49 protein-coding genes (1 of these 49 only partly in view) are annotated in these 57,317 nt (G+C 68.8%); 14 read left to right on the forward strand and 35 right to left on the reverse strand.

Translation table 11 applies throughout. From position 1 onward, the window contains the following. Positions 1-1,355, reverse strand: partial view of a diguanylate cyclase domain-containing protein gene (locus tag LRA98_RS01315; protein ID WP_238632875.1) — the 5' portion only. Its footprint begins 466 nt before the window's first position; only the first 1,355 of its 1,821 coding nucleotides appear in the window; the start codon lies at positions 1,353-1,355; its stop codon lies off the left edge, out of view. Positions 1,356-1,390: 35 nt separating this feature from the next. Then, positions 1,391-2,176, reverse strand: coding sequence for a nucleoside triphosphate pyrophosphohydrolase (gene mazG, locus LRA98_RS01320; protein ID WP_238632877.1), 786 nt, complete (start codon positions 2,174-2,176; stop codon positions 1,391-1,393). A gap of 98 nt (positions 2,177-2,274) precedes the next feature. On the opposite strand from mazG, the gene LRA98_RS01325 reads away from it, so the two are divergent. Then, complete coding sequence (locus LRA98_RS01325; RefSeq protein WP_238632878.1) at positions 2,275-2,907, forward strand: TetR/AcrR family transcriptional regulator; 633 nt, start codon at positions 2,275-2,277, stop codon at positions 2,905-2,907. 35 nt (positions 2,908-2,942) lie between these two features. Here the strand turns inward: LRA98_RS01325 and LRA98_RS01330 are convergent, their stop codons facing one another. Next, on the reverse strand, positions 2,943-3,569 hold the full coding sequence (locus LRA98_RS01330) for a glutathione S-transferase N-terminal domain-containing protein (RefSeq protein ID WP_201243110.1): 627 nt from the start codon (positions 3,567-3,569) through the stop codon (positions 2,943-2,945). A 107-nt stretch (positions 3,570-3,676) separates the two neighbouring features. Here LRA98_RS01330 and ispG point away from each other — a divergent pair, with 107 nt between their 5' ends. After that, on the forward strand, positions 3,677-4,918 hold the full coding sequence (gene ispG / locus LRA98_RS01335) for a flavodoxin-dependent (E)-4-hydroxy-3-methylbut-2-enyl-diphosphate synthase (RefSeq protein ID WP_201167702.1): 1,242 nt from the start codon (positions 3,677-3,679) through the stop codon (positions 4,916-4,918). 32 nt (positions 4,919-4,950) lie between these two features. On the opposite strand, the gene LRA98_RS01340 is transcribed toward ispG, so the two are convergent. From LRA98_RS01340 to LRA98_RS01355, 4 genes are all read right to left on the reverse strand, one after another. Further along, positions 4,951-5,481, reverse strand: coding sequence for an Rrf2 family transcriptional regulator (locus tag LRA98_RS01340; protein ID WP_201167705.1), 531 nt, complete (start codon positions 5,479-5,481; stop codon positions 4,951-4,953). A gap of 95 nt (positions 5,482-5,576) precedes the next feature. Further along, positions 5,577-6,392 carry a bifunctional hydroxymethylpyrimidine kinase/phosphomethylpyrimidine kinase gene (thiD, locus tag LRA98_RS01345; RefSeq protein WP_201167708.1) on the reverse strand — a complete coding sequence of 272 codons (816 nt, stop codon included), beginning with the start codon at positions 6,390-6,392 and terminating at the stop codon, positions 5,577-5,579. Positions 6,393-6,394: 2 nt separating this feature from the next. Continuing rightward, a complete protein-coding gene (locus tag LRA98_RS01350) occupies positions 6,395-7,990 on the reverse strand; it encodes an AMP-binding protein (RefSeq protein WP_201167711.1) in 1,596 nt (531 codons plus the stop codon). Positions 7,991-8,022: 32 nt separating this feature from the next. Continuing rightward, positions 8,023-8,940 (reverse strand): MBL fold metallo-hydrolase, encoded by a 918-nt coding sequence (locus LRA98_RS01355; protein WP_201167713.1) that lies wholly within the window; start codon positions 8,938-8,940, stop codon positions 8,023-8,025. Between the two features lie 65 nt (positions 8,941-9,005). On the opposite strand from LRA98_RS01355, the gene LRA98_RS01360 reads away from it, so the two are divergent. Together LRA98_RS01360 and LRA98_RS01365 are read left to right on the forward strand one after the other, a co-directional pair. Beyond that, positions 9,006-10,166, forward strand: coding sequence for a PQQ-dependent sugar dehydrogenase (locus LRA98_RS01360; RefSeq protein WP_238632880.1), 1,161 nt, complete (start codon positions 9,006-9,008; stop codon positions 10,164-10,166). Between the two features lie 8 nt (positions 10,167-10,174). After that, the gene (locus LRA98_RS01365; protein WP_238632882.1) at positions 10,175-12,106 is read left to right on the forward strand and encodes an ATP-binding cassette domain-containing protein; all 1,932 of its coding nucleotides are present in this window, start codon (positions 10,175-10,177) and stop codon (positions 12,104-12,106) included. 31 nt (positions 12,107-12,137) lie between these two features. Here LRA98_RS01365 and LRA98_RS01370 read toward each other — a convergent pair whose 3' ends face one another. Genes LRA98_RS01370 through LRA98_RS01380 form a run of 3 tightly spaced genes read right to left on the reverse strand, consistent with a single transcriptional unit; the run spans position 12,138 to position 14,445 of the window. Next, on the reverse strand, positions 12,138-12,464 hold the full coding sequence (locus LRA98_RS01370; RefSeq protein ID WP_201167725.1) for a hypothetical protein: 327 nt from the start codon (positions 12,462-12,464) through the stop codon (positions 12,138-12,140). Between the two features lie 11 nt (positions 12,465-12,475). After that, complete coding sequence (locus LRA98_RS01375) at positions 12,476-13,678, reverse strand: iron-containing alcohol dehydrogenase (protein ID WP_238632884.1); 1,203 nt, start codon at positions 13,676-13,678, stop codon at positions 12,476-12,478. Between the two features lie 11 nt (positions 13,679-13,689). Beyond that, a complete protein-coding gene (locus LRA98_RS01380) occupies positions 13,690-14,445 on the reverse strand; it encodes a c-type cytochrome domain-containing protein (protein WP_201167729.1) in 756 nt (251 codons plus the stop codon). Positions 14,446-14,739: 294 nt separating this feature from the next. Between LRA98_RS01380 and LRA98_RS01385 the strand changes: the two genes are divergently transcribed. From LRA98_RS01385 to LRA98_RS01405, 5 genes are read left to right on the forward strand one after another with little or no spacing between them, the layout of a single operon-like run. Then, a complete protein-coding gene (locus tag LRA98_RS01385) occupies positions 14,740-16,929 on the forward strand; it encodes a hypothetical protein (RefSeq protein ID WP_238632886.1) in 2,190 nt (729 codons plus the stop codon). Positions 16,930-16,960: 31 nt separating this feature from the next. Beyond that, positions 16,961-17,302, forward strand: a complete 342-nt coding sequence (locus tag LRA98_RS01390) for a molecular chaperone DnaJ (RefSeq protein WP_238632888.1) — start codon at positions 16,961-16,963, stop codon at positions 17,300-17,302. Beyond that, on the forward strand, positions 17,302-17,955 hold the full coding sequence (locus LRA98_RS01395) for a nucleotide exchange factor GrpE (protein ID WP_201167734.1): 654 nt from the start codon (positions 17,302-17,304) through the stop codon (positions 17,953-17,955). The genes LRA98_RS01390 and LRA98_RS01395 overlap by 1 nt, the downstream gene beginning before the upstream one ends. Next, positions 17,955-19,694 carry an Hsp70 family protein gene (locus LRA98_RS01400; protein ID WP_238632890.1) on the forward strand — a complete coding sequence of 580 codons (1,740 nt, stop codon included), beginning with the start codon at positions 17,955-17,957 and terminating at the stop codon, positions 19,692-19,694. Before LRA98_RS01395 ends, LRA98_RS01400 begins: the two co-directional genes overlap by 1 nt. Next, positions 19,694-19,951 carry a hypothetical protein gene (locus LRA98_RS01405; protein ID WP_238632892.1) on the forward strand — a complete coding sequence of 86 codons (258 nt, stop codon included), beginning with the start codon at positions 19,694-19,696 and terminating at the stop codon, positions 19,949-19,951. The genes LRA98_RS01400 and LRA98_RS01405 overlap by 1 nt, the downstream gene beginning before the upstream one ends. A gap of 21 nt (positions 19,952-19,972) precedes the next feature. On the opposite strand, the gene LRA98_RS01410 is transcribed toward LRA98_RS01405, so the two are convergent. The 5 genes from LRA98_RS01410 to LRA98_RS01430 form a co-directional block, all read right to left on the reverse strand. Next, on the reverse strand, positions 19,973-23,542 hold the full coding sequence (locus LRA98_RS01410; RefSeq protein WP_238632894.1) for a S41 family peptidase: 3,570 nt from the start codon (positions 23,540-23,542) through the stop codon (positions 19,973-19,975). A gap of 80 nt (positions 23,543-23,622) precedes the next feature. After that, positions 23,623-24,219 (reverse strand): cytochrome b/b6 domain-containing protein, encoded by a 597-nt coding sequence (locus tag LRA98_RS01415; protein ID WP_201167738.1) that lies wholly within the window; start codon positions 24,217-24,219, stop codon positions 23,623-23,625. Then, complete coding sequence (locus tag LRA98_RS01420; RefSeq protein ID WP_238632896.1) at positions 24,216-25,850, reverse strand: tetrathionate reductase family octaheme c-type cytochrome; 1,635 nt, start codon at positions 25,848-25,850, stop codon at positions 24,216-24,218. The genes LRA98_RS01415 and LRA98_RS01420 overlap by 4 nt, the downstream gene beginning before the upstream one ends. A gap of 140 nt (positions 25,851-25,990) precedes the next feature. Beyond that, positions 25,991-26,839 carry a PHP domain-containing protein gene (locus LRA98_RS01425; protein ID WP_238632899.1) on the reverse strand — a complete coding sequence of 283 codons (849 nt, stop codon included), beginning with the start codon at positions 26,837-26,839 and terminating at the stop codon, positions 25,991-25,993. Continuing rightward, the gene (locus LRA98_RS01430; RefSeq protein ID WP_370645259.1) at positions 26,836-28,656 is read right to left on the reverse strand and encodes an ABCB family ABC transporter ATP-binding protein/permease; all 1,821 of its coding nucleotides are present in this window, start codon (positions 28,654-28,656) and stop codon (positions 26,836-26,838) included. Before LRA98_RS01430 ends, LRA98_RS01425 begins: the two co-directional genes overlap by 4 nt. A gap of 119 nt (positions 28,657-28,775) precedes the next feature. Here LRA98_RS01430 and LRA98_RS01435 point away from each other — a divergent pair, with 119 nt between their 5' ends. Together LRA98_RS01435 and typA are read left to right on the forward strand one after the other, a co-directional pair. Then, positions 28,776-29,216 (forward strand): VOC family protein, encoded by a 441-nt coding sequence (locus tag LRA98_RS01435; RefSeq protein WP_201167744.1) that lies wholly within the window; start codon positions 28,776-28,778, stop codon positions 29,214-29,216. Positions 29,217-29,221: 5 nt separating this feature from the next. Further along, entirely contained in the window at positions 29,222-31,039 is a 1,818-nt protein-coding gene (typA, locus tag LRA98_RS01440; RefSeq protein WP_238632900.1) for a translational GTPase TypA, read from the forward strand. Here the strand turns inward: typA and LRA98_RS01445 are convergent. Genes LRA98_RS01445 through tssJ form a run of 13 tightly spaced genes read right to left on the reverse strand, consistent with a single transcriptional unit; the run spans position 31,036 to position 48,429 of the window. Continuing rightward, positions 31,036-33,000, reverse strand: a complete 1,965-nt coding sequence (locus LRA98_RS01445; protein ID WP_238632901.1) for a contractile injection system protein, VgrG/Pvc8 family — start codon at positions 32,998-33,000, stop codon at positions 31,036-31,038. The genes typA and LRA98_RS01445 overlap by 4 nt on opposite strands. Further along, positions 33,000-35,063 carry a contractile injection system protein, VgrG/Pvc8 family gene (locus LRA98_RS01450; RefSeq protein WP_238632902.1) on the reverse strand — a complete coding sequence of 688 codons (2,064 nt, stop codon included), beginning with the start codon at positions 35,061-35,063 and terminating at the stop codon, positions 33,000-33,002. The genes LRA98_RS01445 and LRA98_RS01450 overlap by 1 nt, the downstream gene beginning before the upstream one ends. Beyond that, positions 35,060-36,022, reverse strand: a complete 963-nt coding sequence (locus LRA98_RS01455; protein WP_238632903.1) for a type VI secretion system baseplate subunit TssG — start codon at positions 36,020-36,022, stop codon at positions 35,060-35,062. Before LRA98_RS01455 ends, LRA98_RS01450 begins: the two co-directional genes overlap by 4 nt. Beyond that, positions 36,007-37,704 carry a type VI secretion system baseplate subunit TssF gene (locus tag LRA98_RS01460; protein ID WP_238632904.1) on the reverse strand — a complete coding sequence of 566 codons (1,698 nt, stop codon included), beginning with the start codon at positions 37,702-37,704 and terminating at the stop codon, positions 36,007-36,009. The genes LRA98_RS01455 and LRA98_RS01460 overlap by 16 nt, the downstream gene beginning before the upstream one ends. Next, the gene (gene tssE / locus LRA98_RS01465; RefSeq protein WP_201167772.1) at positions 37,682-38,116 is read right to left on the reverse strand and encodes a type VI secretion system baseplate subunit TssE; all 435 of its coding nucleotides are present in this window, start codon (positions 38,114-38,116) and stop codon (positions 37,682-37,684) included. The genes LRA98_RS01460 and tssE overlap by 23 nt, the downstream gene beginning before the upstream one ends. A gap of 56 nt (positions 38,117-38,172) precedes the next feature. Beyond that, positions 38,173-38,658 (reverse strand): Hcp family type VI secretion system effector, encoded by a 486-nt coding sequence (locus LRA98_RS01470; protein WP_201167775.1) that lies wholly within the window; start codon positions 38,656-38,658, stop codon positions 38,173-38,175. Positions 38,659-38,692: 34 nt separating this feature from the next. Beyond that, a complete protein-coding gene (gene tssC / locus LRA98_RS01475; protein WP_201167778.1) occupies positions 38,693-40,198 on the reverse strand; it encodes a type VI secretion system contractile sheath large subunit in 1,506 nt (501 codons plus the stop codon). A gap of 3 nt (positions 40,199-40,201) precedes the next feature. Then, positions 40,202-40,789 carry a type VI secretion system contractile sheath small subunit gene (gene tssB / locus LRA98_RS01480; protein WP_238636453.1) on the reverse strand — a complete coding sequence of 196 codons (588 nt, stop codon included), beginning with the start codon at positions 40,787-40,789 and terminating at the stop codon, positions 40,202-40,204. 19 nt (positions 40,790-40,808) lie between these two features. Next, positions 40,809-42,305, reverse strand: coding sequence for a type VI secretion system domain-containing protein (locus LRA98_RS01485; RefSeq protein WP_238632905.1), 1,497 nt, complete (start codon positions 42,303-42,305; stop codon positions 40,809-40,811). Next, positions 42,302-45,748, reverse strand: a complete 3,447-nt coding sequence (locus LRA98_RS01490) for a type VI secretion protein IcmF/TssM N-terminal domain-containing protein (protein WP_238632906.1) — start codon at positions 45,746-45,748, stop codon at positions 42,302-42,304. Before LRA98_RS01490 ends, LRA98_RS01485 begins: the two co-directional genes overlap by 4 nt. Beyond that, positions 45,745-46,455: a DotU family type IV/VI secretion system protein gene (locus LRA98_RS01495; RefSeq protein ID WP_238632907.1), complete on the reverse strand. Its 711-nt coding sequence runs from the start codon at positions 46,453-46,455 to the stop codon at positions 45,745-45,747. The genes LRA98_RS01490 and LRA98_RS01495 overlap by 4 nt, the downstream gene beginning before the upstream one ends. Continuing rightward, positions 46,452-47,804 carry a type VI secretion system baseplate subunit TssK gene (gene tssK, locus LRA98_RS01500; protein ID WP_238632908.1) on the reverse strand — a complete coding sequence of 451 codons (1,353 nt, stop codon included), beginning with the start codon at positions 47,802-47,804 and terminating at the stop codon, positions 46,452-46,454. Before tssK ends, LRA98_RS01495 begins: the two co-directional genes overlap by 4 nt. A 1-nt stretch (position 47,805) precedes the next feature. Continuing rightward, positions 47,806-48,429 carry a type VI secretion system lipoprotein TssJ gene (tssJ, locus tag LRA98_RS01505; protein ID WP_255772175.1) on the reverse strand — a complete coding sequence of 208 codons (624 nt, stop codon included), beginning with the start codon at positions 48,427-48,429 and terminating at the stop codon, positions 47,806-47,808. A 278-nt stretch (positions 48,430-48,707) separates the two neighbouring features. On the opposite strand from tssJ, the gene LRA98_RS01510 reads away from it, so the two are divergent. Beyond that, a complete protein-coding gene (locus LRA98_RS01510) occupies positions 48,708-50,330 on the forward strand; it encodes a methyl-accepting chemotaxis protein (RefSeq protein WP_238632910.1) in 1,623 nt (540 codons plus the stop codon). A 93-nt stretch (positions 50,331-50,423) separates the two neighbouring features. Here the strand turns inward: LRA98_RS01510 and LRA98_RS01515 are convergent, their stop codons facing one another. From LRA98_RS01515 to LRA98_RS01530, 4 genes are read right to left on the reverse strand one after another with little or no spacing between them, the layout of a single operon-like run. Then, positions 50,424-50,897: an FKBP-type peptidyl-prolyl cis-trans isomerase gene (locus LRA98_RS01515; RefSeq protein WP_201167811.1), complete on the reverse strand. Its 474-nt coding sequence runs from the start codon at positions 50,895-50,897 to the stop codon at positions 50,424-50,426. 19 nt (positions 50,898-50,916) lie between these two features. Continuing rightward, entirely contained in the window at positions 50,917-52,290 is a 1,374-nt protein-coding gene (locus tag LRA98_RS01520) for a hypothetical protein (protein WP_238632911.1), read from the reverse strand. A gap of 2 nt (positions 52,291-52,292) precedes the next feature. Next, on the reverse strand, positions 52,293-52,664 hold the full coding sequence (locus LRA98_RS01525; protein WP_201167814.1) for a DUF6164 family protein: 372 nt from the start codon (positions 52,662-52,664) through the stop codon (positions 52,293-52,295). 48 nt (positions 52,665-52,712) lie between these two features. After that, positions 52,713-53,387 (reverse strand): haloacid dehalogenase type II, encoded by a 675-nt coding sequence (locus LRA98_RS01530; RefSeq protein ID WP_238632912.1) that lies wholly within the window; start codon positions 53,385-53,387, stop codon positions 52,713-52,715. A gap of 142 nt (positions 53,388-53,529) precedes the next feature. Between LRA98_RS01530 and LRA98_RS01535 the strand changes: the two genes are divergently transcribed. Beyond that, positions 53,530-54,339: a TatD family hydrolase gene (locus LRA98_RS01535; RefSeq protein WP_201167820.1), complete on the forward strand. Its 810-nt coding sequence runs from the start codon at positions 53,530-53,532 to the stop codon at positions 54,337-54,339. A 59-nt stretch (positions 54,340-54,398) separates the two neighbouring features. On the opposite strand, the gene LRA98_RS01540 is transcribed toward LRA98_RS01535, so the two are convergent. Further along, positions 54,399-55,046, reverse strand: a complete 648-nt coding sequence (locus tag LRA98_RS01540) for a copper chaperone PCu(A)C (RefSeq protein WP_201167823.1) — start codon at positions 55,044-55,046, stop codon at positions 54,399-54,401. A 116-nt stretch (positions 55,047-55,162) separates the two neighbouring features. Next, the gene (locus tag LRA98_RS01545) at positions 55,163-55,855 is read right to left on the reverse strand and encodes a zinc metallopeptidase (RefSeq protein ID WP_238632913.1); all 693 of its coding nucleotides are present in this window, start codon (positions 55,853-55,855) and stop codon (positions 55,163-55,165) included. Between the two features lie 166 nt (positions 55,856-56,021). Between LRA98_RS01545 and LRA98_RS01550 the strand changes: the two genes are divergently transcribed. Continuing rightward, positions 56,022-56,384 carry a hypothetical protein gene (locus tag LRA98_RS01550; protein ID WP_238632914.1) on the forward strand — a complete coding sequence of 121 codons (363 nt, stop codon included), beginning with the start codon at positions 56,022-56,024 and terminating at the stop codon, positions 56,382-56,384. A gap of 44 nt (positions 56,385-56,428) precedes the next feature. Here the strand turns inward: LRA98_RS01550 and LRA98_RS01555 are convergent, their stop codons facing one another. Beyond that, positions 56,429-57,268 carry a hypothetical protein gene (locus LRA98_RS01555; RefSeq protein WP_201167829.1) on the reverse strand — a complete coding sequence of 280 codons (840 nt, stop codon included), beginning with the start codon at positions 57,266-57,268 and terminating at the stop codon, positions 56,429-56,431. Between the last annotated feature and the right edge of the window lie 49 nt (positions 57,269-57,317).

Raw genomic sequence — 57,317 nt, forward strand, 5'->3', positions numbered from 1 at the left:
AGGCGATCGAGCAGCAGCGCCCGGTTGGCCAGACCGGTGAGGTGGTCGTGCAGGGCCATATGTCGCATCTGCTCTTGGCTCCGCTCGGCCTCAGCCAACGCCTGCATCCTCTCGGTGACGTTGTAGGCGAGCCACAGCACCGAGGGGCGCGCCTCCAGCCCCGGCGGCAGCGGGTAGATCCGCGCCTCGAACCACTGGCGCCCGCGCGGTCCGTGCTCGCCGCCGCCCTCGACCTCATCCATATCGAGTTCGTAGTCCAGCGTCACCAGCCGCCGCTCGGCCAGTGCCTGCTGGATGCTCTCAAGAAAGCTCTCGGCTAGCTCGAAGCGCAGTACCTGATGCAGCCGCCGCCCGACCAGGTTGCGCAGGTCCCGGTAAAGGCGCCGCTCCTGCCCGCCGAAAACCTCCCGGAACTGCCCACGATCATCAATCACGAACCCCAGATCGGGGATGGTAGCCATGATGGCCTCAAGCCGATTCTTGAGAAAGCGCAGCCACAGGGCCTGGCGAGCCACCACACCGCCTAGCAGGGCCAGCATCACGCCGCCGCCGGCCCAGACCCACCACCACCAGGCCGGCAACGAGGCCTTCGCCTGCCATCCGCCCTCGGGAATGGCCGCCAGCTGCCAGCTGGATGCCCCGAACGTGATATCCATGCGCACCGGATTCCGCTCGAAGACAAACGGTTCGCCGAAAAAGACGCCGCCCTTCCGTCCGAGCCCGTCCCGCCCGCGCAGGGCAATCTGCAAACCGGATTGCTCGATCTCCCGCAACCCGGCAGCACGGTAGAAGCTGTCGAGATCCAGCGGGACACTGGCCACGCCCCAGTAGCGCCCATCATCCTCATGGACTGGAACGCGCACGATCAGCGCCTCGCCCCCCTGGACCAGCTCCGTCGGACCAGCAACCACCGGGGCGCTGGTGGCCATGACGCGCTGGAGACTGGGACTCTGGGCCGGATGCTCGCTGATATCCAGACCCAGGGCCCGGACGTTGCTGGCCAGCGGGTAGACGTAGCGGATCACATTGTCCGGGGCCAGCGTGATATTGCGGATGTGAAACTCGGGGCGCATCATCCGCTGCGCGATCGCGGCGAATCGCCGCCCGTCGATCTCGGGATCCGCCCCTACTAGGACGCCCAGACCCGTGACCAGCGACACGGAGGCGTTCAGCTCCCCCTCAATCCGTCCCCGCAGCGCCGAAGCTTCCTCGGTCACCTGCGAGCGCGCCTGCTCCAGGCGATACTCCTCCAGCCAGTGCGCGAGCCCGCCGGCAAGGATCAAAACGGCGACGAAGACCCCGAGGGCGAGCAGGAGCGGGACGACCCGGCTAAGCCCCTGCACTGCCGGCGGCATACGCCGCTCCCTCCCTGGATCTGCCGCCGACCCGGTCACGTTCCCCCTTCCCTCCCCTTCGTCCTCTGCCAAGCCGCCTCCAGGGCATCGATCGACTGCGCCCCGAGGGTTTCACCACGCGCGGCGAACTCCGCCTCCACGCCACGAAAGCGCGCCTCGAAACGCTGACCGGCACGACGCAGGGCCGTTTCCGGATCGACGTCGAGATGGCGCGCCAAATTGACTACGGCAAAAAGCAGATCGCCGACCTCGGCCTCGCGACGCTCGGGGCTCCCGTCCACCTCGGCCTCCGCTTCGGCCAGCTCTTCACGGATCTTCGCAGCCGCGCCCCGGTAGTCCGGCCAGTCGAACCCTACCCGCGCCGCCCGGCGCTGGAGCTTGGTGGCCCGAGCCAAGGCCGGCAGTGCCGTCGCCACCCCATCGAGGGCGCTGTCGCCTTCGCCCCGATGCTCACGTTCCTGCTCCTTGATCGCCTCCCAATGATGGGTCACGGATTCCGGTTCAGCCACCCGCGCAGACCCAAAGACATGCGGATGCCGGCGGATGAGCTTCGCCTCGAGCGTCTCGGCCACCGACTCCAGGTCGAAGTGCCCGCCTTCCTCGCCCATGCGCGCGTGGAAGACGACCTGCAGCAGCAGGTCACCGAGTTCATCCCGCAGCGCATCCATGTCGCCGCGCTCGATCGCATCGAAGACCTCGTAAGCTTCCTCGACGGTATGCGGCGCGATAGAGTGGAAATCCTGCTCCACGTCCCAGGGACACCCGCGCTCGGGGTCCCGCAGGCGCTCCATGATCTGCAGCAGGCGGTCGACGGCTTGCACGGGGGCACCTCCTCACTTCCACGTTTCCCGGCAGATTTGACAGGGTTAAACCGGCCAACTTAATTTGAGCAGGTTAACCAGCCAATTGCGGGATGGCCATGGAGAAGACCAGACCCGGTTTGACCCAGGGGGTGGGGCCGGCCACGGAGCGCGGCGAGCGCACGCGCCGCAACCTGCTCGCCGCCGCCGAGGTGGAGTTCGGCGAGAAGGGCTTTCACAACGCATCGATCAGCAGCATCACCCAGCGCGCCGGGGTGGCCCAGGGGACGTTCTACCTCTACTACCGCTCCAAGGAGGAGATCTTCCGCGCGCTGGTCGAGCACATGAACCGCACCATGCGCCGCTATCTCAGCGAAGCCATCGAGGGCGCGGCAAACCGTGCCGAAGCTGAGCGCATCGGCCTGGAGGCGTTCCTACGCTTTTGCCGCGAGCACGAAAACCTTTACCGGATCGTGATGGAGTCGCAGTTCGTCGATCCGGAGGCGCATCGGTGGTACTTCCAGACCCTGGCAGGAGGCTACGCCGAGCGCCTCGAGGCAGCACAGTCCCGCGGCGAAGTCCGCCGCGGGGATCCCTACACCCAGGCACTGGCGCTGATCGGGATCGCATTCTTCATGGGCAAACGCCACCTGATCTGGAGCGAGGACGGCACCCCCGAGAGCGATGTCCTGGCAGCGGCCACGGAGATCATCCAGCACGGGATCACCCCGGGCCCGGGTAAACAACCTTAGCGCGGCCCACCCGGGCCGCGCCCCGGGGCCCCAGCCTACTGCTGCCTAAGCACCGCCATCCCCCGCTCCACCGCAGGGCGCTCGCCGATCTCATCCGACCAGCGCAGCACGTTGGGGAAGTCGCCCATGCGCTGCCCCAGGCGCTCGGCCACCTGAACCCACGGATAGGTCGCCATGTCGGCGATGCTGTAGGCCGCCCCACCCAGGTAGGGCACCTCGCCCAACCGACGGTCCAGAACCCCGAGCAAGCGCTCCGTTTCCTGGGTGTAGCGCTCGATGCCGTAATCCACCCGCTCCGGCGCCTGGTTGCGGAAGTGGCCCGCCTGACCGAACATCGGTCCGACGCCACCCATCTGGAACATCAGCCACTCGATCACGCGCATCCGCGCGGCCGGATCCGTCGGCAGAAACTGCCCGCTCTTCTCCGCCAGATAGATGAGGATCGCCCCGGACTCGAACACGGAGAACGGCTGCCCGCCGGGCCCCTCGCTATCGACGATCGCCGGTATGCGGCCGTTCGGGCTGATGCGCTGGAACTGCTCGGCAAACTGCTCGCCCTTGCCGATATCCACACCGTGGACCCGGTACGCGAGCCCCATCTCCTCGAGGGCGATGTGCACTTTCTGTCCGTTGGGGGTTGGCCAGCTGTAGAGTTCGATCATGGTGCCTCCCAGGTTCGTGTCGCCACGGCGGGGACACCGCGGCCTTTCGGCATCGTAAAAGACGAATGTTTTCCGGGTCGACGACGGATTGGGCTACAATACCGGCCATGGATGCAGAAACCCGTCCCCTGGAAGCCGAGCCGGCGCCCCGGCGCCGCAGTCGAACCGTCCGCATCGGTGACCTGAGCATCGGTGGCGATGGACCGATCGTGGTCCAGTCGATGACCGACACCGACACCGCTGACGAGGTGAGCACCGCGGTCCAGGCCGCCGATCTGGCCCGGGCCGGATCGGAGCTCGTGCGGGTCACCATCAACAACGAGGAGGCCGCCGCGGCCGTGCCGCGCATCCGCGAGCGCCTCGCCCGTATGGGGGCCGAGGTACCGCTTGTCGGCGACTTCCACTTCAACGGGCACAAGCTGTTGCGCCGCCACCCGGAGTGCGCTGAGGCCCTTGCCAAGATGCGCATCAACCCCGGCAACGTCGGCAAAGGGAGCCGACGCGACCCGCAGTTCGCCGAGATGATCGAGATCGCCTGCACCTACGACCTGCCTGTGCGGATCGGCGTCAACTGGGGAAGCCTCGACGACAGCGTCCTCACCCGGCTGATGGACGCCAATGCGGCGCGAACGGAGCCGCTGCCGCCGGAGACCGTCATGCGCGATGCGGTGGTCACCTCGGCGGTGGAGAGCGCGCAACGCGCCGAGGAGCTGGGCCTGCCCGGTGATCGCATCGTGCTCTCCTGCAAGATGAGCGGCGTCCAGGATCTGGTGGCGGTCTACCGCGACCTCGCCCGGCGCTGCGATTACCCCCTCCACCTGGGCCTGACCGAGGCCGGCATGGGGGTGCCCGGCGTAGTCGCCTCCTCGGCGGCCCTGGCCATCCTGCTCCAAGAGGGGATCGGCGACACCATCCGCGTCTCGCTCACGCCGGATCCCGGAGGCGCCCGAACCCGCGAGGTCGAAGTAGCGCAGCAGGTGTTGCAGAGCATGGGGCTGCGCGATTTCACGCCGCGGGTCACGGCCTGCCCCGGCTGCGGCCGCACATCCAGCGACTTCTTCCAGCGTCTCGCCGAGCACATCCGCAGCCATATCGATGCCCGCATGCCGGAGTGGCGCGAACGCTACCCCGGTGTCGAGGGGCTGCGCATCGCGGTGATGGGTTGCGTGGTCAATGGCCCCGGCGAGAGCCGCCACGCCGATATCGGCATCAGCCTGCCGGGCGCCGGCGAGCAGCCCTCGGCCCCAGTCTTCATCGACGGCGAGCGCTCCGTGACCCTCAAGGGGGAGCGCATCGCCGAAGAGTTCGAGCAGATCGTCGAATCCTACGTCGAGCAGCGTTTCGGCTGACCGCCCCGGGGCCCCCCCCGGCGGAGGCGGTCCTACCGCGCCCGTCGGGAACGTCCCGCCCGATGACCGGCATGCTTCGGGCCCCGCTCGGTGAGCACGCCGCACACCTCGCACCGCCACGGACCGGTTCGATACTGCCGCGCAAGCCACTCCCGCGCCGCCGGACGCTCCACCAGATCGGCCACGGTGAGCCGCTCCATGAAGTGGGCAATATCCGCCATCAGCCGGCTCCAGACCGCACCCTCAAGCGCGCTGCGGTAGTGGGTTCCGGCCTCGCGCCGCTCCACCGCCGCGATGATCTCCGCCACCGTCACCTCAGTCGCCGGACGGGCCAGCCGGTACCCGCCCCCCGGCCCGGGGATGCCCTCGATGATCCCGTGTGGCCGCAGATCGGCGAAGATCTGATCCACGTAGGAGGTGGAGATATTCTGACAGACCGAGATCTCGGCCAGCGGGACCGGGCCGATCTCGTCGTGGAGCGCGATGTGCAGCACTGCGCCAACGGCGTAGCGACCACGGGCGGTAACCTGCACCAGGGTGTTCGGATCGGCGTTCGCGTACATGGCACAGCCCTCACGGTTTTGAGCGATTCTATTGTGGACCAGTCTAGTCCATTTTTCGTTCTGTGCCAATTTGCCGCATCACGCCGCCCCCTCAATCAATAAGGGGGCACATTGAAGGCGTGGTTCACCGGCCCCGCCCCGGATCCAAGGCCGCGGGCCGTGCGCAGGGCTTCCTGGAGGTAGTCCCGGGCGCGGGCGACGGCATCGGCCATAGGCAGCTCCCGGGCGACCCCGGCAGCGATGGCGCTCGCCAGGGTGCACCCGGTGCCATGGTTGGAGGTCGTGTCGATCCGTCGGCTACGAAAGCACATCTCGCCGTCCGGCGTAGCCAGGCAATCGATAACCTCTTCACCGGCCGCATGCCCGCCCTTGACCAGGACCGCTCCGGGGCCGAAACCGCGCAGGGCTCGGGCCGCCTCCCGCAGGCCGGCCTCGGTGCCCGGCACGGATCGGCCGAGTAGTACCTCCGCCTCGGGCAGATTGGGGGTGAGGAGGGTTGCCCGTGGCAGCAGCACATCGCCGAGCCGCTCGGCGGCCGCTTCGGCCAGGAGTCGATCGCCACTCTGGGCGACCATCACCGGGTCCACCACCAGCGGCACGCCGGGCGCCAGGGCGTCGAGTTCGGCGGCCACCGCATCGATGACCGCAGTGTCGTGGAGCATGCCCGTTTTCACGCAGTCGGCACCGATGTCGGCGAGGACCGAGCGCATCTGAGCGGCCACAAAACCGGGCGGGATCGTGTGCACATCCTGGACACCCCGGGTGTTCTGCGCCGTCAGCGCGGTAATCGCCGTGCTGCAGTAGCCGCCGAGCGCCATCACCGCCTTCAGGTCCGCCTGAATGCCGGCCCCGCCCCCGGAGTCGGAACCCGCCACCACCAGCACCCGCGCGTTACCGAATCGATCCGTCATGCCTACTCCTCTCCCGATGACGCCCCTGCCTCCCCGGCAAGCTGCTCGCGGACGCGGTTGCGGTCCACCTTGCCGGCGCCGGTCAGCGGCAGATCCTCGTAAAAGCGAATCAACCGCGGCACCTTGTACCGTGCCAGCTCCCGCTCGGCAAACTGTAGGATCTGCGCCGCATCGACATCGGCACCCTCGCGTGCGACCACCGCAACCGCCGGCACCGCACCCCAGCGCGGGTCGGGCACGCCCACCACCGCCGCCTTGCGAACACCGGCGTGGCGCAGCAGGACCTGCTCCACCTCCTCCGGGGCGATGTTCTCGCCGCCGCTGATAAACATGTTGTCCGCGCGGCCGACCAGGCGCACATAGCCCTCAGCATCCTCGTGAGCCAGGTCACCGCTGTAGACCCAGCCGTCCGCGAGCAGCGCCCCGGCACTGCGCTCGGGCTCGTCGAGGTACCCGTCAAAGTTGTGGGGGCTGCGCATCAGCAGCACGCCGACCTCACCCCGGCGCACCGGCTCTAGCCGTTCGGGATCGACGATGCGGTAGTCCGTGTGAAACATCGAGGTGCCCACCGAGTCGTGGTGCTCGCGCAGTTCATCGATGCCCTGATCATCACCGACATAGAGGAAGTTCGACGGACCCGCCTCGGTCATCCCGTAGGACTGACTGACACGGATCCCCCGCTGCCAGAACGGCTGCATGGTCCAGGAGGAACAGGGCGCACCGGCAGTCGTGATCTGCTCCAGCGTGCTCATATCCACCCCGGCGAAGCGCGGATGCTCGGCCATTAACTGCAGCATGGCCTCAACTGCACCGAAATGGGTGATCCCCTCCACCTCGATCAGCTCCAGGGCCTGCCCGGCGTCGAAGCTGCGCGGCATGACGGTGTAGCCGCCGGCGTAGAACACCGGAGTTAGGGTGTTCCAGCCACCGATATGGAACAGCGGAAAGGTCAGCAGCTCCTGCTGAGGCCCGAGCGATCCGCCACTGCTGACCAGAATGTCCACGGCGTTCCAAACCATCTGCCGATGGGAAACCACGCAGATCTTGGGCGTGGCCGTGGTTCCACCGGTGTGCACGTAGAGACACGGGTCCGAGAGGGCCAGCGGACGGTTCTGACCGGTGCGCGGATCCTCGCCCGCATCCACGGCCTCGAACCACCGGCCGCGCCCATCGGCCAGCTCGACACGCTGGGCGCCGGCGGGCAAATCCAGGTCCGCGGCCAGCTCGGCGAAGGCCTCATCGTAGAACAGGGCGCGCGGCGCAACCCGCCGGACCAGGTCGTTGAGCTCAGGTTGCGCCAGGCGGTAAGACAGCGGCGCCAGGATCACACCGGTCTTGCCACAGGCAAGATAGAGATCGACCGCCTCGAGCCGATTGCGCGACAGAAGGCAGACCGGTTCGCGGGGGCCGATCCCCAGGGTCTCGGTCAACAGGGCCGCAGCACGCTCGGCCCGCTGATCGGCCTGGCGATAGGTGATGCAACGCTCGCTGTCCGGCTCGTAGAGCGCCATCCGCTCCGGGGTCAGCGCAGCGCGCCGCCCGGCCCAATTGCCCACCCACTCCATGGGCAGATCATCGTAGCTAGACCCCGCTGCCATGCAGCCTCCTCGTCGTATCGGGATGCAGGACGTCAGCCCTGCTTCTGCTTCCAGTAGCGCCGCAGCCCCAGTGCGGACATCCAGGCCGGATTGATCGCCTGATGCCCGGCCCAGTCCGCCGGATCCAGCCCCTGCTCCAGCGCCCACGCCTCTAGCCAGGCGGTGTAACGGGCCTGCAGATCGGCGACATCGTTCGCCTCGGCCACCGTTTCGTCCGCCCAGCGCGTAAGGTCGCGCAGGCCACGGCGCAGGGCCGCCAGATGCTCCGGCGGATCCAGGAACAGGCCAAAATGGGTCAGCGCCAGGTACTCCGGTTGTTGCGCAGCGATGTGCGCCAAGCTCTGCCGCCACCGCTGCGGGTCGAACTCCGGTGGCGGCGCGGGCGGGATGACCACCCCTGAGTGGGGCATGCGCACGCCGCCCACGTCACCGGTGAAGCAGACATCGTCGAGCTGGAAGGCCAGGTGGTGCTCGGCATGCCCCGGCGTGTCCAGGGCGACCACGCCGACTCCGCCCACGGCGACCTCGTCACCGTCATCGAGTGTGGTGATCTGCTCCTCGGGCACCGGCAGGCACTCCCCCCAGAGCCGATCCATGTCGTCTCCATAGATCCGCGAGGCGCTATCGAGCAGACGGCCGGGGTCGATCAGATGGGGGGCACCCCGCGGGTGCACGTACACATGGGCGCCCTGACGGGCCAGCCAACCGGCGGCACCGGCGTGGTCGAGGTGAATATGGGTGAGCAGCAGGTGGGTGATATCCGTCGGCGCCAGGCCCCGCCGCCGAAGCTCGAACTCCAAGCCGCCGATCGTGCTGCCGGGGCCGCTCTCGATCAGCATCGCCCCGCCTTGATGACGGATCAGGAAACTGGCAATGCGCCCGGCCTTGCCCTGGAAGTGGAGATCGATCACCTCCACCGGAACGCCGGTTCGCGAGCGTATGCTGTCCACGACGGACCTCCTCTGCTTGAATGGTAAGGGCCGTATAAGGTCTACGCTAGCATGGAGCAGGCGCCATGGTCCGAGTCACGCCGCGTATCGCCACCCTGGCCGGGTTCTCGCTGATCGGCGGGGCCGCCCTGGCCGAAGAGGTCATCGAGGCTCATCACGATACGGAGTATCACGGTGTGCGCATCGTGCAAGTCGCCACCGATTTGGAACACCCCTGGGGACTGGCTTTCCTGCCCGAAGGTGGCATGCTGGTCACCGAACGGCCGGGTCGCATCAATCGGGTCGAAGACGGCCGGGTGGAGCGCTTGTCCGGCGGGCCCGACCGCATCCACGCGCGCAACCAGGGCGGGATGCTGGATATCACCCTGCATCCGGACTTCACCGACAACCGCTGGGTGTACTTCACGTACGCGCGGGGGGATGCCAACGAAACCACCGTGGCCCTGGCCAGGGCGCGCCTCGATGACGGCGCGCCGCGGCTGACCGACCTCGAGGAGATCTTCGTGGCCGATGCCGCCGCCACCCCGGGCCGCCACTACGGGTCGCGGATCGACTTCAAGCCGGACGGCACCCTGCTGATGACCGTCGGCGATCGCGGCGACGACGAGCACGACCCGGATACCCACCGGGCGCAGGACACCGGCGACCACGTTGGTACCACCCTGCGCCTCAACGACGACGGCTCGGTCCCCGGGGACAATCCGTTCGTGGCCGACGACCAGGTGCGCGACGAAATCTACTCCTACGGCCATCGCAACGCCCAGGGCCAGTTCATCCACCCCGAGACCGGCGCGATCTGGCAGACTGAGCACGGCCCGCGAGGCGGCGACGAACTCAACCGGGTCCAGGCGGGGTACAACTACGGCTGGCCGATCATCTCCCACGGCCGCGACTACGCCACCCAGGAGCAGATCGGCATCGGGCGCCACGCCGAGGGCATGGAATCCCCCATCCGTGACTGGACACCGGCGATCGCCCCTTCAGGGCTGGATCACTACAGCGGCCAGGCGTTCCCGCGCTGGGAGGGAGATTTCCTGGCCGGCGCCTTGGTGCGTCCGGCGATACGCCGCGTGGTCATCGAGGACGAAACGGTCGTCCACGAGGAAGAGATCCTGCGCGATACCGTGGGCCGGGTTCGCGCTGTTGAGGAAGGGCCCGGGGGCCATATCTACCTGCTGACCGACGAATCCGATGGCGGGATTTACCGCCTGGAGCCTGCCGACTGAGGGAGCCTGTGCCGCTACTCGAGCTACGCAACGTCCAACTCGCCCTGGGGCACCACCCCCCCTTGCTGGAAGACATCAACCTGACCGTCGAATCAGGCGAACGCGTCTGCCTGGTCGGACGCAACGGCGCCGGGAAATCTACCCTAATGCGCATTCTCACCGGCGCCGTCGAACCCGATGACGGCCAGGTCCTCTGCGACCCGGGCGTCCGGGTCGCGCAACTGGCCCAAGAGTTGCCCGAGGACACCAGCGGCACCGTCTATCAACACGTGGCCGCAGGCCTCGGCAAGCTGGGAGAGACCGTCGAGCGTTACCACCGGGTCGCCGAGGCCGTTGCCGCCGGCGACACCGATCGCCTCGACGAGATGCAGGCCTGCCAGGACGCGCTGGACGCCCAGGGCGGATGGGACCTGAAGCAGCGAGTCGAGGCCGTGATCTCCCGCCTGGACCTCGACCCCGAGGCAGCCATGGCGAACCTCTCCGGCGGCGTGCAGCGTCGCGTGCTGCTCGGCCGCGCACTGGTCACGGCCCCGGACCTGCTCCTGCTCGACGAGCCGACCAACCACCTGGACATCGAGGCCATCACCTGGCTTGAGGGGTTCCTCCGCGACTGGCCAGGGGCGCTGCTGTTCATCACCCACGACCGTGCCTTCCTGCAGAGCCTGGCCACGCGCATCGTGGAGATCGACCGCGGAGCACTGATCAGCTACCCGGGCGACTACCAGAACTACCTGCGCCGCCGCGAAGAGCGCCTCCACGCCGAGGAGCAGCAGCGCGCCGAATTCGACAAGCGCCTGGCCCAGGAGGAAGCCTGGATCCGACAGGGCATCAAGGCCCGGCGCACCCGCAACCAGGGACGAGTCCGGGAACTCCAGCGCATGCGCGCCGAACGGGCCGAGCGCCGTGAGCATCAGGGCAAGGCGCGCTTCAGCGTTCAAGAAGCGGAGCGCTCGGGCAAGATTGTCGCCGACGCCGAAGCAGTAGACTTTGCCTACAACGACGCCACCATCATCCGGGATCTGAACACCACCGTCCTGCGCGGCGACAAGGTGGGCCTCATCGGACCCAACGGCTGCGGCAAGACCACCCTCATTCGGCTGCTGCTCGGGGCACTGGAACCAACCCACGGGACCATCCGCCGCGGCACCCGGCTGGAGATCGCCTACTTCGACCAACAGCGCGCCGTGCTCGACGAGGACGCCAGTGTTCAGGACAACGTCGGCGGGGGGCGCGAGCACATCGAGATCAACGGCCAGTCCCGCCACGTGCTCAGCTACCTGCAGGACTTCCTGTTCCCGCCGCAGCGCGCCCGTCAGCCGGTGCGGGCACTCTCAGGCGGGGAGCGCAACCGCCTGTTGCTGGCCCGGCTGTTCAGCCAACCGGCCAACCTTTTGGTGCTCGACGAGCCAACCAACGATCTCGATGCCGAGACCCTGGAACTGCTCGAGGACCGACTGCTGGATTTCTCCGGGACGGTGCTGGTGGTCAGCCACGACCGCGCCTTCCTCGACGCGGTGGTCACGCAGAGCCTGGCCTATGAGGGCGATGGCCGCTTCCGCGAATACGCCGGCGGTTATACCGACTGGCAGCGACAGCGCCCCGGACCGGCCGCGCAACGCCGCTCCGAGCGCGGCGCCAAGGCATCGCCGGACAACGACGCCCCGGACACTGGCAGGCGAACGTCGGGAGGGCGCAGCTCAGGTGCGCCGAAGCGACTGACCCGGCGCGAGGAGCAGGAGCTGGCCGGCCTGCCGGAGCGTATCGAGGCCCTTGAACAGGAGCAGGCACAGCTGCACGAGCGGTTGGCCGATCCCGCACTTTACCAGAGCGACGATGGGCATCTTGCCTCGCTGCAGGAGCAGCTGGGGGAGCTTGAGTCGCGCCTGGAGGCCACCTACGAGCGCTGGCAGGAACTCGAGGCGCGCAACCAGTCCCAGTAATCGGCCGACCAGCGACGGACCACCTGGGGCGTCAGTCGGGCCGCTGGTACATCCCGCTGCCCCCCTCGGCTCCGGGGGCGCCACGCGTGTCCCCGGCCGGCGCTGTGATTTCCTCAACCTCCTCCGGCGAGACCTGCTCCACGTCACCCCAGGGTGGTGGCCCCTGCGGCCGACGCTCCATGACGTGTTCCAGGGCCACGGGCTGCAGCACCGTGCCACCATCGATGCGGAGCTCGTGGATCTGCGGAGGGTTCAGGGCGGTACCGAGGGCCGCCAAAGCCAGCGCGGCTGGCGCCAGGATCCAATGCGCCGGACAAGCGGGCCGATCTGCACCATTGAGATCTTCGTAAGCATGCATTTCTGAGGTACCTACAGGCTCTCTTCCAGAATGGACCGCCACTGCTCGGGGCTCAACGCAACCGCGTTGCGCCGGTTCGACCCCTTCTCGACCACGGCGTCCAGGTGGCGATGGTCGATACCGTAGCCAGCCAGCCCGGAAAGGCCCGCGTGCAACCGGGCCTGGTGACGCCAGTGGTCGAGGGCTTCGATCAGCTCGTCGGCCCGGGAACCGCCGCCGAGCTGGACCGAGACCGCAGCCATCCGCTGCTCCACCCGCTCCTGCGTCGCGCCACCTACGGCGCGGGCCTCGGCGAGCGTCTGACGCATCGCCGGCGACAGCACGTTGGCACATGCCACTCCGTGCGGGACCGGCGCCACCGCTCCAAGCGGCCCGATGAGCCCGTGCACGATGCCCAGGCCCGTATGGGTCAACGCCACACCCGAGACAGTGGCGGCCAGAGCCATGGCGTGGCGCTGAGCCTCCAGATCCGCGTCCCCATGGCGGCAGATCAGTTCCGGAAGCGCCGCACCTGCCTGCTCAAGCGCATACATCAGCCAACAATCCAGCAACGGCGAGGTCGTGGGCGCCAGGTAGCTCTCAAGCAACTGCGAGAAGGCGTCCATCCCCGCGCTGGCCACCACCGCCCGGGGCACTGAGGCCGTCAGTCGTGCGTCGAGGAGCACCCGGTCGGCTACGTACCCGGGGTGGCGCAGCGACTTCTTGTAGCCCCGCTCCAGACCGGGTTGACCGAGTACGGCGTTGTGGGTCACCTCACTGCCGGTGCCCATGGTGGTCGGCACGGCGATCCATGGGACGCGGCGCCCGGAAGGTGCGCGATCCCCGACCCCCTCTAGATAGGCCCGCGTCGGGCCCTGCTCGCAGGCCATCGCCGCCAGGGTTTTGCCGACATCTAGGACACTGCCCCCGCCGAGCGCCACAACCAGGTCGACACCCCCAGCAGGCAGGTGCTGACGCTGCTCATCCACCCACTCGGCGCTCGGCTCACCGCTGACGGTCACCGTCGCCAGGCTCCATCCCCGGGCCTCCAGTTCGCCGACCGCCTGCCGGGCCGCCGGCAGATGCGCGAGCGTAGCCCGCCCGGTGACCAGCACCAGGGTGCCGGGCCCGGGGCAGAGCTCTTCGGCCCAGGGTCGCAGCCACTCCACGGCCCCGGGGCAGTGGGCCATGCGCGGCAACTGGATCGGCTGGAGGATCGGCGGCGCCTCGCCCATACCCTCTTCCTCTAGTCCTTCTCGGCGCCCTGCTCGACCCAGCGGATGATCCGGTCCTTGTCGCGCTCGGAGAGGCTGCCGCCAAGCGGCATCTGCACATCGGCCGTGCCGTCGATGCGCTTGACCAGCTCACTCTCGCCGGGCTCGCCGGGCACCACGATCGGGCCGTTCTTGCTCCCGTCCATGAGCGCTTCGTACGAGGTCAGATCCAGGTCCCAGATGGCGTTCCCGGGAGCATGACAGGAGACACAGGCATCCCGCATGATCCGGTCGATCTGCGCGTAGGAAACCCGGGCATCCGGGTCTTCATCCACCTCCTCGTCCGCGGCCGGACTGGCCGAACCGTGGACCAGCTCACCGCCGTAGTAGCCGAGTACAACCACCACCAGGAACGACGCCAGGTAGCTGGCCAGCACCGCCGGCGAGCGGTAGGTCAGCCTGGCCGGAAGAATAGCCGCGATTCCCAGCAGCACGGCGAGCACGATGCCGAACGAGACCTTGATCTTGAAGGTGGTCGTCCAGTTGCCCCCGTAGTAGTAGAGCCAGTCCATGAAGCCGAGCAGGATGGTCGGGAAGACCATGATGAAGCCCAGCGTCACGCAGTGACGCGCCGTGATCGCGTACTTCTCGTACCGCGGTGACCGCGCTACAAGCGCGAAGACCAGCGCTGCCACCACCAACCCGATGGTGACGTGGACCGCGATCGGGTGCACCGGATGGGTATACCCGAGGCCCGCCAGGAAGTTATAGAAGAAATCGACGCTCATGCCTCACCTTGTATTGATCGTGCGCTGCCCAGCCTGCGGTGCATCGGCCCGAAGCCGCCCTGCCCGCTCAGTAGCGGACCGGGACCGGAAGGCATCGCGCAACAACTTATCAGTCAGCACTCTTTTTGACCATCATCAATGCTCTTTTTCGTCACCCAAAACCATCCTGGCGGCACCGCCCCTGCGCCGTCCACGCCGTGCAAGGATGAGCGCAGCTGCCTGCACGCGTATCATGCTCCCCACGGGCCCGCGACGTCGGGTGCCCGCCACCGGAGCGGCAAGCAAGGGGTCGACGTGTCCGAGCAACTGTCCTCGCGGCAACAACAGCAGCCGCCGCTGCACACCGCGCACATGACGGTGGAGCCGTACGCGCGCCAGGCGCTCGCAGCTGGGCGCTACCGAGAGGCCATCAAGCACTACCGCACCCTGGCGCAGACCGAGCCAGAGAGCACCTGGGCCGAGGGCCTCGCCGCAGCCTACCGCGGGCGCGCCCTGGAACTCGCTGCCAAGGGCATGCCCCGCGAGGCATTGGCCATTTGGGAGAACCGCGAGTGGCGTTGCCCCGGCGCCCTGCCGGAACCGGAGCAGATCCGCCTACTGCTGGAACTCGACGAGGCCGAAGCCGCACAGGCTGCCTACATCCGCATGTGCGAGGCCGGAGCAACGGAGCCGCTGAGCCGGGCCCGCCCTCACCTCGCGGCTTGCTACCTCGCCGCCCCCGAGCGCCTGGCAGAGCTGGATCCCGAAGACCCCGTGCGCGCCGATGGCGATACGGCACTGGCAGCCCTGGCGGCTTACTGTACGGGTCAGGATGAGGTCGCCGCCCAGCATCTGCGGACGATCCCGTACCGCTCGCCCTACCGCGACTTCGTGACCGTGCTCAAGGCGCTCATGATCGAGCCGGAGCAGCAGCTGTCCGCCGAACGTCTGCTCGAGGGCGTCGATGACTCCTCACCCTTCGCCCCGTTGGCCGAGGCCGCACGGCTAGCCCGACTCCCCGACCCCGAGCTGCTCCCGGCACTGACCCGGGTCGACGAACCCCTACGCCGCTTCGCCACTGCGCTGCGTGGCTGGGCGACGCAGCGTTACGAGCTTTGGCGCGAGCTCTTCAGGCCCGAAGCACCGCAGCCAGATGCCGATCTACCCGCCGTCCTGGCGGACTGGCGAAGTGAGCTCGGCGAGCAGTGGTCCCGTCGGCAACGAATCCGCCTCGCCTTCCAGGAGGTGGCCGTCCATGGCCGCGCACTGGTGCTGCCCGAAGAGGCCGACGAGTTCGAGCAGGCGCTCCTGCAGGCCTGGTGCACCGAGTGTTTCCAGGCCGATGACTACACCGCTGTCCTGGCAGCCTGGCAGGCAGTAATCGCCGCGCTTCGCGCCGATGCCGAGCCGGTCCCCGGAGACCAGAACGCCTTGCGTATCGCCGCAATCCAGCGCCGCTTGGCCAGCGAGCTGGGTCTGCTCCACACCCCCCTCGCGGCCGAAGCCGAAAACGCCCTGGCCGAGAGCGTCACCCTGGATCCGGATCATCTCCCCGGCCACCGGCTGCTCATCCAGCGCCACCGCGACTGCGGCCGCATCGCCCAAGCCCGCCGATCGGTGGATCAGGCCCTGGCCCGCTGGCCCGAGGATCGCTCCCTGCTCCAGGAGGCACTGGAACTCGCGCTGCACGGTGAAGATTTCGAGGGGGCTGCGGACTTCGCCCGGCGAATCCTCGAACGCGACCCGATCAATCGCCGGGCCCGGACCGTGCTCCACGACGCCCTGCTGTCCCGCGCACGCTCCGCCTGCGCCGAGGGGAACCCGGAGGCTGCCCACACGGCCCTGGCCCAGGCGGAGACCTGGGCGGACTCGGCGGCGGCGCAGGCCCAGCTCGAACGGCTGCGTACCGTCGTCGACGCCACCCACGGCAGCGGCACCAAAGCCCACCGTTGGCGTGCTCGGACCCTCACCGACGGCCGCACCCTCGGCCACGCCCTGGCGCTGGCCACCGAGGCCGAGCTCGCCGGCCAGCCGGCCGCGACAGTGCTCGTGCAAAGCGGCCTGAACCCCCCGAAACGGATCGACCGGCAGCAGCTGCGGGATCTCTGCGAATGGATTCACGAAGTCGCCGCGGAGGCCAGTGGCATCCTCGACCGCGCCCTGGGGCCCTTCGCCCCGGCCCTGCGCCGAGCCGTCCGCATCCGGTCCCTCGACCTGGACGATTACGCTGCGGTCTGCGAGGCGCTGCGTGCGGCGGGCCAGGAGGAGCTGCGCGGCCACTTCGCCCGCGAGGCACTGCGCCACCGCCTGGAGGACCCGCTGTTCACCGTGCACAACCTAGAGGCACGATACGCGAACGAGGAAGCCGGCCGCCCCACCAGCCGGGAGCTCGACCAGCTCCGCCGGGCCTTCCGGCAGGCGCGCCGCAGTGATGACAAGCGTACGGCCCACCGGGCCGGGGTTCTGATCAAGCGGCTGATCCCCGACCCGGAGCACGGTGCCTGAACGACGCAGGCCCTTGACCCGAGCACCGTCTATGGATAAGACCCTGAACCCGATGCCAAGGCCCGATCTCGAACACGCGGACCCATACCTCTGTCTGGGCGTCGAGCGCGACGCCGATGACGCGGCCATCCACGCGGCGTATCTGGCCGCGGTCCGAGCCTGTCCGCCGGAGCGCGACGCCCGACGCTTCGAGGCCCTGCGCCAGGCGTACCAGGCCATCCGGACCGAGCGGCTGCGCCTGGCCCAGGAGCTGTTCGATACCCGGCCGGCTACGGCAATCGATCTCCTCGATCGGGCCGCGCCCACCGAGGCGCCGGGACGCCCCGATGAGGAGACCTTCCGTGCGGTACTGGGGCCAAGGGCCAAGCGGTGATGGACAGCAGTGAGCGCGAAGCCCTGGTCGATCGCTTCCGCGACTATCTCGAGCGCAGTGCGGAAGCACCGCAGCCGGAGCAGACGGCCCCGGCGCCGGACCTCCATACCCTGCTCACCGAGATGGCAGCGCTCAAGAACGACGTTCGCCTGGAGTCACGCCAGTACAAAACCGCACTGGATCAGCTCAGCGAGGACTGTGAGACACTGCGTCAGCAGAACCGGCAGCTGCAGGAACACCTGGAGCGGGAGCGCCGCCGCGCCGATCTGGCCCACGACGACGCCGAACACGCCCTCCTCCAGGAACTGATCGACCTGCGCGACCGTCTCGCCGCCGGGCACCGCCAAGTCACGAGCCACCGGCCCGGCTGGCTGGCCCGGCTCGGTGGGGCGCGGCGCTACCTGGGCCGCATGGCCCAGGGCATGGAGATGAACCTGCGCCACCTGGATGAGATCCTGGCGCGCCGCGGCGTACAGGTCCAGGAGACCGTGCGAAAGCCCTTCGACCCGCAAACCATGCACGCGGTCGACACCGCCACCGAGCCGGAAACCGATCACGGCGTGGTCCTGCGCGAGGTCCGCCAAGGCTTCCTGCGCGGCGACCGGGTCCTGCGGACCGCCGAGGTTATCGTCAACAAGAGGGACAGCACGTAGTGAATGACATCATCATCGGCATCGACCTAGGCACGACGAATTCCGAGGTTGCCGTGGCCCGCAATGGCCGCGTGCAGCTCATCGAGGTCGAGGATGCCTACCTGATGCCCTCCGCCGTCGGGCTCGACGAGCACGGCGCCCTGCTTGTCGGCCAGGCGGCCCGCAACCAGCTGGCCCTGCACCCGGAGCGGACCGTGCGCTCGATCAAGCGGCGCATGGGCGAAGACATCAAGATCCCGCTGGGGGATCGCAGCTACACGCCCCAGGAGATCTCCGCGGTGATCCTGGCCCGGCTCAAACAGGCGGCCGAGGTGCAACTGGGCGAACCGGTCCGCAAGGCCGTCATCACGGTGCCGGCTTACTTCTCCGACGCCCAGCGCCAGGCCACCCGCGACGCTGGCACGCTGGCCGGACTGGACGTGGTGCGCATCATCAACGAGCCTACCGCCGCAGCGCTCGCCTACGAAGGGGATCAGCCCGAACGGCGCCACATCCTTGTCTACGACCTGGGCGGCGGCACCTTCGACGTTTCCGTCGTGCGCATGGAGCAGGACGTGGTGGAGGTCCTCGCCAGCCACGGCAACAACCACCTCGGCGGCGACGATTTCGACGCCCTGATCGTCGATCAGCTGCGTGCCCACGTGAAGGACGACCACGGGGTCGACCCGGCCGACGATCCGCGCGCCATGGCCCGGCTCCGCCACGCCGCCGAAGCCGCCAAGATGGACCTCTCCGGTACGCCGATCGCCCGCATCGAGGAGGCCTACCTGCTGGAGGGCCGGCAGGGCCCGATCAACCTGTCGGTGGACCTAACCCGGGCCGATTACGAAGAGATGATCGAACCGCTGCTCGACGAGACCCTGGAGGCAGTGCGCATCGCCCTCGAGGACGCCGAACTGGCGGTGAACGACCTCGATGAGATCGTGCTTGTCGGCGGCACCACCCGCACCCCGCGGATCCAGCAGCGCCTGGAGGAGTTGCTCGGCGTTCAGCCGCGCGGAGAGATCGACCCGGATCTGTGCGTGGCGATGGGCGCGGCGATCCAAGGCGCGGTGATCGCCGGGGAGCAGGTGGCGAGCATGCTCGTCGACGTTACGCCGTACACGTTCGGCACCAGCGCCATCGCCGAACTCAACGGCGAGCGCTATCCCTACTGCTTCATCCCGGTGATCCGCAAGAACACACCCATCCCGGTCACCCGCAGCGAGGCCTTCTTCACCTCGTACGACGGGCAGGAGGCCATCGACGTCCGGGTCTTCCAGGGCGAGGACCCGGATGCGCTCAACAACACCCAGATCGGCTCGTTCCGCATCGAGGGACTCAGCGATGTGCCCGCCGGTAACGTGATCATCACCACCTTCTCCCTGGACGTAAATGGCATCCTCCACGTCTCCTCGGTCGAGAAACTCACCGGCAAGCGCAAGGAGATCACCATCGACAGCGCCACGGCCCGCTTTGAGCGCGAGGAGATGGGTGCGGCCCGCGAGCGGGTCCAGGACCTGATCGACAGCGACGCCGAGTCACCCGGCCGGCAGGCCGTGGCGGATTCGCCCGGGAACCGGACCGCGGAGTTGATCGAGCGGGCGGAACGACTCTTGGATCAGGCCAACCCCGAGGATCGCGAGGACCTTGTCGACGCCATCGAGCAGCTGCGCGACGCGCTCGAGCAGGAGGACGCGGCCGCCATCGAGCAGGCCCGCGAGGCCCTCTCCGACCTGGTGTTCTACCTGGAGTCCTAATGAACCGCTGCCCCAACTGCCGCGCCCGGACCGAGGAGCACACGGAGCACTGCCGGCGCTGCGGCATGGAGCTGGCCCTGCTGCGCCGCACCGAGCGGGCCGCCGAGCAGTGGCTGCAGGAGGCGGTCCGGCGGCTGGCCGCCGGCGAGCCGAGCGCGGCGGAGCAGGCGCTGCAGCGCGCCCGCACTCTGCAGCCCGATCCCCTGGCCGTGCAGCTGATCGGTTTCCTGCGCTCCCGCGCTACCGGTTCCGACTGAGTCCACGGGCGTACGCCGGACTCACTCGCGGTCGCCGAGCCGCTCGAGCATGTCGTCCACCGCCGCCTTGAGCTGGCGATCACGCCCCGCCACCTCATCCTCCGGGCGCTGACGGACCCGGATCTCCGGCTCGGCGCCGTGGTGCTCCATATCGGTGCCGTCCGGCAGGTACCAGCCGCGGAAGGGGCGCCGCACCGTAGCGCCATCGATCAGGGTGTGCCGCCCCGTAGAGATCACGCCGCCGTAGGTCTGCTCACCGACCAGGGTCCCCCGCTCCAGGGTGTTGAAGGCGTGCGCCAGGATCTCGGCGTTGGAATAGCTCTTCTGATTGGCAACCATGTTGATCGGCAGCGTGTAGCGGGGGGCGTCCAGGCGGTCCTGCGGGTAGTGTCCGGTGCGCCCCGGATCGGCTCCTGCGGGCACGGTGTAGGCGTGCTCCGCCGCCATGATCGAGGTCAGGATCCGGTCCGTGGTGTGCCCACCACCGTTGTTGCGCACATCGATTACGAGCCCCTCTTTTCCGTCGGCCGCCGCGTACAGGCTCCCCTGAAAGGCCTCCAGGGAGGCCTGGTTCATGGCCTGGATGTGAATGTACCCGAGCCGGCCCTCGGAACGATCCTCGACGAGCCGGCGACGCTCCTCCCGAAAGGCGTCGTAGCGCAGCTCCGCTAGCGCCGGATAGTCGACCGGGGTCACCAACGTGTGCAGCAGCCGACTGCCGTCACCGTCGGCCTCCGGGCGGCGGAAAGCGATGAGCAGCTCGTCACCGACCCGGCCGCGCAGGCGCTGGAGAAGGGTCTCGTCCGGATCCAGGTCCCGCCCGTCAATAGCCACGATGGTATCGCCGCGCTGCAGGGGCATGGGTCCGTGGGCGGCGGGCGCGTCCGGAATCACCGAACGCACCCGGTACCCCGCACGGCCATCGGCCAGGGCCACGCGCTCGTGGCGGATGCCCAACCGACCGGAGGGCTCGCGCAGCGCCGATCCGGGCCCCGGATTGCTCACGCCGGTATGCGAGGCAGCCAGTTCCCCCATCAGGCGGTTGGCGATGTCACTGAATTCGCTGGCCGTCCGCGCCCGGCGGATCAGCGCCTCGTAGTCGGCCACCAGCGCCCCCCAGTCCAGCCCCTTGAGGTCCGGCTGGTAGAAACCCTCCTCGATGACGCGCGCCGCCTCGCGAAATTTCTGGACGGCCTGGGCCTGGCGGTCGATGCGGATCCGGTCACTGATGTCGGGGCGCTGGTGCTCACCGCCGGAGAGCTGCACCACGCCGACGCGCCCCCCGGCGACGTACACCACCCGGTCGCCGCGCAGGCTCAGGTGCTGGATATTGGCCACGGGCCCCAGGCGCCGGCGCTCGCTGCCGTCCCAATTCATGACCATCAGCCCCTCGCCGGCACTGTTGAAGACGTAGCGGTCGCCGGCGGGGGTCATCCGGTTCGCGTATTCGTTGCCCGCCGCGCGGCTCACCCGCTCGACCCGCCGCCACGCCCCCTGCAGATCAAACTCCGGCGGATCCTCGGCACCCGTGTCGTCCCGCGTAACATCCACGCTGCCGGCGGCCAGGACCGGCAGCGGCTCACGCTTCCGCTGCGCCTCGCGCCCGCGGCGATAGTAGCGATCGAGCTCCAGGCGGCTGTAACGCGCCAGATCCGGATCCAGGTAGACCCGGTAGAGGTCGTAGCTATCGCCGCTGCGGTTTGATACGAACGTCAGCACGCGCCCGTCGGCGGACCAGCGCGGGTTGAGGTCGTTGCGGGGGTGGCGCGTGATATTGATTGGGTCCGCCGAGCCGTCGGCAGGGACGATGAAGATGTTGGCGCTGAAGTCCAGATCGTTCTGCGCGTAGGCGATGTACCGGCCGTCCGGCGACCAGCGCCAGTCAATGGTGGCATCCCAACCTTCGACCAGCGTGTGCGCTTCGTTCCCGTCGATGCCCTGGACAACGAGATCTCCACGGCCCCGGCGAAACGCGATCCGTGTCCCGTCCGGGGATGGCCGCGCATCGCGCTCGTTCGCCTCGGTCTCAACCAGCGGTCGCACGGTGAACTGCAGCGCGTCGTGCCAGCGCTCCGGATCCGCAGCCGGAGGCACCGGATCGGCCTCCAAGGCGGATAACGGCTCGGACTCCGGGGCCGGCTCCGGGTCGGGCTCCGGCGGCGAAACCGGGTCCGTGGGTCCGGGGTCGAGGCGCGGATCGCCCGGTTCTGGCGGCGGGTCCACCGGATCGGTGGGCGCGAACGGGTCGTCCGGATCAGACGCCGCACCGTTGCCGTTGCCCTCCTGCACCGGGGGCCGCTCCCCGGCCTCGGGGGACCGCTCCACGCCCGCGGATGCATCAGCCTCTGCCGGGCTCACCCAGCCCCGACGGACCTCGCCGCGGGTCAGGGCCACCCCAGCGGTGTAGATCGACTCGGAGTCCCCGCTATCCCGGGTGAAGTAAAGCCGCAACCCGTCCGGCGACCAACGCAGGTCTTGGTGACGGGCGTGGGTGTCCGGGGTGACGGGCCGCGTGGGGCTATGCTCGTCCATGTGCCGTATGTAGACCCGGCCGTAGGCAATGTACGCCATTACCTGGCCGTCGGGGCTCAGCGCCGCCTCACTGACCTGGCGCCCCACCGAACGCAGCTCGTAGCGGTCATGTCCCGGATCTCCAGCGCGCAGGGCGACCGGCTCCGGAGCGGGATCCGCCGCCTCGAGATCGAGGAGGTAGAGCCGGTCCCAGACCTGGAGCACCGCCCGGCCCGCCTCCGGGGCCACGTCGAACGCCTGCACGTCACGCTCATCGAAGTCGGTCAGGCGTTCGACACCGCCGGACTCACCCTCCAGGCCGATGCGGAAGAGATTCACCGTGTCGTCTTCCCGATCCGAGAGGAAGACCAGCGTCTGATCGTCCAGCCACTTTGCGCGCCCGTCATCCCCCTCGCTGCGCCGGGTCAGGGCAGCGAAGGCATCCTCGTCACGATCGTACAGCCATAGATCCCGGGCGTCCGGACCGCGGTAGTGCCGCCGACTCCAGCCGTGATAGGCCCCTCCCCGGGTAAACGCGACGTGGCGGCCATCCGGGGAGACGCTCGGTTCGGATCCGAAGGCGTCGTGCAGCCGCTGCGGCTCACCGCCATCTGGCACCACGCCATAGGGGCGCTGGTCGCGGTAAACGTCGGCCTCCAGCTGCCCCGAGAAGGTAATCAGCGGTTTGCCGTCGCGGTCCACACCAAACCCGGGGCTGCGCAGGAAGCGATCGCCGTGGGTAACCTGCTGCAGCCCGGTTCCGTCTGGTCGCATGCGCCAGAGATTGAGATAACCGTCACGCAAGGAGGCGAATACCAGTTTCTGCCCGTCGGCGGACCAACTGGAATGGAGATCGTCGAGACGATGGCCGGTCAGCCGGGTCGCGGTCCCGCCGGTGGCGCTGACCCGCCACAGGTCGCCGCCCCAACTGAACACCAGTTGCTCGCCGTCGGGGCTGATCGATGGGAACCGCGGCAACTCGACGTCGGTCTCGGACTCGCCGGCCCCGGCCGCCAACGACAGGGCCAGCCCGAGAATCGCTGCGAGCCCGACAACCAGGGGTGGGATCACGCTTCGCATGCCCTGACGCTACCATCCGCGGCGTCGCCCCACCACACCGCCCAAGCCACCCGCGGGGGCGCCCGGGCGGCTGGCAACGGCTATTCCCTGTGATAGCCGGTGGCCATGGCGCGCAGGTACTCGTACCAGGGGTTGCCCGTGGTCGCAGCCATGTAGATGTGCCCGATCAGGAAGACGATCATGGCAAAAGCCGCGGCGAGATGGACGCCGGCAACGGCCCCGAGGGGCAGGAGCGCCCCGAGGAGGGTGTCGTTCCAGAAGTTGTAAAAAAGCAGCAGCAGTCCGGAGATCCACAGCGCCGGGGCGATCGCCGCCTTGAACCCGAAATAGGCAAGCCGCTGCAGCGGGTTGTGCTTGGCCGACGGCGACTTGGCAAAGGGCTTCGCCTCACCCGAGAACATGCCGTAAGCGTAGTAGCCCGCAGTGCGGCCCAAACCACTGCCGGTCGGTACGTACTGCCGCCACTCCCCGGTGGTCAGGTGCCAGAAGATGGCAAAGGCCCACAGCCCGATCAGTGCCCAGGCGAGCACGATGTGGGTGGAGAAGGCGGCGCCGAAGCCGAGCAGCGAGTAGCTGCCGTGCATTTCCAGACCCGTGAGCAGCAGCCCGAAGATGAGAACGGCCTGCGCCCAGTGCCAGAAGATCTCGAAACGGGTGAAGATACGTACCTGGGTCACGAGCCCTCCCCCTCCTCGCCCGATCGGCCGTCGGGGCGCTCCCGACGGTAGAGATAGTAGCGCACGCCGCCGTGGCCGAGCACCGCGAACAAGGTCAGCCAGACGGCCGCCCAGCCCACCGCTTCAATCCGCGGGTGGCGATCCTGGCCCGGGACATAGACCCCTTCCAAACCGGCCATGCGGCCGTCGCGGCTGTGACAATCGACGCAGGCCACACTCTCCTCCGCCGGCGCGACCATGTGGTTGACCGGCCAGTACATCCGCGTCTCGACGAAGCCGTACGCACCGCTGTAGGCCACCTCGGTTTGACCGACGGCGCGCGCCTCCTCCATGCCGGCCTCGATGGCGCGGTCCCAGTCGTAGCTGCGCCAGAACGCGTCATCATCGCCCTCCTTGCCGAAGAGTTGCGGCACCAGGAGCGTATGATGCTCGGCATCGTAGAGCTGCTTGCCGTACATGATCTTGAACGGCCAGATCTTGGCGCCGTCCTCGCCCGGTCGCCCCTGAGGCCGGTTGACGGGGACCTCGCCATCGGGGTCGATGGTATCGTCCGGCAGGGTGTAGACCATGTTGCCGTCGAACCAGCGGTAGTCCGGCGGGTAGTCTTCCTTCCACTCGAACACGCCCTTCATGCCGTCGTAGATCACGCGCCCCTCGTCGTCCTTCTGGACGACAGGCTGGCCGTCGTCATCCAGCCGACCGGCCTCCGACCAGTCCCAAAGGGTCTTGGTCGGATAACCGCCGCGAGCAATCTCCGGTACGTGACAGGTCTGACAGGCGATGAAATCGCCGTGGGCGTTGAGCTTGTCGTGGATGCGTCCCTCGTGCGGCTCGCTGCCGTGGCAGGCCACGCACGCGGGCTTGTCCTGTGGCCGAGCCGGAATCGGCGCGTCGTCGTAGTCGGGCACCGTCAGGTGGTAACGACTCCCGCTCTGGATGTGGCCGGTGAACTCGTGGCAGTTCGAGCAGCTGAAGTCCGCCCCCTCCGGCGTCATGTGCACATCGACCGAGCGCGGCGGGTTAAGTAGTGAGCTGTCGAGATCGCCGTGCTTGACGGCGTTGCCACCACCACCCTCAAAGTGGCAGCTGCCGCAGGTCGCACGGCTGGTGTCTCCGACGTTCTGAGCCACATGGGCGAGATCCGGCGCCTCGAACAGGATGCCGCGGAATTCGGTGTCCTCGTAGGGCGGATGGCCGGCCGCAGTGGGGAATTTCACATACTCGCCGGTGGTGTCATGGCAGACCAGGCAGTCGACCTTCTCCTCGGCCGTGAAGTCGAAGTGCCGGTCCTCCCAGCCGTAGCCGACATGGCACGAGGAGCAGCGCTCATAGCTGCCGGCGATCCCCATGCACAGATTATTGAGCACGTAGCGCTTGCCGAGGGTCTGCTCCGTTTCAGGCTGTTCGTAGGTCCAAGTCCAGTGGATACTGCTGTGGACCTGCTTCGCCGCTTCGGTGTGGCACTGCAGACACGCTTCGGTCACCTCGGGACCGGTCTCGAACGGCCCCTCCAGCAGGGAGAACTTCGTATGGTCGGCCGTGGATCCCGGCTCCGTCGGCGCCTCTTCACCGGGGATCGGCGGCTCGAGCTCCTCGGCACCCGCCGCGAAACTCGTGCCCGCCAGGACCATCAACAGACCTGCCAGCCAACACCGAGCTATCACTGTGATCACCTATCCTTCCGCTTAAGGATAGACCATACCGCAAGACGAGCCATGGCGCGAGGTGCCCGCCCTGCCACCCTCGGAGCCGACCGGGCCAAGGGTGTCGTTCACCCTCCCCGCTCGGGGAGTGCCTCCAGCACCGAGGGCAAATCGCCCGGCAGGGCCGGCGCACCGCCGATCTCCCGGCTCGGATGACCGGGACCGTGGAAATCCGAGCCGCTGGAGGCCAGTAACGCATACCGCCGACACCATCCGCCGAGCTGCTGCACCTGGCGCGGCTCGGGCGAGGTTCCGCAGGCGACCTCCATCGCTTCGCCCCCCGCCGCGGTAAAAGCATCCAGCGTCCGCCGGATCCACGCCCCCGTCAGATCGTAGCCGAGCGGATGGGCGAGGACCGCGATGCCCCCGGCCCGGCGAATCCACTCGATCCCCTCCTCCATGGCCACCCAATCGCCGTGCACATAGCCCACCCGGCCACGACGCAGGTAGCGCTTGAATGCCTCCTCGTAGCCACGCACATTACCGCTCTCGACCAACCACCGCGCATAGTGCGCCCGGGTGATCTCCGCGGTGCCGGCCGCCTCCCGTGCGCCCTCCCGCGCGCCACTGAGTCCGGCACGTTCCAGGCGCTCGCCGATGGCCTCGCCGCGCTCCTGCCGGGCCCGCTGCATCCGCGCCAGACCATCCTGCAGCCCGGGCTCTCCCGGATCGACCCCGAGGCCCACGACGTGGAACGTCCGGCCCTGCCAGAGCACCGACAGCTCCAGCCCGGCGATCAGTCGGATCCCTGCAATCGAGGCCGCCGCCTGCGCGTCGCCGAGGCCCGCCACCGTGTCATGGTCGGTCAGCGCCAGGGTGGTCACGCCCTGGTCCGCCGCGCGATGGACCACCGCCGCCGGCGTCAGGTGCCCGTCCGAGGCGGTGGAATGGCAGTGCAGATCGTGCGAAGCGCTCATCGAGCCACGCCCTCCTGATAGCGCCACAGACGGGCGTAAGCGCCGTCACGGTCGAGCAGTTCACGGTGGGTCCCCGCCTCGATGATCGTGCCGCCATCGATCAGCAGGATCTGGTCAGCGTCCTGAATGGTGGACAGGCGATGGGCAATTGCCAGCGTGGTGCGCTGCGCGGCCACCTCTTGCAGCGTCGTCAGGATGGCACGCTCCGAGGCGGAATCCAGCGACGAGGTCGCCTCGTCGAGGATCAGCAGTGGCGGGTCCTTGAGCAGCACCCGGGCAATGGCGATGCGCTGCTTCTCGCCACCCGAGACCTTCAGGCCCCGCTCACCGACGAGGGTATCCAGCCCCTCGGGCAACTCGCTGATGAACCCGTCCAGATGCGCCCGGCGCACAGCCTCGTGGATCTCGGCCTCGCTGGCGTCCGGGCGCCCATATGCAATGTTGTAGCGGATGGTGTCATTGAACAACACGGTATCCTGCGGCACCACCCCGATCGCGGCACGCAGGCTGTGCTGGGTCACGTCGCGCAGATCCTGGCCATTGATCGTGATCCGCCCGTCATCGACGTCATAGAAGCGGAACAGCAGCCGGGCGATGGTCGACTTGCCGGCCCCGCTGGGTCCCACCAGGGCCACCTTCTGGCCCGGCTCCACCGTAAAATCGACGCCGCGCAGGATGGGCCGGTCCGGCTGATAGCCGAAACGTACACCTTCGAAGCGGATGCGTCCGCCATCCGGGGCCAGGGGCACTGCATCGCTCCGGTCGGGCACCTGCGGGTGCTGGTCCATGAGGCCGAACATGCGCTCGATATTGATCAACGACTCGCGCATCTCCCGATAGACGAACCCCAGGTTGTTGAGGGGGATGAAGAGCTGCAGCAGGTAGGCGTTGATCATGGTCAGATCGCCCAGGCTCATGCGCCCTTCCAGGACCTGGAGGGTGGCCATCCCCATCATCACCGTGATCGCCGCGGCCACGATGAAGGCCTGACCGGAGTTAAGGGCGGCCAGCGAGAGCCGGTGCTTGATGCGTGCCTGCTCCCAGGCGGCCAGATCGCGATCGTAGCGCTCCGCCTCGTAACGTTCGGCGTTGAAGTACTTGACCGTCTCGTAATTGAGCAGGCTGTCCACGGCCCGGGTGTTCGACTGGTTGTCCATCTCATTGGCCTCGCGCACGAAACGCGTGCGCCACTCGGTCACGGCCAGCGAGAAGGCGATGTAGAGGGCCACGGCCAGCATCACCGTGAGCACGAAGCTCCAGTCGAAGGCGATGGCCAGGATCAGCGCCACCAGCGCTACCTCGAGGAGGGTGGGCCCGATGTTGAACACCAGGGTGCGCAGCAGGAACGACATGCCGCTGGTGCCGCGCTCAATGTCACGGGCCAGGGCACCGGTCCGTCGAGCCAGGTGGAACCCCAGGTCGAGCCGATGCAGGTGCTCGAACACGCGCAGCGCCGCTCTCCGCATGGTCCGCTCGGCCACCCGGGCGAAGACGGCATCCCGTAGTTCCTGAAACAGCGTCGACGCGAAGCGCAGCAGGCCGTATCCGAGCACGAGAGCCAGGGGTACGAACAGCGCCGCCTCGGCGGTGCCCCGAACCTCGTCCAAATGGTCGACGAGGAACTTCAGCGCCACCGGAACCAGCACGTTCGCCACCTTGGCCAGCACCAGCAGGGCGAGGGCGAGCAGCGCCCGGTTCCGGAACTCGTTCAGGTAGGGCAGGACACTGGCGATGATCCGCCAGTTGGGACGTCCTCCGCTGTAACTGTTGTTCCGAAACTTGCGCAAAAGAGGCCCCGGCCGACTTGATGCGCTCATGGTACTGGCTTGGCCGGGCCCGGCGCCAGTCGGCGGCGGCGGTCATATCGGGGGCCCTCGGGAAGCTGTTAGACTGCGCGGTTACCAGTCAGCGGCAAGCGCTTAAGAGGCGCGGTACCATGCAGTACCTGCACACGATGGTCCGGGTTAGCGACCTCGAGGCCTCCCTCGATTTCTACTGCAACAAGCTCGGCCTGATCGAGATCAGCCGCCGCGAGAGCGAGCGCGGCCGCTTCACGCTGGTCTTTCTGGCGGCCCCGGACGACGTCGAGCGCGCCAGGGCCGAGAAGGCCCCCATGCTGGAACTGACCTGGAACTGGGACCCGGAGACCTACACCGGCGGTCGCAACTTCGGGCATCTGGCCTACCGGGTCGAGGACATCTACGCCACCTGCCAGCGTCTACTGGACGCCGGCATCACCATCAACCGCCCGCCCCGGGACGGCCACATGGCCTTCATCCGTTCCCCGGACGGGATCTCCATCGAGCTGCTACAGGCCGGTGACCCCCTGCCCGAGCAGGAACCCTGGGCCTCGATGCAAAACACTGGAACCTGGTAAACCGAATGGTCGAAAACCTCCGCAACATCGCCATCATCGCCCACGTTGACCACGGCAAGACGACCCTGGTCGATCAACTGCTCCAGCAGTCGGGCACCCTCGACGCCCGCGGCGGCGACGCCGAGCGGGTCATGGATAGCGACGACCTCGAGCGCGAGCGGGGCATCACCATCCTGTCCAAGAACACCGCCATCGACTGGCAGGGGTACCGGATCAACATCGTCGATACCCCAGGCCACGCCGACTTCGGCGGCGAGGTCGAGCGCGTGCTCTCCATGGCCGACTCCGTGCTGCTGCTCGTCGACGCCCAGGACGGGCCGATGCCGCAGACGCGCTTCGTTACCGAGAAGGCCTTCGCCCTCGGGCTCCAGCCGATCGTCGTGGTCAACAAGATCGACCGGCCCGGCGCACGACCCAACTGGGTCATCGACCAGACCTTCGACCTGTTCGCGGACCTGGGCGCCACCGAAGAACAGCTGGATTTCCCGGTCATCTACGCCTCGGCCCTGGGCGGATACGCCGGCGAGGAGCCGAGTATCGACAGCGGTGATATGACGCCGTTGTTCCAGACTATTGTCGACCAGGTGCGTCCCCCGCAGGTCGACAGCGACGGCCCCTTCCAGATGCAGATCACGACCCTGGACTACTCCAAGTACCTGGGGCAGATCGGCATCGGTCGGATCAAACGGGGCCACGTCACACCGGGTACTACGGTCACCGTGGTCGACCGCGAGGGGAACCAGCGCAGCGGACGGATCCAGACCCTGCTCGGCTTCCTCGGCCTGGAGCGGGTGGAGATCGAATCCGCCGACGCGGGCAACCTGGTGGCGATCACCGGCATCGACCCGCTGGACATCTCCGACACGCTCTGCGACCCGCAGCAGGTGGAGGCGCTGCCGGCGCTTACCGTGGATGAACCGACGGTGAGCATGAGCTTCGAGGTCAACAAATCGCCGTTCGCCGGCCGCGAGGGACGATATGTGACCAGCCGCCAGATCCGCGAGCGCCTCGACCGTGAGCTCAAGTCCAACGTCGCCCTGCGCGTCGAGGCCACCGACGACCCGGACCGCTTCCACGTCTCCGGCCGCGGTCTGCTGCACCTGTCGGTGGTGCTTGAGAACATGCGCCGGGAGGGCTACGAGATCGCCGTCTCCCGTCCAGCGGTCATCACCCGCACCGGCGAGGACGGCCGCACCGAAGAGCCCTACGAGCACCTGGTCGCCGACATCGAAAGCGACCACCAGGGCGCGGTCATCGATGCTCTCAACGAGCGCGGCGGCCGCCTGCAGGATATGCAGGTCGACAGCAACGGACGCGTCCGCCTCGAGTACACCATCCCGGCGCGGGGCCTGATCGGTTTCCAGACGGACTTCATGAGCCTGACCTCCGGGACTGGCATCCTGACCCACGTCTTCGATCACTACGGCCCCCGGAGCGACAAGGAAGTCGGCCAGCGCCGCGAGGGGGCGATGATCTCCGGCAACGACGGCAAGGCGGTCGCCTACGCGCTGTTCAACCTGCAGGAGCGCGGACGCCTGATGGTCTCGCCCAACGACCCGGTCTACGAGGGGATGCTCATCGGCCTGAACAGTCGCGATGCCGACATGACGGTCAACCCGCTCAAAGCCAAGGAGCTGACCAACGTCCGGGCAGCCGGCAGCGACGAGAACGTCATCCTCACTCCGCCCATGCAGCTGACCCTGGAGTACGCGCTGGAGCTGATCAACGACGATGAACTCGTCGAGATAACCCCGGAATCCATCCGCATGCGCAAGCGCCTGCTCACCGAGAGCGAGCGCAAGCGTCACAAGCGGGCGAGCTAACTGCTGCCGCCCCGGTAGTGGACCTCGGCGTCGAGGCGCAGCGCGTCCTCGGCGTCGAGCACCACCCGCCACCCCCAGATCCGGATCACGCCATCTGCATCCACGGCGATGCCTGCCGACCCGGATGCGTTACGCAGGGTCACCGTCCCGTTCCGACTTCGCAGGGACACGTCCCCGCTCGCCACCAGGCGTAGATCGCCACGCTCCACCTGCCAGTCGCCATCGCCGCGCCGGGTCCGCAGCCGGGTTCCGTCGCCGGCCAGAACCCGAAGCGTGTCGCCAGCCCGCAGGTGCAGATCCCGACCGGAGCGGGCCGCCACCCCGCCGGCACCGCCAAGGCGTACCGGCCCGGTGGCCTGCACGGCGGTTGCCCGTTCGCTCCGACCGGCGACCCCGGACTTCGCCGAAACCCGCCGACTCCCACCAACCCGTTCACGGCGCCGGGCACCGGCACGCTCGCGGAGGCCTCCTGGACCGGCAAGGAGCTCGAGCGGCCCCGCCCCGGCATCCAGCGCCACACGGTGCCCGCTGTCCGCACCACCCCTGACCGCAAGCGCCCTCGCCCCGCCATCCCCGGCATCGAGCACCGCACCGGCGGAGTGCCTGTCCCCACGGTCTCCGGCCCCGGGGAAGAACACCCCGCGGCCGGCGCGCGTAGCGTAGGCCGCCACACGGCCACCGCTTTCGATGGCGGGATGCCGCTGACCGGAGACCGGCAGGCTGCCGAGGATCACCGGCGCGTCCGGATCGCCATCCAGGCAGGTCACCAGCACCCGCTCCCCGTCGACCAGCGGTGCGTGCCAACCACTGCGGCCCGCGCCGCGCGGCAAAGGCAGCAGGCGCACCACGGACTCGGGCAGATCCAACCCGCTGCGCCGCTCATCCCCGGCCACCAACCGACCACCATCGGTGCAAATCCGTGCCGGTACCGGCTGACGCAGGGGGAACTGGGCCGGCTCCGGCGGTCGGTACGGCAGCGCCGTGGCACCGACAACCTCCGGCACCGCCTCAAGCTCGGCCCGATACCCGAAGAGCGCTGCATCCGCAACCGTATCGTCCTCGCACCAGAGGCTATGACGGACCCGGGTAATCAGGTGCCAGCGACCCCAGTCCGCGATTTCGCGGTCGCCACCCTCCCCGACCACCAGCACTGGCGTCCGCAACCCGGCACGCGGCCCGACCTGCCGAGTCGCTAGCGCCAGCCACCGTCGCCGGGCTGCCTGCGCCTGGCGCCGCATACGGGCCAGATGCACCGCCACCGCATCGTCGAGCCCGGGCGGCACCGGCCGCAGCGAGCCGGTCTCCTGCAACCGCGCACACCAACCCGGCTCCGTCAGGCCCGGGCCGGCCCCGCCCCCTGGCAAGCGCAGCGCCCCATCCGCCTGCGGAAACCCTGCGGCCGTGTCGGTCAACAGCGGGCGCTCATGGACCCCGTCCTGCCAAGCCAAGGTCACGCCGGCCTGTGCCCAGAGTCGCTGCAACAGGAGCAGGTCGCTTGCCCCGGCCTGCAGCACCTGCCGTCGCCACGCCGGCGCCTCACTCACCCGCCAGACTGGATCGGCCCACGCATAGCCGACGCCCGCGAGCCAGCAACGGGTCAGCTCCTCCAGGTTGATCCGGGGAAAGAACCGGTGAGCCCCACCAAGGCCCAACCGCGCCAGGCGCGGCTCAATGACCGCTTCGAAGCGATCGCGCTCCCCTCCGGCGCCGGACCCACGCCGCCAAGCCGTCAGCTGCCCGGCCAGGCAGCGCCAACCACCGAGACCATCCCCCCAACGCAGCCGAACCGTGCACCCCGGGGCCCCAGCGCCCCCTCCCCGATCCCCCGCTGCCGTGTACCCCGCGACCCGGAAACGAAAGGGCTGCGAGAGCATCTCCTCGCCCCACAGCTCCCGCAGCGGGTAGCATTTCCCTTCCAGCTCCAGCTCGGCCCACGGACGAGGCTGCGGCACGGCCCCCATCAGCGCCCCTCCTCGATGCAGGCGGCGGCGATCACCACCTCGTCGGCGCTGAGCTCAATCCGCTGCCCTTCCAGGCGGACCTCACCGCTGTCCTCGACGCGCAAACCGAACCCGTCGCCGACCTGCAGACGCCCGCCGCCGGTGCTCACCAGGGTGACATCGCCGGCCGCCTCCAGGTGCAGGGCTCCCCCTTCACAGCGCCAGTCGCCGTCTCCCTGCCGGGTGACCAGCCGCAACCCCGAGCCGGCATCCAGCGATACCGCCTGCGCCGCTTCCAGGCCCACCTCCCCTTCCGCGGCCTCCTGGAGCATATCCCCCTGGCCAGTCTCCAAGCGCAGGGTCTCCCCGGCGAACCAGCGCAATGTCCCGTTCTCCGTCTCCAGGTGACAACTCTCCTCGACCTTCACCTGATAGGTCCCGGCCACATCGAGCCGCTGATCGCCGCCGCTGCGCAGACGCTGCTCGCCACCACTGGCAAACTCCAGGCAACCGTCGGGGGCTTCGAGCGCGGCGCCCGGCGCATCCTCGCGCCCCTGCAGGGTCAACCGGGCCGCCTCGCCCACCGCCAGTTCCGCGCGCTCGGCCCCGGGCCGGTCATCAAGAAGCAATCGCTGCCCGGCCGGGGTCTCGATTAGGTGCTGGTGGGAGTTGTCGCTGCTCACCGGGCCCGGCTGGTCCTGGCCGCTGAGGGCCCCCAGGATGACCGGCTGCTCAAGATCGCCATGCAACCCCGCGACCGCCACGCGGGTACCGGGTAGCAGCGGCAGGTGGAGGCCATGGTCGGCACCGGCGCTCGGCTGAACCGCCCAGACCGGCGGTCCGGGCGGGGCGGCCTGCGGGGTACCATCTGACTCGGGCTCATCGGCCAGGCGAATCCGGTACGCCCCGGCCTCGTCGAGTTCCGCGCGCCCCGGGTCACCGCCAGCCACGCGTGCCACGGTTACGCCGGGGACGGCGGGCGGGGAGACCGGCGCTGGTCGATAGCCCGCATCGAGGGGCAGGAGCTCCACCCGCCCGCGGTAATCCACCCGGTCCACGCCGCCCCCACCGTGGATGGCGGCACTCTGATCGCCCTCGTGCTCGACGTTGTACACCCAGTAAACGCCGTCCAGGGCGGCTTCCGGGTGCCCGCGAATCACCACCCGCATCCCGGGCAGCACCGGGGTCCCCACACCCGCCACGATCCGGTGCCGCCGCGCCTCCGCCGCCTGGCGCACCCCTTCTGCCCACTCCGCATGGGCCGCCTCGCCGCCAGCGGTAACTCCGTAGAGCCCAAGTAGCGGATCGGCCGCCCGATGCCGTTCGCCGCCCGCCGTGGCATCACGGCTGCCATCGGGCAACGCCGGATCGAAACCGCCCACCCGCACCTGCCCTGGCTGCAGGCTGCAACAATGAGCAACATCCCAGATGACCGCCCGCGTGGGCGGCATCGGTCCGCCGCTGGCACACCACGCCAACCCCACATCCTCCAGACCGGCCCGCGCCAGGTGGTCGACGAGGCGCACCTCAGCCCGTCCTCCGGCATCCCGGACCACCGCGAAACAGCCATCCCGGGCCAGCACCCGGCCGAGGAAAGCCAGGTCATCCGCAGCGCCCTGAACCACCAGAGGCCGTTGCGGCAGCGAGCGCTCCACGCCCACCGCGACAGACACGCCACCGGGCAGGGCACCGTCCAGGAGATCGCGGGCGATCTCCACCCCCGAGCAATTCCGATAGACCGCACGACGGAACGAACCGGTCAGCGGATAAAGCGGCGAGCGCACGGTCAGATTGGCCACCCTCGGTCCTGGGCCATCACCGGTCAGGACCACCTCGCTGACAAACCCATGTACGGTTTGCGCGGTATCCCCTTGCCCCAGGGTGACCGCCACGAGTTGCCCGGGCCACCCGTGGGCCTCATCCCCGATCGGACCGCGCACCCGTACCTCGAGGCGATCAAGGCCCTCCAGGGCCTGTTGGCCGACAACCCGTTCGACCTGCAGCGCTGCCGGGTCCACTCCGGGGAGTCGGATCCCGAACAGGGCGTGTCCAGCGCCTTTGCCTTCCATGGTATGACTGATCATCTCCGCTCTCCTCTCGCTCTCGCCTCGGGAGCCGCCGACACCGATACCGGGAACGGCAAGGACGTCTCCCGAGCCGCCCACTCGCCGACCCAGGTGGCCGCGCCGAGGGGCGCGGACGCGCCGAGGTACCACGCAGGCAACCGGCCCGGGGCGGCGATGATGCGCGCGCGGACCTGCGCCACCGGCCCGAGATAGCGGCGCAACCACGCCCCGAGATGCCTGGCGCGGGCCTGTTCAACCCGCGCCGACGCAGTGGCCGGGGGCACCGGCCCCACCCGCACACCCACGAGCCCGCCGGCGACCATCGCAACGCCGCCCAGCCCCCAACCATCGCCCAGCCGCGGCGCCTGTCCGCCGCCCAGCGGCCGCTCGTCAAGCCGCTGCGCGACCGGCTGCCGGTCCGCCACTGCCACTCGCTGCTCCCCGATCACCCGCTGCAACAGGCAACGCAGGCCGGCACGGCTCGGACGTCGGGCCAGGTGCAGATCGAGGCCGCCCAGCCCCCGCTCCGGCACGGTTCCGAGAGCCGCCAGGGATTGTGCCCAAGGAGCGGACGGCGCTGGCCCGTCCAGCGCCCGCCACCCCGCCAGCAACCCCGCATAGACCGAGGCATTCAGCGTGCGCAGCAGGGACCGGATCCGCTCACCGACGGGATCCTCGCGCGCCGCCAACTCCAGCCAGTAGCCAGGTAGCGGCGCTTCCGCCCCGAGCAGGGCCAGCACGTTGGCCTCGATCACGACCCGCCGGTCACCGACCCGCCGACAGCGCCGGATCTCAGCTGCCGGGAAGGTCCATTCGGCCGCCGGCTCGATGCGATACCCCGGACCGGACTCGCCAGCACCCAGCGCCGACAGGCCGGCCTGCTCGAGCTGCCAAACTGCCTCCCGCAGCCCCAGCCTCGCGCCCCGGGTCACGACCCGCGCCACGGCGGACTCCGCCGGTTTCAGCTCCGTGGCCACTGCGCGACCTCATCGCCGGTCTCCAGGCGCAACCCCAAGACCACGAACCGATCCAGAGGCGCCCAGGCGGCCAGCACCCGATAAACCCCCTCCGCGAAGAGATACGCCTCACCCGGGTCCCGCCACGGTCGCGGGTCGAGCTCCAGGACCACATGCAGCCCCGTCTCTACCACGCCCTGCCGAACCCGAACCGTCGGGCGGCAGGTCACATCGCGCAACGCGGCCCGACAGGCCTCGGCCGCCGCGCTGTTCGGCGCATCCGCCAGAGCAGCGACCAGTTCCAAAATGCCCTCCCGGGTCGCCCATCGTTCCGCATCGCCCCGAATCAGACGGGACAACGCCTGGAACCGGCCGACCTCCAGAGCAGCCCACTGGAAGCGACTCGGCCGCCGCAGGTTGGTCACCGCCACCCCGTCAGGCACCCCGGTGCCCGGCTGCTTGACGTCGCCCCGGCCGAGGCAGCGCCGCGGCAGATCGCCGTGCGAATACCGCACACGGGCCCCGAGCGTACCCGGACCCGCCGGGGCGTCCAGGCGCACGGCCACATCCTCGCCGCCCCCCTGGTGGCGACGCTGGACCCGGAACATCCCAGTCGGCTCCGGGTCCAGCCCGGATTGCCAGGGCGGTTGATACACATGAACTCGTCCACTGCTCGCCTCCCGCAAACGCAAGTCGAGCACCTGGTGGACGATGCGGCAGCCAGGGCCATCGGCGTCACTGCACACGCTATAAGGCCCCGGGCCACCCTCGATCCACTGCGCTTCGGCTTCGGCGGACCCACTGTTGACGGCCGGCAGGCAATTGGCACGCAGCAGCTGCTGCACCCCCGCCGCGGCAGCCGGCGCAGGCCAGTTCATTTCGCAACGCACCTCCAGACGCTGACTCCCTGCCGGCAGTTCCACCCCGTCCAACCCCCTCAGTTGGATGAAAGCGAGCAGCGGCCGGGCCAGAAAGAAACACCGAAAGTGGTCCAGAGCGGCGACGATCGGCTCGCCCGCCCCCGCCTGGACACCCGCCACCGGCCACGGGGTCAGCAGTTCTCCACCGCCGATGATCCGCCCCGGCTCCCCGTCACCACGGCTAATCCGCACCCGGCGGGTGCCGTGCAGCAGGGCCGCACGCAGGCGCTCCCAGAGACCCGCCTCGGCGTCGATGAACAGAGGCAGGTTCGCCGGCGGCTCGGGCGCTCCAGCGTCGGCTTTCGAGAATCGAAACACCAAGCGCACCTCGCTGCCGCCCTCGTCACCCGGCAACCACTCGGCGCGCTCGACCTCGATGGGTTCGACGGTTCCGGCCGCAAGCGTCACGAAGGGAATCGCCACCCCTTCGGCACACTCGGTGGCCGACCAAACCTCAGTGTTTCTCGGCAACGCTACGGGCTCGACCACCGCATCATCCGCCGAGAACGCCAGCACCGTGGCGCTGGGCCAGGGCTCGGCCAGTTCCGGGGCAGCCAGGTGCAGCAGCTGCTGATGGAGATCCTCGACCCCGGCGGCGAGCTCGGCGTGGACACCGGCCGTCAGAAAGGCGACTCCCTCGAGGAGTCGCTCCACATACGGATCACGATCGTTGGGATCTTCCAAACCGAGCATGCGCGCCTCCGTCGGGAAGGCCCGGGCGAAGGCCGCGCCGGCCTCACTCAGCCGGCGCATCTCCTGCTCAAACGCACGCCTCAGATCCATCTTCATCTCCGTTCAGCAGATGCACGGCGGCGTTCCCGTCCACCGCCAACTCCAGCGTCACCCCATCCCCGCAGTGAAGCTGCGCATACAACCGCAACCCCAGCACGTAGCCCGCATCCACCGGTGCAGGCCACGCCCGGACCGCCACCCTCGCCACACGCGGCTCATAGCGTGGAACCAGCTCGCGGGCAGCCTCGGCCAGGCACGCAGCGGCACCGTCCAGATCGTGGTAATGCGACGACAGATCCGGCAGACCGTATCCGGCCAGGTGCGCCGGGCGACCGCGGCGCGCCCCAAGCAGCCGGAGTATGTGCCGGGCAACACTCGAGCGGCGGTTGTGCCGGCCCGCCCGGGCAGGGCGGGCCGTGCGCCCGCCGACACCCTCAAGCACATCGAGCAACCCTTCGGTCACGTTCTACCTCCCGAGCCGGGCCGGGGCCAGCGGCCCCGGCGTGCGCTCCCGACCCTTCAGCGGGCCTCCGTCCAGGAGTCCGAGAACTCGATGTTTCCGTCCACGTAGGCCCAGGTAATGCGGCCGTAGCGGATCGCCACCTGCTCCATGTGCGGGAAGCGCTCCTTGTCGGCCTCCTTGACGTTATGCATCACCGGGCGGACCGAGGTGATCTTCACGTCGTTCAGGGTGTGCCGAAAGTATTCCTGTTCGTTGCCCGATTCATCGATCTGGTACCAGCTCAGCACCAACTCCTCGAGCGTCTGCCCCTTGCTGCACGCCTTGTACAGGTACGGCGAAGCGGCATCGAAGGCCTTGGTGAAGACGAAGGGCTCGTGCTTGCGCGTGCCGGTCAGGGCCCCCGTGTCGCTGTCCGTGGGGATGCGCAGTTCGTGCTCGAAACCGAGTACCTCGATGCTGCCCTCGCGGTCGGTGACGGTGACCGAACCCTCGATCTCGTTGCCCTGATCGTCCTTGAGCCACATGTAAGCGGGAATCGCCATGGTTTCGCCTCCTCTTCCTTGAGCCTTGGCGGTTTTAGGTCGGCAGCTGCGACACCAGCGAGAGCTTCAGGTCGATACCCTCGATCTGGAAGTGCGGCATGACCGACATGTTGACCCGGTAGAAACCGGGGTTCTCGGGGACCTCCTCGACCTCGACAGCCCCCTCGCGCAGCGGACGGGTGGCCACCAGATCGGGGTCGGGATTCTGCATCTTGGTCACCAGCCCCTGCAGCCAGTCGTTGAGTTCGTTCTCCAGATCCTGCCGACTCTTGGCCGAACCGATGTTCTCCCGCTGGAGGACCTTCAGGTAGTGAGCCAGGCGGGAGACCAGGAAGATATACGGAAGCCGGGCATTGATCCGGGCGTTCGCCGTGGCCGCCGGACTGCTATAACGGGCCGGGCGCTGCGCCGAGTTGGCCGAGAAGAAGCAGGCGTAGTCGCTGTTCTTGTAGAAGCTCAACGGTATGAAGCCGGCCTCGGCCAGCTCGAGCTCGCGGTTCTCGGAGATCAGCACCTCGGTGGGGGTCTTGGTCTGTGCCCCGCGCCCGAGATCGAAGACGTGAATCGGCAGCTGCTCCAGCTTGCCACCCGACTCCGGTCCGCGGATGTTGACCGTCCAGCCGTGGGCCTTGAATGAACGCGCCATGTTGGCGGCGAAGGCGAAAGCGGCATTGCCCCAGAGGTAGCGGTCGTGGTCCGGCCCGGTGACGTTTTCCCGATAGCCGAAGGCGCGAGTGGGGTTGTCTGGCCCATAGGGCAGGCGCAGCAGGAACCGGGGCAAGGTTAGACCGACGTAACGGGCATCTTCGGTGTCCCGGAAGCCTCGCCAGCGAGCGTATTCGGCCTTGTCCAGGTAGCTGGCGATGTCCGGAATTCGCACCACCTCGTCGAGGGAGGCCTTGCCGAAAAAGTCCCGGCCAACGGCTCCCAGGAAGGGGCAATGGGCCGCTGCCGCGATCCGCGACACCTCCGTGAGCAGATTGATATCCGCCGCTGAGCAGTCGAACTCGTAATTGGAGACCATGGCGGCCAGCGGTTCACCACCCGGGGTGTCGTACTCCTGAACATAGACGTGCTGATACAGGCCCGACTGGGTGATGTCCGTAACATCCTCGAGCTCCCCGGCCAGCTCCTCCTTGGAGACGTCGAGCAGTTCCAGCTTGATGTTCGCCCTCGGGTCACTGCGCTCGACCAGGAAGCGCAGGCTGCGCCAGGCCGCTTCGACGCGCTGGAATTCCGGGTGGTGAAGGACGGCGTCGAGCTGCTCGCTCACCGCGGCATCGATGCGGGCGATATATTCGTCGAGCAGTGCCTTGTCGATACGCTCGACCAGCTCGGCATCCTGACTGGCCAAATCGAGAAAGACCTGCAACGCCGCGGTCAAACGGCTTTCCGAGGGGATGTCGGCCATGACCGCGGAGTCCTGAAAGGTCGCGATCTCAAGGGCCCCGGAGACCGGCTCGACCTCGGCAAGCTGGCACAGGCGGGCGTAGCTCGCCTCGGGGGCGGCTTCGGCGCTGTTCTCGGTCTGCTCCGTCATGGCTCACTCCTGCCCTTCCCCATCGGTGTCCGTCGCCGCCCCCGATGGGCCATGATCGCCGCCCTCGCCGGTCTGTAGGGGAGCAATCTGCTGGAGCTCGCCCATCACCCCCTCGAGCTCCTGCTGGTTCTGCACGATACGCTCGAGTTCGCGGCGAAAACGGGCGTTGTCAAGGACGTTGGACTTGAGATCCTTGAGCAGGTTGCGCATCGCCAGCAGGTTGTTCACCTGGGGGATCTGGCGCGCCACGGCCTCGGGCGTGAAGGCATCAAAACCGTCGAAGCTCAGCGACACCCGGATCTGCGAGCCATCCGCACGGAAGGTGTTGGGCACGGTCACCTGCAGCGACGGATGGAGATCACCGAGTACGGCGTCAAGATTGCCCCGGTCGATGGGGACCCGCTCACGCTCGGCCAGCCGGCCACTGGCCTGACCGTTGCTGAAGTCGCCCAGGACCAGCATCTTCAGGGGTAGCTCCAGCGTCTTGCGGGCATCCCCGGTCTCCACATCGAGGGTGATGTTCACCCGCGACTTCGGCACTTCCTGTTGAAAGCTCTCCATGGCCTGCTCCTTGGCATCGATGGACTCCACCGGAGCTGTGACGCTCCGGTCAGGGGAAGGCGATCGCCGCCTCCAGGTCGATACGCGCCACTCGCTGGCGCAGGTCGAGCAGACGTCGCCGCGCCTGCTCGGACTCCAGTTGACCGTCGCGCTCACTCGCCCGCAGGACCAGCGCCAGCACCCGCCAAACGGCCAGCGCCGAATCCGGATCCCACTCCTCCAGCCCGCGGTGTTCGATTTCGGCCTCCAGCGCTTCGAGCCGTGCTCGGGCCAGGCCGGGGTAACCGGCATCTAGGCAGAGACGGGCCCGGATCACCTCCCGCGCACAACGTTCACGTCCGGTGCGAGACGGGCTGGCGTCGATCCGGCGCAGCCCCGCCGTGAGCCCTTCACGGCGCGTCAGCGCGAGCACTTCCTCGAGCTCCACGGGCGCGTAATCGGCCTCGCGGCGACCCGGCCCCTCCGCCGGCTCAAGGCGCTCATTAACCCAGGCGATCTGCTCAGGAGGCACCAGCGGGCTATCATCGCTGAAGCGCATTTCGGGCAGATCCGGCTGGCGCCGGAGCAACTCCGCGGCGGCCGCCCGGATATACCCGGCGATGTCGTCACGCCCGAGCGCCGTTGCCGAGCGCTCGGCGACGGCCTGAATCTCCATTTGCAGGTGTCCGCCCGGCTCCAGGAAGACTGATTCGGCAGCCAGGAACGCCGCTTCCCAGGATCCCTCGGCGAAGTGGGTGCGCATCGCCGTCAGCGCCGGCTGGCGGGGCGGTTCGATACGTAGACGCCCCTCGGCGGCCCCCAGCGGCGCAAGCCGCCCCCAACGCCAGGCCCGAGCCAGGGCGGCCATCGCCAACCACTCGCCCTCGCCGCGCAAGTACTCCACGGCCTCCCGCAACTGCCTGGCCAGCTCCTGTCCACTACTTGGACCGCGCGCCACACGGTCATCACCTGCTTGCTCCCGTGCCTCCGGCGCAACCCGCTCGGCGGACACCGCGACGACGTTTTTTTGCGCCTCCACCCAGTCGCGCAGCGGCCGCAAGGCCGGCGGATCGGCCCACCATCGCTCGAGTTCAGCCCCAAGCCGCGCGAGCTCGACCTCCAACCCCCGGAGCTGATCCGTATCCTCGCGCCCGTCAGCCCGGTCAAGCAGCGCCAGCATGCGTCCCCCGCAGAGCCACTCGATCGCCGCCCGCCGGCCACTGTCCCGCTGCGGGTGGAGCCGCTCACCAAATGCGACCAGGCAACCGTGGAGTGCCGCCAGCGCGGCGCGGAACCCTGGAACCCCGCGCGCCTGGAGCTCAGCCAGACACAGATAACCGAGCACGCGCAGATCCTTAGCCTCGTGCTCGAGCAGAGCCACGGCTTCCTCGGCTACCGCGGAGAACTCCACCCCGCCCGGGCGCTCAACCGCCTCGCGCAGACGCCCGAACCGCTCACCGTGGCGGGGATCCTGTCCGCACGCCTCCGCCCCGGGCAAAGCCGCGAGGACGCGCCCCGGCAGTCCCAGTGCATGTTCGGGCGCTTCGGTCTGCCACTCGTCGCTCACGCCCCCTCCCTCTCGATCAACCGGGCAGGCAGCCGAAAGCGGGTCAGATCACCCCAATGGAGCAACGGCGTGCTGCGCTCGGTCCGCAGCACGAACTCCACCGCCTGATGCGAAACCTCCCGTCCGTCGTGCAGGGCCCAGCGCGCCCGAACGGCATTGGAGCGGAGCCGCTCGCGCTCATCGGCGCGGCTCAGCAAGCGGAACAGGGCCCAGGGGCCGTCAGCCTCAACGTCGCGCATCGCACCATCGTGTGCCGAGACAGCGGCAATACGCCCGTGCTCTGGCGAGGACGGCGACCAACTCAGGTCCACCGAAACCGGGGGGCCGTTGCGATAGCGCAGCGTCTCGCCTTCCGACTCCCAGCGCATGTCGGTCAGGTCAGCGTTGGCAACCGGCGACACGCGATAGCGCAGCTGCGCCTGACCGGATTCATCAAAGAGCCCGTCCCGGATCCGGGCGGCAGCGTCGAGGGCCTTCGTCACCTCGGCCGCGATGCCCAGCCCGGCACCCCGCCAACGCCGCTCACCGCCCTGACCATCGGCACCGCGCAGGAACGGCGCCATTTCCTCAGTTTTGAATACCCAGAGGGTGCCCCGCTCCGGCGCGAAGAAGGCCTCGAAGTCGCCCGGGGCTGCATCGGCGCCGTCGGCCTCCAGCGGGAACCGGCCGGCAAGGCGGTCGCGGTAGACGTCGAGCACCTCGACCTGCCAACGCTCCTCAAGCTCCGCGGCGGCCTCCGCCCGCACCTGCAACCAAGCGGCGTCGATACCTCCAAGCAGCAGCGGCTCCAGCGCTCGCTGCACGGGCCCCGAAGCGGCCTGTACGGCCTGGCGGAAGGCGCCCTCCGCGGCACGCAGCGAACAGCGCTCCTCGTCCCCTCTCAGGGCCAGGGCGGCCCGCTTCAGCGCCTCCTCCCCGGGGTCCGCCGCGGAGGCCAGTGCCTCGAGCTGATCGGCCGCTGCGCCGAGCGCCACCCCGACCTCGGCCAGCGGCGGAACCTCTCCGTCGTCGTCGGGTGCCACCAGCGTCAGCAGTTCCCGGCCCCTCGGATCGTGTCGATAGCGGCCGAGCGAACGCCCCAATTGTTGACCCAGCGTCGCCACCGGATCCGCGTCCGCGTGCGCAGTCAACTGGCCATGAACACCCTCGAGCAGAGCCGCCAGCGCCCCGCCCTCGACCGCCTTCTCCAGCTGCACGACCTGCTCCCGCACGCCCTCCGCCGAGCGCCACTCCAGCGCCTCGAACCATTCCAGCCAGTAATCCACGAAGGCGCGCAGGTAGCGGGCCTCGACGGCCTTTGCCAGGGCACGCGCCTGTGCCGGTCGGAGCGCCTCCGCCTCACCGCGGGCCAGAACGGGATCCGGCCGCCGCAGCGCATCCAGATGCTCTTCCAGCGCCGGTTGCAGCCGGTTTCCCCATGCCTCGCCCCGGAAGACGCCTGCAACCGGCCGTTGAGCCACCCAGACAGCCGAGGCACCTCCGGGGGCCATCGCCTCCAGGGGCAGAGGCGGCAGATCAATGGCCGCCTCTGCAAGCAGGCGCCTTTTGATTGCCTCCGGCCGCGGCGGGGTACGCAGCTGCTCCCGCGCCTGTTCCACCAGGCGGCGCTCCGCCGCTGTATCGACGCGGCCACGGGCAGCGACCCGCTGCGACCGATCGGCCAGCGCCCGTTTGAGTCCCCGAGCCAGCGGTCCGTCCACCCCTGGCGTCGCGAGCCCCTGCTCAGCGGCGACCAGGCGCGCCAGGAGCCAGGCAGCCCGGTCGTCCCCGATGGGCACCTGCTCGCCGGATAGCCGTAGCCAGACCGCCAGCGCCTCGCGATACGCATCACGGCGCGCCGCACGCTCCGACGGTTCCAGGGCCGGCCACTCGTCCACGAAGCCCTCGAGTTCCAGCTGTAGTACCTGCAAGGCCTCCGGCAGCAGCTGCTCTCCCGCCACATCGATCAGTAGCGTCTGCAAGCGCGCCTGCAATTCGGCGATGCTGCTGCGACCGGGATCCAGCGCCAGGACCACCTCGCGCTCCGCCCCGGACTCCCCCCGGATTTTGTCCTCAAGCGCCTGAAGCCGGTTGACCGCCTCCAATGCCGCACCGGGGTGTCGGTCTCCGGCCGCCATCGCCTCGGCCACGGCAGCCGCGCCCTCCGCGACCGCGGCACTCTGGGCGAGACGGTCGTGATACCGCTCAGCGGTGCCGTAGGCCAACAGCGCAACGCCCCCGAGAACACAGGTAAACAGCGCCGCCTGCACAAGACGTCTGCGAAATCGTCGCGAAGGTGTCGGGCGCAGCCGCTTCGCCAGCGGCACGACGCCCTCGGTGAATAGCCCCGGGGACAAGCTCGGCTGCCCGGGCGCGTTGCCGGTGAGATACACCGCCTCCACAGCGGGCGGGCGACGGTAAGGGTCACGGCGCTGCAGCAGGCGCAGGAGATCGGCCAGCGGTCCGGTGATTGCGCGCATTTCGGCGGCGAAAGCGAACACCCCGGTCGCATCCCGCTCCCCGGCGGAGGTGGCCATCACCGCCCGACGGGCCTCCTCGGCCTGAGCCTGCAACCGCTCCGCCGCCCGACCCGGGTCGCTCTCGGCGTCCGCCGCTGCAACCCCCCAGGGCCCGGACCACGCCCCGCCCCCGGCAGCTGTCAAAAAGGCCTCGTAGCCGGAGAGGCGATCCAGCCCGGTCACGATCAGGAGCACCGGTGGCCGGACCCCCAGACGGAGCTCGAGTTCGGCGAGGCGCTCTCGAAGCACCCGGGCACGGCGCCTCAGGCCCGATGCATCCAGGGCACTCAACTCGTCGGCGGAGAGCGTGACCAGCACCCCGTCCACCGGGCGACGCCGCCGAGCGCGGCGCAGCAGGCGCAGGAGATCGTGCCAGCCTGTCTGCTCGGGCGGCTCCGTCGTGTAGCGCCCGGCCGTATCGAGAAAGAGCGCGCAATCCGTGAGCCACCAGTCCCAGCACCCGGTCCCTCCCTCGCCACGGGCGCACAGCCATTCATCGTCGTCGTAGGGAAAATGCAGGCCGCTGCTGCGGATCAGAGTGCTCTTTCCCGATTCGCCGGCTCCCATGAGCAGGTACCAGGGAACGCGATACCGACCGGCGGTCCCCAAGAACACTGTTCCGGTCGGACGGTCAAGCAGGCTCAGGGGCCGGTCCATTGCCGCAGCCAAAGCCAGGGCTTCGTCTCCCGGCACCTGTCGTTCCCGCTTCCGGCCGCGAACAAGCACCACCGCCCCGAGCAGGGCGCCGACCAGCCCGAGCAACGCCAGCACACCCGCCAATCGCAGCGTCACGCCTTCAACGCCGACCCGCGGCAGGCCGAACCAGACGGCCCCCGCAGCGAGCAGCACCGCCACCGAAGCCCACCACACCAGCGGCCGGCGTAGGAGGGGCGACAGCCTCCGCGCCCCGCTGGCAGCCCCATCCACCGTCACCGGCTCACTCATGGTGCAGCCTCCGGAACGACTTCGCGGGCGGCCTCGATCTCCTCCATGGCGGTACCGACGGCCCGCTCGATCTGCATCCCGGCGTGGAGGTAAGCCAGCAGTAGTAGAGCCAGAGCGGCCACTACCGACCAGAACCAGCCTACGCGGTGCCCCTCTCCATCCGGATCAGGTGGCACAGGGGAGCGGAGAGCCCCAGCAGCTCGGCCTTCACCCAGCCACTCCCCCAGGCGCCGTCGATATTCGTCAAGCAGCGCCTGCTCCTCGAGCGCATGCACACCCTGGAAACCAAGCCACAAGCAGGCCAGGTAGAGTTCAAGCACCGCATCCGGTGGCGCCTGCTCCCGCGGCCCCTGCAGCCGCTCGAAGAACCGGGTGCCCGCGGAACGCTCGCCGAGGCGCTCGGCTTGCAACGGCTGCGCCAGCCAGGCCGCCCGTTCCGGGTGCGCCGAGGCGATCACCGCCTCGTCGACAAATGCTGTAACCGCCAGTTCAGCATCCGCCAGGGCGGCCCCGCCCAGCCCATCGGCCTGGCCCCGCTCACGCAGGCGCCGAAGTGTCTGGCGGGCCCGCTCGCGCAGCATCCCTGCGTCGCCGGCCACTCCGCCCCACCCCTGGCGCAGAGCCACCGCCTCGAGCAGCAGCGGTTCGGCGATATTGACCAGCGGCGACGGATCCCCCCGGCGCGCTTCTTCGGGTGCGGCGCTCATGGGGAGACCTCCTCGCACAGGGCCACCATCTCCAGCTGCAGATCGGCAAGCTCCGACGGCCGATAGACGGCCAGCGTCTGCTCGCGCCGGACCTGATCCCAATGGTCGCCGGCCGGCTCCAGACGGAAGTACTCGTAACCGCTCTTGACCGGCAGCTGCCCGGGCGGCCTGGGGCAATGACTCAGGCGGACTCCCGCCGCCCCGGCGGCCACCAGGCGCTCGAGTGCCTCCCGTGTCCCGATGCGAAGATCCGCCGGGAGCCGTTCGATCCAGCCGGCATCGGGCGCGGCATCCCGACGCGCAGCGAGAAAGAACGTCCACCCCTCGGCCAGGGGATCCTCACCCCCTTCGGCAACCAGCACGGCCTCGGACTCGCGCACCAGACGAATCCCCCGAGTCTGACGGGGCATGGCCTGATCCAGCAGGTGCCCAAGCGCCGATTCCAGTTCGGCAAAAACCGCCTCCGGGCGCTGGTGATCGTAGACCGGTACCATCTCCTCGGGCGACGCAGCTTCGACCAGCGCGCAGAGCGCGGCGATGAGACGCGCCAGGGTGTCGTAGAGCTGCCAGGGGTGGCTGCCGGGATTGGCCCGGAGCGAGCGCAGGGCGCCGGCGGCCGGCTCAAGGCTCTGACGCAGCAGCAGTCGCGCCACCTCTCCCGGCTCGAACGCACCGACACGGCCGGCCGCCCCCTGCTCCTCACGCAGGCGGGCACAGCGATTCTCCACCCGGGCCGTCACGCGGCCGAGCAGCGCCTGCCAACCGTCTGCAGCGTCCAGCCGGCACGCCACCGGCAGGAAGTCCGGGTCGAGCCGGAAGCCGGCGGACTCACCCGGGACCACCCGCGCCACCGCCACTCCCACCCGGGCGCCGGAAGGCGGCTGCACGCCCAGCGCCAACTCCGGCGAAGCCAGCATGACCTCCCGTTCACGCTGCTCGTCATGGTGATCGACAAGCTCCGCAAAGCGGGGGCGCCAAGCGGCGCCGCCGCCGGTTTCCCGGTAACCGGGCAGATCACGGACACGATCATTCCGCGGCAAGGTCAGATAGATGACGCCTCCCTGCGCCGGCAACCCGCCGAGATCCAGCTCAAGGGGATCAGCGTGGCCGTGGGCGACCAACCGCCCGTCGGGCAGCAGGGCCTGGCACGCCTGGAGCCGGAAGACCCCCTGTTCCAGGGGCCCGCCTTCAATCGCGAGGCTGAGCAACCCGAAGGCGTGGGGGGTAGCGACACTCAGCCGGAATGCCTGGGCCGCTTCTAGATAGCGGTCCCAGCACTGAAAGTGCTGCTGCCCCAGCAACACGCCCTCGGCCCAAACCGGCCTTTGCAGCAGTGCCGTGGTGTCCATCTCAGCGCCCCGCCGACCGCCGCTGCCCGGTGGCCTCGTCTCGCGGCCAGGCGGCCCGTTTGCGCTCGGCGTCGCGCCCCACCCAGAGCGCACCGCCGTCCAGCGCGAGCGTGAGCCGCTGACCGGGACGCAGCCCGAGGAAGGAGTCCGGGAGCGGCTCCAGCAGGCGCCAGCGCTCGGCCTCAACGTCCAGGAAGAAGACAGCCAGCGCCAGGTAACTGGCTTCGTCATCCATCTCCAGCTGCACTTCCTGGCGCTGACCGGGCTGCAGGATCAGCTCGCGCCGCTGTAGCCAGCCATCCAGCACGGCCGCGTCGTCCCGGGCCAGCGCCGGCCGCTCGGCCTCCTCGAAAGCAGTCCGGTCATCGAGCTGATAGACCCGCAGAAGTACCGGGAGCGGCTCCCCCCCCGGCCCGGGATTGAGCCGGGGCCCGGCAGTCATGTCGAGCTCGACCCGGGGTGCGCACCCGGCGATGAGGCCGACGAGCGTGATCAGCAGGGCCCCTAGATACAGGGCGCGCGTGGTTTCAGGAGGTATCAGCGGGAACGATGTGGGCACGGCGGACCAACCGGCCGTGCGCCCGGGGGCCCGCCCCCGGGCCGAATCCCTGCGCTTAGAATCCATGGTTCTACCCTCGTCCCTGAGGTTTCTTGGGAGGCCGTCATCGACCAACCCCACCCGCGCCTCTTCCCTGAGGCGTTACGGACACCTGTACTACGCCAGATTCGAGCGCCCTCCCGCAACCCCTCGCGGCAGGGGGAAACTGGCGGCGCTCGGCATCACAACGTGGCACATTGGCGCATGATCCGGGACCTCCCTGATCGGCTCCGGCTCGCGTGGTAATGTACCCGGCGGCCGCTGCTCGCGCAGGAGGCACCCACGGCAAGGAGAGGATCTATCCAATGCTCGCTAGCTGGCCCGTGCGCTACAAACTCGGTTTTTCCTTCGGCCTGATCGTGATCCTCATGGCCGTCAGTGGCCTGCTTGCCCACTCGGCCCTACAGAACACAGCCACCGAGAGCCGAGCAGCCATGGCGTACATGGAGCAGTCAGCCATGCTCGTTGAACGCGAGGTCGACCACCTGGGTTGGACCAACGACATGGCGGACAGCCTCCTGCTCGAAGAGACCTTCTCTGGGGAGCTCGATTTCACCTCCTGCGCCTTCGGCCAGTGGTTCTACGACTATCAGGATTCGGAGCATTACAAGTCGGCCAGCGAAGAGCTGCGCCAGGCCGTCGATGCCCTGGAGGAACCACACATCGCGCTCCACGAGGCCGGTGAGCGGATCGTCGAGCTGCAGGAGGCGGGCCGCTTTGATGAGGCCGAGGCCTTCTACCACGGACAGGCCCGATCCGTGCGCGAGAACTTCCAGAACCAGCTCGGCGAGTTGCGCGATATCCTCGAGGCCGAGCGCGACCGGCACATCGAGCAGGCCGAGGCACAGCAGGCACAGGCCGCACGGGTCACGGCGGGCAGTCTGGCGGTGACCCTGCTCGTCGCCATCGGCCTGGCCGCGGCGGTTTCACGCCACCTCACCGCCCGCCTGCGCGCCGCCGTGAATGGCCTCGAGGACATCGCGGCCGGCGACGGCGACCTCACCCGGCGGCTCGACACCCATGGCCGCGACGAGATCGCCGAGCTGGGTGCCGCTTACAACCGCTTCGTCGACAAGATCCAGGAGATGGTCCGCGTCGTTCAGGACTCTGCCGCACAGATGGCCTCGGCCACGGAGCAGCTCCAGCGCAGCGCCGACGAGGACCAGCAAGGGGTGCAGAACCAGCAGGAGCGCACCTCCGAGGTAGCCACGGCGATGAACCAGATGAGTGCCTCGATCAACGAGATCGCCCGCAACACCCAAGACACGGCCACCGCGGCAGGGGATGCGAGCCAGCAGTCACGACACGGTCAGGAAGGGGCCGGCCGCACCATCGAGGCCATTCGTGGGCTGGCGGGCAATGTCCGTGAATCCGCCGATGCCATCCGCGCCCTCGACGAGCAGAGCGCCCGCATCGGCCAAGTCCTGGAGGTCATCCGCGGCATCGCCGATCAGACCAACCTGCTCGCCCTCAACGCGGCCATCGAGGCGGCACGTGCCGGCGAGAGCGGACGCGGCTTCACCGTGGTCGCCGAGGAGGTACGCAAGCTGGCGCAGAAGACCCAAGACTCCATCGGAGACATCCAGGAGATGGTCGAGGGCATCCAGAACGGCACCCAGGAAGCGGTGCAGGCCATGGAGCGCAACCGCGAGCAGGCCGAAAACACCGTTGAGGAGGCCTCCGCTGCCGGCAGCACCCTCGAGGAGATCACCCGGGTGGTTGCCCGGATCGAGGACATGACGAGCCAGGTCGCCAGCGCGGTGGAACAGCAATCCCAGGTTGCCGAAGAGGTCAACCGCAACCTGACGCTGATCAGCGATACCGCCGAGCAAACGCGCAGTTCCGTGCAGGATACCGGTCAGGTCTCACAGCGCCTTTCCCAGCTGGCCGAGGACCTGCGCGACCAGGTCGGACGGTTCCGGGTCTGAACCGGCACAGCCACCGTCCGCAATTAAAAAGGGCCGGCCCCGCGCAGCGGGACCGGCCCTTTTTACGTACCGGCCTTGTCCGGGCCGGTGCGGTTACGCGGCGTCGTTATGCGGATGCCCGTGCTCCAGCTCCTGATCGGTGGCATCCCGGACATCGACGATCTTGACGTCGAAGTTCAGGGTCTCACCGGCCAGCGGGTGGTTCGCATCCACGGTGACTTCCTGCTCACCGACCTCGGCCACGGTAATCGGGATGGGGCTGCCGTCCGGCCCCTGAGCCTGGAAACGCTCGCCGACGTTGATCTCGGCCCCCTCGGGGAACGCCTCCTTCGGGACACTCTGCATCAGTCGCTCGTCACGCTCGCCGTAGGCCTCGGCCGGCTCCAGGGTGACGTTCAGCTCGTCGCCGGGCGCCTTGCCATCCAGTGCCTTCTCCAGCCCGGGAATGATGTTCTGACTCCCGTGGAGGTAGGCGAAATGGCCACCCTGGGACTGGTCGATCACCTCGCCCTGACTCCCGGTCAGGGTGAAATCGAAAGTGACGACCTTTTCACTAGCTACCTGCATCGTTAAGTACTCTCGCGCGTCATCGTGTCTCAGTCATGCTACCAGAGAGCCCCCGCCCATGCCCAAGGATGACGTCGTACACGGCGCGGGTCCGCTCTTCGGCCTGCGCATCCGCTTCTTCCCAGTCCCCGGGCCCGGGAAAGCTCTCCCCGGCAGCGTAGCCGTTCCCCAGACCCATGACCAGAGCCGCACGCGTTTCCACGGATGCGTCACGATCACGCACCTCGCCACTGGTGTAATCGAGGCTGGCGACGACGCGACCGTCAATCAGCTGATGGACCAGCGCGCCCTCAATGAGCCGGTCAATGGCCGCACCGATCTCCTCGCTCAACCCGGGGCGCCGGCGCTCGAGGAAGCGGCTGGTGCCCTCGTTCTCGCGCAGTAGCGCGAACCCCCCGGTAAGATGGTGCACCCAGCGCCACTGCGCCTGGACGTCGACACGGTCGCTGTCCGCCAGCGCGTGACCATCCTCGAAGCGCACCCGCGCCGGCAGCCCCCAGGGCTCGGCCACCCCGTCCTCGCCCAGCACGGCCTCAACCAGGCGCGCGGCGCGTTCGAACAAGCGCTCGGCCTGCCGCTGATCCTCTTCATCCCCAAAGACGTACAGTAGCTCGTAGAGTCCTTTATGGCCCCGGATCAACGACCCCAGGGCATCGAGCTCCCAAACCGGCCCGTCGCCCAGATCGTAGGTACCCGCTCCGGTATCCCAGGCCTCGTCGAGGACCTGCGCGGCGTCACGGGCTACCATCAGCGCCTCGGGAACCTCATGCCCGAACCACTCCCGCATCTGCTCGGCGCTGAGCAGCCCCATGTCGTCCGCTCCGCCGGGCTTCTTCCAGCGCACCCAGGCGTAGGCCACCCCGTGGAAGGCGTCCAGACCGTAGGCCATGCTCTGCGGGGTCCATGTCCCTTGCCCGGCATCGGTGTGGAACCGCCCGCCCTCCTGGAGCGACTCCATAACGAAGCGTCCGTTATCGACCAGGAGCGCTGACGGAGCGTGGGTGATCGGGTCGAACAGTCCGTGCTCTTCGAAACGACCGGCGCTGTGGTGCATGTGGTAAAGGTAAGTGGCATCAGCGTAATGCCGCGGCTCGGCGCCCCGCAGCCCTTCTTCCGCACCTTCACGATAGGAGGTGTCCAGCGCCTCGAGCAGGGCCAGCCAGCGTTCGCCAACGGCGCCCATGGGGCTGCCGCTGAGCGTATCGTCATACGCCGGGTGGCCCATCTCGCTGTCGCGCATGGTGCGCCCCTTGACGGTGAGCGCGTTCATGACCGCCAGGTGCTCCGCCAGCGTCTCCGGAGAATCGACCGCCTGTTCGCCGGCTCCGGCCGTGGTGACGGCCGAGAGCGTCAGGGCAGCCGCAACGAATAGATTTCTGGGGGCTGTTCGCATGGTCACCCACTCAACGCCAGATGTAGGAAGGGGATCGTCATGAAGGCGAGGATCACCGCCATGAGCAGGAAATAGATCAGAAAGCGCAGCGGCTCGCGCAGGATGCGCTGTGTAACGGTCTCCAGCTCCCCTCGCCGGCGCATCGCCTCGTGCTCGCCACGCACCCGCTCGAAACGGCGCCGCTGGTACTCGTCGAGCAGACGCTTGGCCTGCGGGTACTGCTCGGCATCGCGCAGCCAGATGCCTCCCTGGGTGATACCCCAGCGGTTGGGCGGGGTCTCGTAGTAGTCCAGGTGGTACTGCTCGAGCAGACCGCGCACCTCATCGGCCTCATCCTCGGGCACACCACGCAGGTTGAGCAGCAACTTTGCCATGGCCCCTGATTCTCCGTCAGCCGGTAGCGCCGGGCAAGCGGCCGGGGGTCAGGCCGGCGGCAGAACACGCCGGATGTCGCATAGCGATGCCACGGTTGCATTCGGTTCCGGGCCCCAGGGATCGAAAACCGCCCCAGGCAGACGCCGCACCCAGATCGCGTTCCAGCCACTGGAACGGGCTCCGATGACGTCGAACGGATTGCCCGAGACCAGCCAGGTCTCTTCGGCCCGGCTGCCCGCCTCGGCGAGGAACGCGTCGTAGGCCCGGGGGCTGGGCTTGAACGCCTCCACGACCTCGACGCTGACGATATCTTCGATGTAGGTGCGCAGGGCGTTGTCCCCGAGCAGTTTGCTGACCGTCTCACGGCTCCCGTTGGAAAAGGCGTAGCCGGTGTAGCCGGCCTCGTGGAGTTCGCGCAGAGCCAGCTCGGCCTCCTGGTAGGCCGGCAAGCGCTGATAGCTGCCGAGCAGGACATCACGCTCGCCGCTACTCAGGCTCAGACCGAACGAGCGTGCCGTATGGTCCAGGGCGTCCGCGATGCACACCGAGAAATCCGCATACTGGCCCATGACCGTGCGCCGATAGGCGTACTCCAACTGACGCTCCCGCCAGCCGCGCGCGAAGGCCAGCGCCCGATCCCCGAGATGCGGGCGCAGCGCCTCGGTCACGCCGTGGGTATCGATCAGGGTGCCGTAGACATCGAAGGCCAGCGTCGTTGCCATTTTTCTGCCTGGATCCTCTCCCGGTGCGCCGGCTCCGGCGGAGCCGCGGTGGTCGTCCGCAGCACCTTAGCACTCCTGGCCGGCGCTTTGCGCGCATGCCGGGGTGGCCTCGGCGGCCACCCGACCGTACAATTGCGCGGCTATGGAATGGATCGACATCGGCGCCAACCTGACGCACCACACCTTTCGCAAGGATCTCCACCAGGTCCTCGAGCGGGCCGACGCCGCTGGAGTCAGCCAGCTCTTTGTGACCGGCACCGACGAGGGCGAGTCGATCAAGGCCCAGGCCCTCGCGGCGGATCATCCGGGGCGACTTTTCGCTACGGCTGGTTTCCACCCGCACATGGCGAAGACCTTCTCCAGCGACTCCGAATCGGTCCTGCGCGAGCTGGCCGCGCGGCCGGAGGTGGTCGCCATCGGCGAGACCGGTCTCGATTTCTACCGTAACCACTCCCCGCCGGAGGTTCAGCAGCGCGTCTTCGAGCGCCACCTGGAACTGGCCGCGGAGCTGCAGCTGCCGGTATTCCTGCACCAGCGTGATGCCCACCAGCGCTTCAGCGAGATCATCCGGGCCTACCGCGACCACCTGGTCGACGGCGTAGCCCACTGCTTCACCGAGGGCCCCGAGGTGGCGCAGGCGTATCTGGATCTGGACCTGCACATCGGCGTCACCGGCTGGATCTGCGATGAACGCCGCGGCCAGGCGGTGCGCGATGCGGTTCGCGTCATCCCCCCGGAGCGGCTGATGGTCGAGACGGACTGCCCTTACCTGCTGCCCCGCGACGTCAACCCCGAGCAAGTGGGCCTGCCGGTCAAGAACCGGCGCAACGAGCCCTGCCTCATGCCGCACATCGGACGCGCGGTGGCCCACCATGCAGGCCGTGACGTCGCCGAACTGGCGGAGACCTCGAGCCAGGTGGCGCGCCGCTTCTTCCGGGTCGCCGCCCCCTAGCCCGGCCGGTTACATTCCGCCGGCGGGCAGCACCTTGGGCCACCCCTAGCTTGGGCCGCTCAGGGCATCGGACGCCGCACAGGGGCCTCCACCCGCTTGCGGCTACCGTCCCCGAAGTAGAAATCGAGGGTGATGGCTTCCCCCTCGGCAAGCGGACGGCGCAGATCGACCAACAGCAGCCGCGGCCCTCCGGGGCGCAGTTCGACCTCTTCTTCCGGGGGCAACAGCAGGCCGTCCAAGCGCTGAACCTGCCGCACGCCGCCGCGATGCTCCACCGTATGGAGCATGGCCTCCTCAGCCGCCGTGGTCAGCACTCGTACCAGCCGGTGGGACTGCTCCGCGGTATTCCGCAACGCCGCCTCGCCCTGGACCACGCCCTCGCCGGCAGCGGCGGCCGAAACCCGGATCCGGTCGACATCGACCACCTCCGCAGCCGCATCGGGTTGCGGCTCTTCGGGCACGGGCAACTCGGGGACCGGAAGCGGGGACCGTGCGGCCAGCTCGGGACCCGGCGGTTCGCGCTCGCGCAGGCGACGCTCGACCTCTTCGGGCCGCGTGCGCAACAGATCAATGGCCTCTCGATCAGGCCCCAATACCGGCAGCCGGACGCCATCCCGCGGTCCGGCTTCGTCCTGAGCCGGCGCTTTGCCCAGCGAGCCCACCACCAGCACAGCGCTGGCCACCCAGATCCAGTGTCGTTGCGTCATGCCCATATCCAACCGCCTCCCTCGCTACGCAGGCTATCGGCCCGCGCCCCACGCCCTTGAACAGCCAGCCGGCCCCGCACCCCCAACGGTGCATCCGGCACCCGGGCGCGCAGGCGTCACGGGCCTGGCCGCAGCACCCGCAGCCAGGTCCAGAAATTGAGCAGTGACGCCAGCGACTGCGCCACGTAGGTCAGCGCAGCGGCACTGAGGATCCGGCGCGCGTGGGGTGGATCGACGTCCGGATAGAGATAGCCACTGCGATGCAACAACGGCAGGGCACGGCGGAAGCTGGCATCGACTTCGGTGGGCAGGGTGACCAGGTGCACCACGACCCCCGATCCCAGGCTGAGCAGGCCACCGACCGCAAACAGCAGGGCCACCCCGGGCACCCGCAGCACACCGGCAACCACCGGGGCAGCAAGCAGCAGGATCGCACCGAGCTGCTGTGCCCGGCCGGTGGCACGGACCAGCCGCTGGCGCCAGACGAAGGGCGCGTAGCCGGCAGCGTGCTGGAGTGCATGCCCAACCTCATGGGCAGCAACCGTGAGCGCCGCCAGCGAGCGGCGGTCGTAGTGCTCCGGCGAGAGCCGCACCGCGGCGGCGGCGGGATCGTAGTGGTCACCCTGCTGGGTGCGCTCGACCCGGACGCGACTCAGACCACAGCCGTCGAGCAGCTCGCGGGCCAGCCCTCCCCCGCTGACTGCGTAACGATCGGCTGGCTCGGCGTACCGCCGCATGACGCGCTGAACCCACAGGCCGGGGCCGTAGAGCGCGCCAAGCAGCAGGAGCATTACAAGGACCCAGATCATTACCCCATTGTGCCGTGGTGACGGCCACGGCGCATGTACCGTCCTTGACACACATGATGAACGGTTCACATGTCAGGTAACTGGTAGTAAAATTTGTTGCAGGACAGCATAAGCTTTCCTTTGCTTAGCCATACAGGGCGTGATCACGCCCGGGAGTCATACGGCCATGTTTACCGCACTGGTCAGCCCGCAATACGCGGAACGCAACGGCCAGGCCACCACCGTCGCGGGCGGATTCATCGCCCACGGCCTGGTCCCCCCACACCGTGACAACGGCGAGCAGACGGGCTGGTTCTACGCCCTGCTGCCCGGTCGCCCGGAATCGGCCGACCCTGAGCACGTCCGCCCGTTCCCGGCCGACCGGCTCGAAGCCATCCTGGACGCCGAACGGGAACGCTACCTGGAGATGGCGAACGCCGACGGCGACGCCGTCTGGGCCGATGCCGCCGCAGCGATCGGCGACATGATCGGCTGCCTGCACCGCGCCCGACTCCACGAGGACTCGCAGCGCACGGCGGTCAACGAGTGACCGCAGGGCGCGCACCGTCACGGCCCTGGACGGGCCGCCGGCAGTCAGTCGCCGTCGTCGCCCTGATCGAGGAGTTCGGCCTCGGTGAGCACCGGCACGCCTGGCGGATGGTTGTGGGAACGGGATAGAAAGACGTCGCGGTACGAAGTGTAGAGGACGGCCCCGAACAGCGGCAGCAGCAGGATCCCCAGCCAGCCGGCGGTGAGCACCGCCACGCCCACAGCGCCGAGCAACAGCCCGAGCATGCCAGTTAAAGGCACGGGGTTGCCGGCGTAGGCGCGGACGCTCATCCACATGGCCATGCCGGGATGCGCTCCGTGCAGGGCCACCATGGGCAACAGAAACCACTGCCCGAAGGCCAGCAGCCCCGCCAGCGCACCCAGCAGCGCCAGGGCCCAGACGCCGCCCGCGACAAACACCGGACCAATGACATAGGCCTCCTGGGGCGGGGGCGCCGGTGCTCCCGAGGCCAAGCGCTCCTCGTAGAGCCCGAACCCGATCAGAACCGCCTCGAGGGAGTCGGCCAGCGGCCAGAACAACAATGGCCCCAGTGCGCCGTAGGCGGCGAACAGAGCCGCCCCCACCGTCAGCGCCACAGCGCCGTCGAGATTGCCCGGCAGGACATAGAGGGGGCGGGGATCCCGGTTGTAGTCGGCCACCAGGGCCAACCGCACGAACAGCACCAGGGCCAGGACGACCACCAGCAGTGTGACCATCCCGCGCAGGGGCGCCCAGGCCACCGAGTGGGCAATCAGCAGGGCTCCTGCGACACCGGCGGTGTAGGCAAGGAAGGCCAGCGGACGGCGCATGAGCAGCCCGAAGGCCTCCCGCAGCCAGCTCTGCCAGGCCTCGGGCTCAGTGGGACGCGGTCCAAGCGCAGACAAGCACCCCCCTCCCCGTCACGACCCCGTCGCCCGGCGGCAGCCCCGCCGC

This window comes from Halorhodospira sp. M38 (assembly GCF_022227985.1).
GTDB classification, from domain to species: domain Bacteria; phylum Pseudomonadota; class Gammaproteobacteria; order Nitrococcales; family Halorhodospiraceae; genus Halorhodospira; species Halorhodospira halophila_A.

What these genes read in the sequence shown, in the direction of transcription:
- LRA98_RS01510 (WP_238632910.1), top strand. Translation starts at nt 48,708, where the DNA reads ATGCTCGCTAGCTGGCCCGTGCGCTACAAACTCGGTTTTTCCTTCGGC.
- LRA98_RS01535 (WP_201167820.1), top strand. Translation starts at nt 53,530, where the DNA reads ATGGAATGGATCGACATCGGCGCCAACCTGACGCACCACACCTTTCGC.
- LRA98_RS01495 (WP_238632907.1), bottom strand. Translation starts at nt 46,455, where the DNA reads ATGAGCGCCGCACCCGAAGAAGCGCGCCGGGGGGATCCGTCGCCGCTG.
- LRA98_RS01405 (WP_238632892.1), top strand. Translation starts at nt 19,694, where the DNA reads ATGAACCGCTGCCCCAACTGCCGCGCCCGGACCGAGGAGCACACGGAG.
- tssJ (WP_255772175.1), bottom strand. Translation starts at nt 48,429, where the DNA reads ATGGATTCTAAGCGCAGGGATTCGGCCCGGGGGCGGGCCCCCGGGCGC.
- tssC (WP_201167778.1), bottom strand. Translation starts at nt 40,198, where the DNA reads ATGACGGAGCAGACCGAGAACAGCGCCGAAGCCGCCCCCGAGGCGAGC.
- LRA98_RS01435 (WP_201167744.1), top strand. Translation starts at nt 28,776, where the DNA reads ATGCAGTACCTGCACACGATGGTCCGGGTTAGCGACCTCGAGGCCTCC.
- LRA98_RS01545 (WP_238632913.1), bottom strand. Translation starts at nt 55,855, where the DNA reads ATGATCTGGGTCCTTGTAATGCTCCTGCTGCTTGGCGCGCTCTACGGC.
- LRA98_RS01330 (WP_201243110.1), bottom strand. Translation starts at nt 3,569, where the DNA reads ATGATCGAACTCTACAGCTGGCCAACCCCCAACGGACAGAAAGTGCAC.
- LRA98_RS01410 (WP_238632894.1), bottom strand. Translation starts at nt 23,542, where the DNA reads ATGCGAAGCGTGATCCCACCCCTGGTTGTCGGGCTCGCAGCGATTCTC.
- LRA98_RS01530 (WP_238632912.1), bottom strand. Translation starts at nt 53,387, where the DNA reads ATGGCAACGACGCTGGCCTTCGATGTCTACGGCACCCTGATCGATACC.
- LRA98_RS01370 (WP_201167725.1), bottom strand. Translation starts at nt 12,464, where the DNA reads ATGCATGCTTACGAAGATCTCAATGGTGCAGATCGGCCCGCTTGTCCG.
- LRA98_RS01515 (WP_201167811.1), bottom strand. Translation starts at nt 50,897, where the DNA reads ATGCAGGTAGCTAGTGAAAAGGTCGTCACTTTCGATTTCACCCTGACC.
- LRA98_RS01520 (WP_238632911.1), bottom strand. Translation starts at nt 52,290, where the DNA reads ATGCGAACAGCCCCCAGAAATCTATTCGTTGCGGCTGCCCTGACGCTC.
- LRA98_RS01375 (WP_238632884.1), bottom strand. Translation starts at nt 13,678, where the DNA reads ATGGGCGAGGCGCCGCCGATCCTCCAGCCGATCCAGTTGCCGCGCATG.
- LRA98_RS01380 (WP_201167729.1), bottom strand. Translation starts at nt 14,445, where the DNA reads ATGAGCGTCGATTTCTTCTATAACTTCCTGGCGGGCCTCGGGTATACC.
- LRA98_RS01420 (WP_238632896.1), bottom strand. Translation starts at nt 25,850, where the DNA reads ATGGTCCTGGCGGGCACGAGTTTCGCGGCGGGTGCCGAGGAGCTCGAG.
- LRA98_RS01360 (WP_238632880.1), top strand. Translation starts at nt 9,006, where the DNA reads ATGGTCCGAGTCACGCCGCGTATCGCCACCCTGGCCGGGTTCTCGCTG.
- typA (WP_238632900.1), top strand. Translation starts at nt 29,222, where the DNA reads ATGGTCGAAAACCTCCGCAACATCGCCATCATCGCCCACGTTGACCAC.
- LRA98_RS01325 (WP_238632878.1), top strand. Translation starts at nt 2,275, where the DNA reads ATGGAGAAGACCAGACCCGGTTTGACCCAGGGGGTGGGGCCGGCCACG.
- LRA98_RS01490 (WP_238632906.1), bottom strand. Translation starts at nt 45,748, where the DNA reads ATGAGTGAGCCGGTGACGGTGGATGGGGCTGCCAGCGGGGCGCGGAGG.
- LRA98_RS01460 (WP_238632904.1), bottom strand. Translation starts at nt 37,704, where the DNA reads ATGGATCTGAGGCGTGCGTTTGAGCAGGAGATGCGCCGGCTGAGTGAG.
- LRA98_RS01470 (WP_201167775.1), bottom strand. Translation starts at nt 38,658, where the DNA reads ATGGCGATTCCCGCTTACATGTGGCTCAAGGACGATCAGGGCAACGAG.
- LRA98_RS01350 (WP_201167711.1), bottom strand. Translation starts at nt 7,990, where the DNA reads ATGGCAGCGGGGTCTAGCTACGATGATCTGCCCATGGAGTGGGTGGGC.
- LRA98_RS01525 (WP_201167814.1), bottom strand. Translation starts at nt 52,664, where the DNA reads ATGGCAAAGTTGCTGCTCAACCTGCGTGGTGTGCCCGAGGATGAGGCC.
- ispG (WP_201167702.1), top strand. Translation starts at nt 3,677, where the DNA reads ATGGATGCAGAAACCCGTCCCCTGGAAGCCGAGCCGGCGCCCCGGCGC.
- LRA98_RS01450 (WP_238632902.1), bottom strand. Translation starts at nt 35,063, where the DNA reads ATGATCAGTCATACCATGGAAGGCAAAGGCGCTGGACACGCCCTGTTC.
- LRA98_RS01540 (WP_201167823.1), bottom strand. Translation starts at nt 55,046, where the DNA reads ATGACGCAACGACACTGGATCTGGGTGGCCAGCGCTGTGCTGGTGGTG.
- LRA98_RS01395 (WP_201167734.1), top strand. Translation starts at nt 17,302, where the DNA reads ATGGACAGCAGTGAGCGCGAAGCCCTGGTCGATCGCTTCCGCGACTAT.
- LRA98_RS01425 (WP_238632899.1), bottom strand. Translation starts at nt 26,839, where the DNA reads ATGAGCGCTTCGCACGATCTGCACTGCCATTCCACCGCCTCGGACGGG.
- LRA98_RS01390 (WP_238632888.1), top strand. Translation starts at nt 16,961, where the DNA reads ATGGATAAGACCCTGAACCCGATGCCAAGGCCCGATCTCGAACACGCG.
- LRA98_RS01340 (WP_201167705.1), bottom strand. Translation starts at nt 5,481, where the DNA reads ATGTACGCGAACGCCGATCCGAACACCCTGGTGCAGGTTACCGCCCGT.
- LRA98_RS01445 (WP_238632901.1), bottom strand. Translation starts at nt 33,000, where the DNA reads ATGGGGGCCGTGCCGCAGCCTCGTCCGTGGGCCGAGCTGGAGCTGGAA.
- LRA98_RS01550 (WP_238632914.1), top strand. Translation starts at nt 56,022, where the DNA reads ATGTTTACCGCACTGGTCAGCCCGCAATACGCGGAACGCAACGGCCAG.
- tssK (WP_238632908.1), bottom strand. Translation starts at nt 47,804, where the DNA reads ATGGACACCACGGCACTGCTGCAAAGGCCGGTTTGGGCCGAGGGCGTG.
- LRA98_RS01430 (WP_370645259.1), bottom strand. Translation starts at nt 28,656, where the DNA reads ATGAGCGCATCAAGTCGGCCGGGGCCTCTTTTGCGCAAGTTTCGGAAC.
- thiD (WP_201167708.1), bottom strand. Translation starts at nt 6,392, where the DNA reads ATGACGGATCGATTCGGTAACGCGCGGGTGCTGGTGGTGGCGGGTTCC.